This is a genomic window from Nocardioides sp. YJ-D4, assembly GCF_054031495.1.
In genome coordinates this window covers 4,389,490-4,445,541 of the sequence record NZ_CM132932.1, presented here as the reverse complement: position 1 = coordinate 4,445,541, position 56,052 = coordinate 4,389,490, and the positions used below count along the sequence as shown (strand labels likewise).

At 68.8% G+C, this 56,052-nt stretch carries 55 protein-coding genes (2 of these 55 cut by a window edge); 27 read left to right on the top strand and 28 right to left on the bottom strand.

What is annotated here, in order from left to right:
* Positions 1-6, bottom strand: the 5' portion of a protein-coding gene (locus ACW14X_RS21330) for a lysophospholipid acyltransferase family protein (protein ID WP_160027703.1). It extends 756 nt beyond the left edge of the window; 6 of the gene's 762 nt are visible here — the first part of the coding sequence; its start codon is at positions 4-6; its stop codon lies beyond the left edge, outside the window.
* Between the two features lie 51 nt (positions 7-57).
* Between ACW14X_RS21330 and ACW14X_RS21325 the strand changes: the two genes are divergently transcribed.
* Positions 58-906, top strand: coding sequence for an alpha/beta fold hydrolase (locus tag ACW14X_RS21325; RefSeq protein WP_457163207.1), 849 nt, complete (start codon positions 58-60; stop codon positions 904-906).
* 13 nt (positions 907-919) lie between these two features.
* Here ACW14X_RS21325 and ACW14X_RS21320 read toward each other — a convergent pair whose 3' ends face one another.
* Together ACW14X_RS21320 and ACW14X_RS21315 are read right to left on the bottom strand one after the other, a co-directional pair.
* A complete protein-coding gene (locus ACW14X_RS21320) occupies positions 920-1,867 on the bottom strand; it encodes an LCP family protein (RefSeq protein WP_350713188.1) in 948 nt (315 codons plus the stop codon).
* Positions 1,864-2,517: a hypothetical protein gene (locus ACW14X_RS21315; protein WP_160027697.1), complete on the bottom strand. Its 654-nt coding sequence runs from the start codon at positions 2,515-2,517 to the stop codon at positions 1,864-1,866. The genes ACW14X_RS21320 and ACW14X_RS21315 overlap by 4 nt, the downstream gene beginning before the upstream one ends.
* A 220-nt stretch (positions 2,518-2,737) precedes the next feature.
* On the opposite strand from ACW14X_RS21315, the gene ACW14X_RS21310 reads away from it, so the two are divergent.
* Complete coding sequence (locus ACW14X_RS21310) at positions 2,738-6,484, top strand: multifunctional oxoglutarate decarboxylase/oxoglutarate dehydrogenase thiamine pyrophosphate-binding subunit/dihydrolipoyllysine-residue succinyltransferase subunit (RefSeq protein WP_457163206.1); 3,747 nt, start codon at positions 2,738-2,740, stop codon at positions 6,482-6,484.
* 64 nt (positions 6,485-6,548) lie between these two features.
* On the opposite strand, the gene ACW14X_RS21305 is transcribed toward ACW14X_RS21310, so the two are convergent.
* Positions 6,549-8,720, bottom strand: coding sequence for an MMPL family transporter (locus tag ACW14X_RS21305; RefSeq protein ID WP_457163205.1), 2,172 nt, complete (start codon positions 8,718-8,720; stop codon positions 6,549-6,551).
* A gap of 86 nt (positions 8,721-8,806) precedes the next feature.
* On the opposite strand from ACW14X_RS21305, the gene ACW14X_RS21300 reads away from it, so the two are divergent.
* Both ACW14X_RS21300 and ACW14X_RS21295 read left to right on the top strand, forming a co-directional pair.
* On the top strand, positions 8,807-9,493 hold the full coding sequence (locus tag ACW14X_RS21300; RefSeq protein ID WP_201451246.1) for a TetR/AcrR family transcriptional regulator: 687 nt from the start codon (positions 8,807-8,809) through the stop codon (positions 9,491-9,493).
* A gap of 27 nt (positions 9,494-9,520) precedes the next feature.
* Complete coding sequence (locus ACW14X_RS21295) at positions 9,521-9,697, top strand: DUF6104 family protein (RefSeq protein WP_008362094.1); 177 nt, start codon at positions 9,521-9,523, stop codon at positions 9,695-9,697.
* Between the two features lie 99 nt (positions 9,698-9,796).
* On the opposite strand, the gene ACW14X_RS21290 is transcribed toward ACW14X_RS21295, so the two are convergent.
* Genes ACW14X_RS21290 through ACW14X_RS21280 form a run of 3 tightly spaced genes read right to left on the bottom strand, consistent with a single transcriptional unit; the run spans position 9,797 to position 12,271 of the window.
* Complete coding sequence (locus ACW14X_RS21290) at positions 9,797-10,000, bottom strand: hypothetical protein (protein WP_160027689.1); 204 nt, start codon at positions 9,998-10,000, stop codon at positions 9,797-9,799.
* Between the two features lie 26 nt (positions 10,001-10,026).
* The gene (locus ACW14X_RS21285; RefSeq protein ID WP_457163204.1) at positions 10,027-11,151 is read right to left on the bottom strand and encodes a fatty acid desaturase family protein; all 1,125 of its coding nucleotides are present in this window, start codon (positions 11,149-11,151) and stop codon (positions 10,027-10,029) included.
* Positions 11,152-11,176: 25 nt separating this feature from the next.
* Positions 11,177-12,271: a flavin reductase family protein gene (locus tag ACW14X_RS21280; protein WP_457163203.1), complete on the bottom strand. Its 1,095-nt coding sequence runs from the start codon at positions 12,269-12,271 to the stop codon at positions 11,177-11,179.
* 146 nt (positions 12,272-12,417) lie between these two features.
* Here ACW14X_RS21280 and ACW14X_RS21275 point away from each other — a divergent pair, with 146 nt between their 5' ends.
* Positions 12,418-13,053, top strand: coding sequence for a TetR family transcriptional regulator (locus tag ACW14X_RS21275; protein ID WP_160027683.1), 636 nt, complete (start codon positions 12,418-12,420; stop codon positions 13,051-13,053).
* 4 nt (positions 13,054-13,057) lie between these two features.
* Here ACW14X_RS21275 and ACW14X_RS21270 read toward each other — a convergent pair whose 3' ends face one another.
* From ACW14X_RS21270 to ACW14X_RS21255, 4 genes are all read right to left on the bottom strand, one after another.
* The gene (locus ACW14X_RS21270) at positions 13,058-14,623 is read right to left on the bottom strand and encodes an MDR family MFS transporter (protein WP_457163202.1); all 1,566 of its coding nucleotides are present in this window, start codon (positions 14,621-14,623) and stop codon (positions 13,058-13,060) included.
* 184 nt (positions 14,624-14,807) lie between these two features.
* On the bottom strand, positions 14,808-15,776 hold the full coding sequence (locus ACW14X_RS21265; protein WP_350844745.1) for a zinc-binding dehydrogenase: 969 nt from the start codon (positions 15,774-15,776) through the stop codon (positions 14,808-14,810).
* Between the two features lie 145 nt (positions 15,777-15,921).
* A complete protein-coding gene (locus ACW14X_RS21260) occupies positions 15,922-17,115 on the bottom strand; it encodes an NAD(P)-dependent malic enzyme (RefSeq protein ID WP_160027677.1) in 1,194 nt (397 codons plus the stop codon).
* Positions 17,116-17,278: 163 nt separating this feature from the next.
* Complete coding sequence (locus tag ACW14X_RS21255) at positions 17,279-17,653, bottom strand: S24 family peptidase (protein ID WP_457163201.1); 375 nt, start codon at positions 17,651-17,653, stop codon at positions 17,279-17,281.
* 54 nt (positions 17,654-17,707) lie between these two features.
* Between ACW14X_RS21255 and sodN the strand changes: the two genes are divergently transcribed.
* From sodN to ACW14X_RS21240, 3 genes are all read left to right on the top strand, one after another.
* A complete protein-coding gene (sodN, locus tag ACW14X_RS21250) occupies positions 17,708-18,109 on the top strand; it encodes a superoxide dismutase, Ni (RefSeq protein WP_160027673.1) in 402 nt (133 codons plus the stop codon).
* A gap of 195 nt (positions 18,110-18,304) precedes the next feature.
* Positions 18,305-18,685, top strand: coding sequence for an ATP-binding protein (locus tag ACW14X_RS21245; protein WP_160027671.1), 381 nt, complete (start codon positions 18,305-18,307; stop codon positions 18,683-18,685).
* 49 nt (positions 18,686-18,734) lie between these two features.
* Entirely contained in the window at positions 18,735-19,484 is a 750-nt protein-coding gene (locus tag ACW14X_RS21240) for a SigB/SigF/SigG family RNA polymerase sigma factor (RefSeq protein ID WP_350844350.1), read from the top strand.
* Between the two features lie 3 nt (positions 19,485-19,487).
* Here the strand turns inward: ACW14X_RS21240 and ACW14X_RS21235 are convergent, their stop codons facing one another.
* Complete coding sequence (locus ACW14X_RS21235) at positions 19,488-19,859, bottom strand: hypothetical protein (RefSeq protein ID WP_457163200.1); 372 nt, start codon at positions 19,857-19,859, stop codon at positions 19,488-19,490.
* Between the two features lie 293 nt (positions 19,860-20,152).
* On the opposite strand from ACW14X_RS21235, the gene ACW14X_RS21230 reads away from it, so the two are divergent.
* The gene (locus tag ACW14X_RS21230; protein WP_008362075.1) at positions 20,153-20,407 is read left to right on the top strand and encodes a WhiB family transcriptional regulator; all 255 of its coding nucleotides are present in this window, start codon (positions 20,153-20,155) and stop codon (positions 20,405-20,407) included.
* Positions 20,408-20,442: 35 nt separating this feature from the next.
* Here ACW14X_RS21230 and ACW14X_RS21225 read toward each other — a convergent pair whose 3' ends face one another.
* Entirely contained in the window at positions 20,443-21,933 is a 1,491-nt protein-coding gene (locus ACW14X_RS21225; protein WP_160027665.1) for a sensor histidine kinase, read from the bottom strand.
* An 83-nt stretch (positions 21,934-22,016) separates the two neighbouring features.
* Between ACW14X_RS21225 and ACW14X_RS21220 the strand changes: the two genes are divergently transcribed.
* Entirely contained in the window at positions 22,017-22,856 is an 840-nt protein-coding gene (locus ACW14X_RS21220; RefSeq protein ID WP_160027663.1) for a DUF2785 domain-containing protein, read from the top strand.
* Positions 22,857-22,947: 91 nt separating this feature from the next.
* The gene (locus ACW14X_RS21215) at positions 22,948-23,022 is read left to right on the top strand and encodes a 50S ribosomal protein bL37 (RefSeq protein ID WP_370249596.1); all 75 of its coding nucleotides are present in this window, start codon (positions 22,948-22,950) and stop codon (positions 23,020-23,022) included.
* Between the two features lie 80 nt (positions 23,023-23,102).
* On the opposite strand, the gene rsrA is transcribed toward ACW14X_RS21215, so the two are convergent.
* The 6 genes from rsrA to ACW14X_RS21185 all read right to left on the bottom strand — a co-directional run bounded on the left by rsrA (position 23,103) and on the right by ACW14X_RS21185 (position 28,820).
* On the bottom strand, positions 23,103-23,366 hold the full coding sequence (gene rsrA / locus ACW14X_RS21210) for a mycothiol system anti-sigma-R factor (RefSeq protein WP_160027661.1): 264 nt from the start codon (positions 23,364-23,366) through the stop codon (positions 23,103-23,105).
* The gene (locus tag ACW14X_RS21205) at positions 23,363-24,010 is read right to left on the bottom strand and encodes a sigma-70 family RNA polymerase sigma factor (protein WP_350659898.1); all 648 of its coding nucleotides are present in this window, start codon (positions 24,008-24,010) and stop codon (positions 23,363-23,365) included. The genes rsrA and ACW14X_RS21205 overlap by 4 nt, the downstream gene beginning before the upstream one ends.
* Positions 24,011-24,130: 120 nt before the next feature.
* Positions 24,131-25,639, bottom strand: a complete 1,509-nt coding sequence (gene arfA / locus ACW14X_RS21200) for an arabinosylfuranosidase ArfA (RefSeq protein WP_457163199.1) — start codon at positions 25,637-25,639, stop codon at positions 24,131-24,133.
* A 29-nt stretch (positions 25,640-25,668) separates the two neighbouring features.
* Positions 25,669-27,000 carry an ABC transporter substrate-binding protein gene (locus ACW14X_RS21195; RefSeq protein WP_457163198.1) on the bottom strand — a complete coding sequence of 444 codons (1,332 nt, stop codon included), beginning with the start codon at positions 26,998-27,000 and terminating at the stop codon, positions 25,669-25,671.
* 33 nt (positions 27,001-27,033) lie between these two features.
* The gene (locus ACW14X_RS21190; RefSeq protein WP_350844354.1) at positions 27,034-27,915 is read right to left on the bottom strand and encodes a carbohydrate ABC transporter permease; all 882 of its coding nucleotides are present in this window, start codon (positions 27,913-27,915) and stop codon (positions 27,034-27,036) included.
* Complete coding sequence (locus tag ACW14X_RS21185; protein WP_457163197.1) at positions 27,912-28,820, bottom strand: carbohydrate ABC transporter permease; 909 nt, start codon at positions 28,818-28,820, stop codon at positions 27,912-27,914. Before ACW14X_RS21185 ends, ACW14X_RS21190 begins: the two co-directional genes overlap by 4 nt.
* A gap of 257 nt (positions 28,821-29,077) precedes the next feature.
* Here ACW14X_RS21185 and ACW14X_RS21180 point away from each other — a divergent pair, with 257 nt between their 5' ends.
* On the top strand, positions 29,078-30,166 hold the full coding sequence (locus ACW14X_RS21180; RefSeq protein WP_457163196.1) for a LacI family DNA-binding transcriptional regulator: 1,089 nt from the start codon (positions 29,078-29,080) through the stop codon (positions 30,164-30,166).
* Here the strand turns inward: ACW14X_RS21180 and ACW14X_RS21175 are convergent.
* The 5 genes from ACW14X_RS21175 to ACW14X_RS21155 are packed head-to-tail and all read right to left on the bottom strand — an operon-like array spanning position 30,156 to position 35,018.
* On the bottom strand, positions 30,156-31,025 hold the full coding sequence (locus ACW14X_RS21175) for a fumarylacetoacetate hydrolase family protein (protein WP_457163195.1): 870 nt from the start codon (positions 31,023-31,025) through the stop codon (positions 30,156-30,158). The two genes, ACW14X_RS21180 and ACW14X_RS21175, sit on opposite strands and share 11 nt — an antisense overlap.
* A 10-nt stretch (positions 31,026-31,035) precedes the next feature.
* Positions 31,036-32,817, bottom strand: a complete 1,782-nt coding sequence (locus tag ACW14X_RS21170; protein ID WP_457163194.1) for an IlvD/Edd family dehydratase — start codon at positions 32,815-32,817, stop codon at positions 31,036-31,038.
* 47 nt (positions 32,818-32,864) lie between these two features.
* Positions 32,865-33,503, bottom strand: coding sequence for an alpha/beta hydrolase family protein (locus tag ACW14X_RS21165; RefSeq protein WP_160027647.1), 639 nt, complete (start codon positions 33,501-33,503; stop codon positions 32,865-32,867).
* A gap of 1 nt (position 33,504) precedes the next feature.
* Complete coding sequence (locus ACW14X_RS21160) at positions 33,505-34,251, bottom strand: SOS response-associated peptidase (protein WP_160027645.1); 747 nt, start codon at positions 34,249-34,251, stop codon at positions 33,505-33,507.
* Between the two features lie 44 nt (positions 34,252-34,295).
* On the bottom strand, positions 34,296-35,018 hold the full coding sequence (locus ACW14X_RS21155) for a hypothetical protein (RefSeq protein ID WP_457163193.1): 723 nt from the start codon (positions 35,016-35,018) through the stop codon (positions 34,296-34,298).
* Positions 35,019-35,310: 292 nt separating this feature from the next.
* Here ACW14X_RS21155 and ACW14X_RS21150 point away from each other — a divergent pair, with 292 nt between their 5' ends.
* From ACW14X_RS21150 to ACW14X_RS21115, 8 genes are all read left to right on the top strand, one after another.
* Entirely contained in the window at positions 35,311-37,884 is a 2,574-nt protein-coding gene (locus ACW14X_RS21150) for a sigma-70 family RNA polymerase sigma factor (RefSeq protein ID WP_457163192.1), read from the top strand.
* Between the two features lie 57 nt (positions 37,885-37,941).
* Positions 37,942-39,237 carry a 3-phosphoshikimate 1-carboxyvinyltransferase gene (aroA, locus tag ACW14X_RS21145; RefSeq protein ID WP_457163191.1) on the top strand — a complete coding sequence of 432 codons (1,296 nt, stop codon included), beginning with the start codon at positions 37,942-37,944 and terminating at the stop codon, positions 39,235-39,237.
* A gap of 7 nt (positions 39,238-39,244) precedes the next feature.
* Complete coding sequence (gene rsgA, locus ACW14X_RS21140) at positions 39,245-40,255, top strand: ribosome small subunit-dependent GTPase A (protein ID WP_457163190.1); 1,011 nt, start codon at positions 39,245-39,247, stop codon at positions 40,253-40,255.
* Between the two features lie 97 nt (positions 40,256-40,352).
* Complete coding sequence (locus ACW14X_RS21135) at positions 40,353-41,225, top strand: inositol monophosphatase family protein (RefSeq protein ID WP_160027635.1); 873 nt, start codon at positions 40,353-40,355, stop codon at positions 41,223-41,225.
* Between the two features lie 64 nt (positions 41,226-41,289).
* Positions 41,290-41,724 carry a CBS domain-containing protein gene (locus tag ACW14X_RS21130; RefSeq protein ID WP_160027633.1) on the top strand — a complete coding sequence of 145 codons (435 nt, stop codon included), beginning with the start codon at positions 41,290-41,292 and terminating at the stop codon, positions 41,722-41,724.
* Between the two features lie 81 nt (positions 41,725-41,805).
* Complete coding sequence (locus tag ACW14X_RS21125; protein ID WP_350844373.1) at positions 41,806-42,507, top strand: response regulator; 702 nt, start codon at positions 41,806-41,808, stop codon at positions 42,505-42,507.
* Positions 42,504-45,122: a DUF4153 domain-containing protein gene (locus tag ACW14X_RS21120; RefSeq protein ID WP_457163189.1), complete on the top strand. Its 2,619-nt coding sequence runs from the start codon at positions 42,504-42,506 to the stop codon at positions 45,120-45,122. The genes ACW14X_RS21125 and ACW14X_RS21120 overlap by 4 nt, the downstream gene beginning before the upstream one ends.
* A 4-nt stretch (positions 45,123-45,126) precedes the next feature.
* Positions 45,127-45,501 carry an FKBP-type peptidyl-prolyl cis-trans isomerase gene (locus tag ACW14X_RS21115; protein ID WP_141795436.1) on the top strand — a complete coding sequence of 125 codons (375 nt, stop codon included), beginning with the start codon at positions 45,127-45,129 and terminating at the stop codon, positions 45,499-45,501.
* A gap of 81 nt (positions 45,502-45,582) precedes the next feature.
* Here ACW14X_RS21115 and ACW14X_RS21110 read toward each other — a convergent pair whose 3' ends face one another.
* A complete protein-coding gene (locus tag ACW14X_RS21110) occupies positions 45,583-45,834 on the bottom strand; it encodes an RNA-binding S4 domain-containing protein (RefSeq protein ID WP_160027629.1) in 252 nt (83 codons plus the stop codon).
* A gap of 126 nt (positions 45,835-45,960) precedes the next feature.
* Entirely contained in the window at positions 45,961-47,238 is a 1,278-nt protein-coding gene (locus tag ACW14X_RS21105) for a DUF445 domain-containing protein (protein ID WP_160027627.1), read from the bottom strand.
* 250 nt (positions 47,239-47,488) lie between these two features.
* On the opposite strand from ACW14X_RS21105, the gene ACW14X_RS21100 reads away from it, so the two are divergent.
* The 6 genes from ACW14X_RS21100 to ACW14X_RS21075 all read left to right on the top strand — a co-directional run bounded on the left by ACW14X_RS21100 (position 47,489) and on the right by ACW14X_RS21075 (position 54,270).
* Positions 47,489-47,788: a hypothetical protein gene (locus ACW14X_RS21100; protein WP_457163188.1), complete on the top strand. Its 300-nt coding sequence runs from the start codon at positions 47,489-47,491 to the stop codon at positions 47,786-47,788.
* Positions 47,789-47,888: 100 nt separating this feature from the next.
* Entirely contained in the window at positions 47,889-48,737 is an 849-nt protein-coding gene (locus ACW14X_RS21095) for a nitrilase-related carbon-nitrogen hydrolase (protein WP_457163187.1), read from the top strand.
* Between the two features lie 10 nt (positions 48,738-48,747).
* A complete protein-coding gene (gene hydA / locus ACW14X_RS21090) occupies positions 48,748-50,175 on the top strand; it encodes a dihydropyrimidinase (RefSeq protein ID WP_457163186.1) in 1,428 nt (475 codons plus the stop codon).
* A 4-nt stretch (positions 50,176-50,179) separates the two neighbouring features.
* Positions 50,180-51,205 (top strand): TIGR03842 family LLM class F420-dependent oxidoreductase, encoded by a 1,026-nt coding sequence (locus ACW14X_RS21085; RefSeq protein ID WP_457163185.1) that lies wholly within the window; start codon positions 50,180-50,182, stop codon positions 51,203-51,205.
* Between the two features lie 240 nt (positions 51,206-51,445).
* Positions 51,446-52,747 (top strand): aminotransferase class III-fold pyridoxal phosphate-dependent enzyme, encoded by a 1,302-nt coding sequence (locus ACW14X_RS21080; protein ID WP_457163184.1) that lies wholly within the window; start codon positions 51,446-51,448, stop codon positions 52,745-52,747.
* Positions 52,748-52,770: 23 nt separating this feature from the next.
* Positions 52,771-54,270: a CoA-acylating methylmalonate-semialdehyde dehydrogenase gene (locus ACW14X_RS21075; protein ID WP_457163183.1), complete on the top strand. Its 1,500-nt coding sequence runs from the start codon at positions 52,771-52,773 to the stop codon at positions 54,268-54,270.
* 7 nt (positions 54,271-54,277) lie between these two features.
* Here the strand turns inward: ACW14X_RS21075 and ACW14X_RS21070 are convergent, their stop codons facing one another.
* Both ACW14X_RS21070 and ACW14X_RS21065 read right to left on the bottom strand, forming a co-directional pair.
* Positions 54,278-54,466 carry a hypothetical protein gene (locus ACW14X_RS21070; RefSeq protein ID WP_457163182.1) on the bottom strand — a complete coding sequence of 63 codons (189 nt, stop codon included), beginning with the start codon at positions 54,464-54,466 and terminating at the stop codon, positions 54,278-54,280.
* Between the two features lie 81 nt (positions 54,467-54,547).
* A complete protein-coding gene (locus ACW14X_RS21065; RefSeq protein WP_457163181.1) occupies positions 54,548-55,678 on the bottom strand; it encodes an endo-1,4-beta-xylanase in 1,131 nt (376 codons plus the stop codon).
* Positions 55,679-55,818: 140 nt separating this feature from the next.
* Between ACW14X_RS21065 and ACW14X_RS21060 the strand changes: the two genes are divergently transcribed.
* Positions 55,819-56,052 carry the beginning of an FAD-binding protein gene (locus tag ACW14X_RS21060; RefSeq protein WP_457163180.1) on the top strand. 1,017 nt of this gene lie beyond the right edge of the window, so only the first 234 of its 1,251 coding nucleotides appear in the window; the start codon lies at positions 55,819-55,821; its stop codon lies off the right edge, out of view.

Sequence of the window (56,052 nt, the reverse complement as noted above, 5' to 3'; positions counted from 1 at the left end):
GTCCATGGGCGAATCGTGTCACGTCGGTCTTAACTCCGCCGGACTAGCCTCGCCCACGTGAGCAGCGTTTACGTGACGACCACCGACGGACTCCGGCTGGCCGTCACCGACTTCGGGTCTCCCGGCGACACCCGCCCGACGCTGGTCTGCGTCCACGGCTACCCCGACAACGCCAGCGTCTGGCTCCCGTTGGTGAGGATCCTCGGCAGCGAGCTGCGGATCGTGACCTACGACGTACGCGGCCACGGCAGCTCGCGGGCACCGGCCACGCGCGAGGGCTATCTGATCGAGCAGCTCAACGCGGACCTGCAGTCCGTCATCGACGCGGTCAGCCCGTCGGCGCCGGTGCATCTGCTCGCCCACGACTGGGGCTCGACCCAGACCTGGGAGGCGGTCGCCGGCAACGTGCCGTCCGAGCGGATCGCGTCGTTCACCTCGATCTCGGGACCGAGCCTCGACCAGACCGGGGCCTGGCTGCGTACGCCGGCACGGACCGCCCGCGGCGTCCTCGAGCGCCTCAAGCAGGGTGCCGAGTCGACCTACATCGGGTTCTTCCAGGCGCCGCTGCTCCCCGAGCTCGCCTGGCGCTCCGGGTTCCTCGACCGGATCGTCGGCGGCTCGGCCGTGGACCGCACCCAGGCCGACCGGATCAACGGCCTCGAGCTCTACCGCGCCAACGCGATCGCCCGGATGGGACACCCACAGCCGCGGCCGGTCACCGTCCCGGTACAGGTCATCGCCCCGACCGGTGACGTTTACGTCAGCCGGGCGCTGGCGACCGAGGCCCCGCAGCCGTACGTCGCGGACCTGACGATCCGCGAGGTCGCCGGCTCACACTGGGTGGTTGCCGATCATCCCGAGCGGATCGCTCCGCTGGTGCGCGACTTCGTGGCCGCGCACCAGTGACTCAGCCGGTCGCTCAGCCTCGGCAGCCGCGGTTGAGCCGGCCGTCGTTGCGCGCGTCGTTGCCCATCGCCCGGGCCGCCCCGACGTTGGGGAAGACGACGCTGGCGGCGCCGGCGTTGCCGATCCCTCCGGGAACGACGCAGGTGCGGATCTTGCCCGGGTTGATCGCGGCGACGGCGTTGGCGAGCTGGTAGAGGTCGCGACCGGAGAGGCCGGTGGTGTGCATCTTCTTCATCACCAGCGAGACGCCCTTGGCCTTGAAGCCGATGTCGTACTGCCGGGCGACGATCTTGCGGTGGATGCCGCGGATGACCCGAGACTGGTTGGCCGAGCGGTCGAAGTCGCCGCCGGGCAGCGTCTTGCGGGCCCGCGCGAAGTCGACCGAGTGCGGGCCGCTGATGTGGATCCGGCCCTTCTTGAAGCCGTAGCGGGCGACGTACGGATCGCTGAAGGCACGCGGGTTGTCGACGTCGACGCCACCGATCCCGATCACCATGTCGCTCATGCCGGAGAAGGAGGTGACGAAGACATACTGCGGCTGCACGCCGACCAGGTTGCCGACGGCGCGGCCCATCAGCTTCGGGCCGCCGTAGAGCAGCGCCGAGTTGATCTTGTCGCGCCCGTGGCCGGGGATGTTGACGTAGGAGTCGCGCGGGATGCTGATGTCGGTCGCGTAGCCCGAGGACGGGTTGAAGCCGATCAGGTGCAGCGCGTCGCCGCGGCTGCGGGTGACCTTCTGGCCCGGGCGGGCGTCCGAACCGACGGCGAGGACCCAGATCGTGCCGCCCTTGCGGGTGAACTTGGCGACGTCGAGACCCTTGGCCCACTTCGTCGCGATCAGCTCCGCGCGCGGCTCGGCGACCTCGGCGTCAGGCACCAGGACCGCGGTCAGCGCGAGCACCACGCCCAGCGCGAGCGTGGTCAGGAGGCGGCGGCGTACGAGCGTCGTCATCCGGTTCATGACTTGTCTCCCGAGGGGCTCGGCGAGGCGGAGGGCGCCGTGGCCAGCTTCTCCTCGCGGGTGATGTTGAAGCCGAAGACGGCCCAGGAGGTCTTGGTCGGCACCATGTCGAGGGTGCCGCGGACGGTCTGGCGTGAGGCCCGGTCACCCGTGGTGTCGTAGACCAGCCGCACCCGGGCGACCGCGCCGACCGGGTAGTTGTTGTTGGCCAGCAGATCGACGTGAACGTCGCTGGCGACCACCTCGACCCCGTCGATGTGAGGAGCGATCGTGGCGTTGCTCATCTGCGTCATCTGCTTGCCCGCCTGGGCGATCGCGCCCTTGGAGAAACCCGGGAAGGACTTCGCCGTGAAGGTCGAGGTCTCGCGCGGGTAGTCACCCCCGACGTACGCCGCCTGCAGCCACCGGTCGACGACCTTGGCCACGTTGGTGGAGACCGCCTGGTGCCGGCTCTTGGGGAACTTGCCCTGCACGTGGACGAGCTTCGCGGCCGACTTCACCGTGGCCGCCGGCGCCGGCGACGGGGATGGCGAAGCGGCCGGCTCGTCGGGCTCACCACCGCATCCGGTGAGTGCCAAGGTGCTGCTCAGGGCCGCCGCCGTGAGTGCCGTTGCGACGCGCGAAAGGCGCCTCGTACTGCTGCTCGTCATGTGGGGAATCCGCCTCATAGACCTGCTCCGGGACCGGGCCACTGTACGCACACCGACCCGGGTTGCGCGTACACCCGGTCGGTAACGCAAGATGTGGGACGGATTACATCCTGTCCACAGGGAGAACCTGCATCGGGCATTTGCGTGTTCGTGGGGATAGCCTTGCCCGTGGGCAACCCATTTCTTACAGTGCGAAAATTCGGAAGAGGCGAATCAAGCCGTGTCCTCAGGCACCCCGTCCCCCAACACTGCCGACATCCCAGCGGAATTCGGCGCCAACGAGTGGCTGGTCGAGGAGATGTACGACCAGTACACGAAGGATCCCAGCAGTGTTGACCCCGTGTGGGTGAAGTTCTTCGAGACCAACGGACAGCCTGGCGCGTCGCCGAACGGCGCGGCGGCCCCGGCGAAGCCCGCTGCCAAGTCTCCGGTCCCCACCGCACCGGCCGGCGCGCCGGCCAACGCGCCCGCGCCGACCACCCCCGCCTCCGCCGAGGCGCCGGCCGCCAAGGCGGCTCCGGCCCCCAAGGCGAAGCCGCGCCCGGCCGCGCAGGCCGCCGAGCCGGCCACGGGCACCGCGACGCCCACCCCCAAGGACGCCCCGAAGCCGACCGCCGTCGCCGTCACCGACGAGCCGACCTACACCACGCTGCGCGGCATCCCCGCCGCCACGGCCAAGAACATGGACGTGTCGCTCTCGGTGCCGACCGCGACCTCCGTGCGCAACATGCCGGTCAAGCTGCTGTGGGACAACCGCACGGTCATCAACAACCACCTCAAGCGCGCTCGCGGTGGCAAGGTCTCCTTCACCCACCTCATCGGCTACGCCATCATCAAGGCGATCAAGGCGATGCCGGCGATGAACAATACCTACGCCGAGATCGACGGCAAGCCGACCCAGGTGACCCCGCCGCACATCAACCTCGGTCTGGCCATCGACCAGCAGAAGAAGGACGGCACCCGCCAGCTCGTCGCGCCCTCCATCAAGGGCTGCGAGCTGATGGACTTCGCCGGCTTCTGGACCGCGTACGAGGACATCGTCCGCAAGGCCAAGGACAACAAGCTGTCCATGGCCGACTACTCCGGCACCACGGTCAGCCTGACCAACGTCGGCGGCATCGGCACCAACAACTCGGTGCCGCGGCTCATGCAGGGCCAGGCCGCGATCATCGGCGTCGGCTCGATGGACTACCCGCCCGAGTTCCAGGGCGCCTCCCCCTCGAAGCTCGCCCAGAACGCGGTCTCGCGGATCATGACGATGACCTCGACGTACGACCACCGGGTCATCCAGGGCGCCCAGTCCGGCGAGTTCCTGGCCACCGTCCACCGGCTCCTGCTCGGTGAGAACGACTTCTACGACGAGATCTTCGCGTCGCTGCGGATCCCCTACGAGCCGATCCGCTGGAACCAGGACATCGACACCACCCACGACGACCAGATCTCCAAGCAGGTCAAGGTCGGCGAGATCATCCACGCCCACCGCGTGCGTGGTCACATGATGGCCGACACCGACCCGCTGGAGTACAAGCAGCGTTCGCACCCCGACCTGCAGATCGAGTCGCACGGGCTGACCCTGTGGGACCTCGACCGCGAGTTCCCGGTGGGCTCCTTCGCCGGCGGCCGCAAGCCGTTCATGAAGCTGCGCGAGATCCTCGGTGTCCTGCGTGACTCCTACGTCCGCACCACCGGCATCGAGTACATGCACATCCAGGACCCCGAGCAGCGCCGCTGGATCCAGGACCGCGTCGAGCGGCCCTACGACAAGACCCCGCGCCAGGAGCAGCTCCGGATCCTGTCGAAGCTCAACGAGGCCGAGGCCTTCGAGACCTTCCTGCAGACCAAGTTCGTCGGCCAGAAGCGGTTCTCCCTCGAGGGTGGCGAGACCGCGATCCCGGTCATCGACGAGGTCTGCGAGGCCGCCGCCGAGGCCGGTCTGGACGAGGTCACGATCGGTATGGCTCACCGCGGCCGCCTCAACGTGCTCGCCAACATCGTCGGCAAGTCCTACAACCAGATCTTCCGCGAGTTCGAGGGCAACATCGACCCGCGCACGGTCCAGGGCTCCGGTGACGTGAAGTACCACCTCGGTGCCGAGGGTGAGTTCCTCTCCGACCTGGGCGACACGATCAAGGTCTCCGTCGCCGCCAACCCGTCCCACCTCGAGACCGTCGACCCGGTCCTGGAGGGCATCGCCCGCGCCAAGCAGGACGTGCTCGACCAGGGCGCGGTCTTCCCGGTCCTGCCGCTCCTGGTCCACGGTGACGCCGCCTTCGCCGGCCAGGGTGTGGTCGCGGAGACGCTCAACCTGTCCCAGCTGCGTGGCTACCGCACCGGTGGCACCGTCCACCTGGTCATCAACAACCAGGTCGGGTTCACCACCTCGCCGGGCTCCTCCCGCTCCTCGCTCTACGCCACCGACGTCGCGCGGATGGTCCAGGCGCCGATCTTCCACGTGAACGGCGACGACCCGGAGGCCTGCGTGCGCGTCGCACGGCTCGCCTTCGAGTACCGCCAGGCGTTCAACAAGGACGTCGTCATCGACCTCATCTGCTACCGCCGCCGCGGTCACAACGAGGGCGACGACCCGTCGTTCACCCAGCCGATGATGTACGACCTGATCGAGCAGAAGCGCTCGGTCCGCAAGCTCTACACCGAGTCGCTGATCGGTCGTGGTGACATCACGATCGAGGAGGCGGAGCAGGTGCTGGCCGCCTACCAGGCTCGCCTGGAGCAGGTCTTCACCGAGGTGCGCGAGGCCGACAAGATGCCGCAGGCCTGGGAGACCGTCCCGGACTACCCCGAGAAGCCTGCCGGCGAGACCGTCACCGCGATCACCAACGATGTGCTGAAGCGGATCGCGGATGCGTACGTCACCCCGCCGGAGGGCTTCACGGTCCACCCGAAGGTGATGCCGCAGCTGCAGCGTCGCGCGACCCAGATCACCGACGGCGGCATCGACTGGGGCACCGGCGAGACGCTGGCGTTCGGGTCGCTCCTGATGGACGGGCGCCCGGTGCGTCTGGCCGGTCAGGACTCGCGTCGCGGCACCTTCGTGCAGCGCTTCGCGACCATGATCGACCGCAAGAACGCCGACGAGTGGACGCCGCTCAACAACCTCACCGAGGACCAGGCGAAGTTCTACGTCTACGACTCCCTGCTCTCCGAGTACGCAGCCCTCGGCTTCGAGTACGGCTACTCGGTCGCACGGCCGGACGCGCTGGTCCTGTGGGAGGCGCAGTTCGGTGACTTCGTCAACGGCGCCCAGTCGGTGATCGACGAGTACATCTCCGCAGGCAAGACCAAGTGGGGCCAGGACTCCGGTGTCGTGCTGCTGCTGCCGCACGGCTACGAGGGCCAGGGTGCCGACCACTCCTCGGCGCGCATCGAGCGGTTCCTCACGCTGTGTGCCGACGACGCCATGGTCGTGGCTCAGCCGTCCTCGCCGGCCTCCTACTTCCACCTGCTGCGTACGCACACCCTCGGTGCCGAGCACCGCCCGCTGATCGTCTTCACCCCGAAGTCGATGCTGCGCCGCAAGGAGGCCGCCTCCCAGCCGGCCGACTTCACCTCGGGTTCGTTCCAGCCGGTCATCGCCGACACCGCGGCGGACGCCTCGAAGGTCAGCACCGTCCTGCTGGTCTCCGGCCGCCTCACCTGGGACCTCACGGTCGAGCGTATGAAGCGGGAGCGCGACGACGTCGCGATCGTCCGCGTCGAGCAGCTCTACCCGTGGCCGACCGCGGAGCTCGCCACCGAGCTCGCGAAGTACCCCAACGCCAAGGTCAAGTGGGTCCAGGACGAGCCCTTCAACCAGGGCCCGTGGCCGAGCTACTACCTCAACGTGGTTCCCGAGCTGGGCCGCGAGGTCGAGCCGATCACCCGCCCGGCCTCCTCCACCACCGCCGTCGGCACCATCAAGCGGCACACGGTCGAGCAGAAGGAGCTCATCGAGCGCGCCTTCGCCTGATCCCGCAGCACACCAAACGCCGAGTCGGCGCGTTCTAACGCGCCGACTCGGCGTGGTTTTTTCGTCAGACCGGTACCGGGACCGGCTCCTCGCTCAGGCCCACCTTCTTGTGGAGACGTCGCAGCGGGCGGGGTGCCCACCAGGCCGCCTCCCCGAGCATCCGCATGGCTGCCGGGAGGAGGATGCCGCGGATCAGGACCGCGTCGATGAGGATCGCCAGGCCGACCCCGAGGCCGAAGAACTTCATGAAGCTGATGTCGCTGACCATGAAGGCGAAGAAGCTGGTCGCGATCAGGGCGGCGGCCGTGGTGACGATCCGGCCGGTGTGAGCCAGCCCCTGTACGACCGCCTCGACGTTGCCGAGACCGCGGCGGCGCATCTCGGTGATCCGGCCGAGCACGAAGACCTCGTAGTCCATCGACAGCCCGAACGCGATCACCAGCAGCAGGACCACCATCGAGACGTTCAGCGGCATCGCGGTGAAGCCGAGCAGATCGGCACCGAATCCCTCCTGGAAGATCAACACGGTCGTCCCGACCGTCGCGCCGAGACCGATGACGTTGAGCACCAGCGCCCGAAGCGGCTGGACCAGGCTGCCGGTGAACAGGAACAGGATCACCACCATCGCGATCGCGAGCCCGCCGACGGCGTACGGGAGCTTGGCGCCGATGGCGTCGAGGGAGTCCAGCAGCTCCGCGGCGCCGCCGCCGACGAGCGCCTCGGTCCCGGCCGGCGACGGGACGGCGCGTACGTCACGGACCAGGTCACGTGCCTCCTCGGACTGGCGGTCGAGCTGGTTGACGACGGCGAGCTCGTCCGCGCCGTCCCCGGGCGGAAGGGCCGGCGTCTTCGAGGCGAGAGTGCCGTCGACGTACGTCCCGACGCGGGTGTCGACACGATCGACGTCGTCGACCCGGGAGAGGTCGGCGGCGTACGTCGCCAGGCTCTCGTCATCGATCGTCGAGGTGGTCACGACGCGGATGGGGCTGGTGCCGTCGCCGTCGAACTCCTCGCGCAGCAGGTCGCCGGCCTGGCGGCTTCCCGCCGATGCCGGGAGGACCCGGTCGTCGGGAGTGCCGAACTCGATGCCGGCCAGCGGCGCGGCCATCGCGAGCAGGACGGCCACCACGGGGAGCGCGACCCACGGCCGCCTGGTGACGAAGCCGGCCAGCCGGGTCCAGAACGGAGCGGCGCCACCGCGGAGGCCGCGGACGCCAGGGACGCGGAGAGCGTCGATCCGGTCGCCCAGGAGGGTGATCGTGGCGGGGAGCAGCACCACCGCGACCACCGCGGTGATCACCATGACCCCGATGCCGGCGTACGCCGAGGAGCGCAGGAAGTAGAGCGGGAAGACGAGCAGCGAGGCCAGTGAGACCGCGACCGTGGTGGCGCTGAAGACGATCGTCCGGCCGGCGGTCTCGACGGCGCGCACGACGGCGTCGGCGTGCTCCGCCCCAGCGGCTCGCTCCTCGCGGACTCTCGCCACCATCAGCAGGCCGTAGTCCACGGCGAGGCCGAGCCCGAGGCCGGTCGTCAGGTTGAGGGCGTAGATGGAGACGTCGGTGAAGTTGCCGAGGATCGAGAGCTCGGCGAAGGTGCCGGCGATGGCGAACCCTCCGACTCCGATCGTGACGGCGGCGGCGGCGACGTTGCCGAAGGCCAGGACCAGCAGCGCGATCATCAGCGGGATCGCGATCGCCTCGGCAAGGGCGAGGTCGGCGCCGATCTGGCTGCCGACCTCCTCGAAGGTCGCGAGCTGGCCGCCGACGTGGACCGTCGTGGCACCGTCGGCCGCGGTCTCGTCGGTGTAGCGGTCGATCACCGCGGCGGCGTCGACCGTGTCCGGGTTCTTCGCGCCGACGGAGATCAGGCCGTGGGTGCCGTCGTCCGAGATCATGCCGGGACCGGGGGCATCGAGGTAGGAGACGACGTCGGTCAGGTCGTCGTCTGCTCGGAGACGGTCGACGAGCGCCTGAGCGTCCTTCGCCGCCGTGCCCTCGGTCACCGCGCCGTCGGCGGCGCTGACGGTCAGGAGGAAGCCGGCCCCGTTGCCGAAGCCTTCCTCCAGCGCGGTGGCAGCGCGGCTGCTCTCCGAGGCGGGGTCGTCGAAGCCGGCGTCGTCGAGCTTGCCGAAGGCCGAGGTGGCCAGATAGATCGCGCCGAGGAGGGCGATCAGGCCGATCACCAGGACCCGGCGCGGATTTCGCACCACGAGGGTGCCGAGTCGGTGGAACACGATTCCTCCAGAATGAATGTGGGCAGGCGTAAACTTTGCAGGTGTTAACTTTCCCTTTGATGTGGGCAGGTGTCAACATGAATTCCGTGAAACCCTCAGAGAGCTCGGACGAGGGCGCCCGGCCCTACCACCACGGCGACCTCCGGAACGCACTGGTCGATGCGGCCGCGACGCTTGCCGAGGAGGGCGGCCCGGACGCGGTGACCATCCGAGCCGCAGCCCGTGCTGTCGGCGTGACCCCGACCGCGACCTACCGCCACTTCGCCAACCAGGCCGACCTGCTCGTCGCCGCCAAGCACGAGGCCATGGACCGGCTGGCCGCGACGATCCTCGACCTCCTGGCCGCCGAGAAACCGGCACCGCATCCGGCCGAGGCCGCCGTACAGCGCCTCGCGGCGGCCGGGCGCGGCTACATCCGCTTCGCGCTCGCTCAGCCCGGCCTGTTCCGCACCGCCTTCCTCCGCCCGCACGACGGAGACCCACACCCGCCCGGGGAGATGTCCGCGATCCTCGCCGAGGCCCCGCCGTACGCCTTCCTGACCACGGCCCTCGACGACCTCGTCGCGGCCGGCTGGCTGGCCCCCGAGCTTCGCCCAGACGCCGAGACGGCGGCCTGGTCCACCGTCCACGGCCTGGCGGTCCTGCTCGTGGACGGTCCCTACCGCACCTGCCCCGACTCCGAGCGTGATCGGCTCATCAACGCCACCCTCGGCATGGTCGTACGCGGCCTCTCCGGAGGCCCGGCCTCCGACGCACCACTGACTGGCAACTGATCAACCGGAGAATGAAAGACTGACGCCATGTACTTCACCGACCGCGGCATCGAGGAGCTCGTCACCCGTCGGGGCGACGAGGAGGTCACCCTCGCCTGGCTGGCCGAGCAGCTCCAGGCATTCGTCGACGTACACCCCGAGCACGAGACGGCCATCGAGCGGCTCGCCACCTGGCTGGCCCGCCTCGACGACCCCGAGGACTGACCAGCCGAATCCTCGGTTCTGGCGAGCCGAGAAATCAGTTGTGGGCGACGAAACGATGGTTTCGTCGCCCACAACTGCGGATTCGGCCGCCAGAACTACCTATTCGCCGAGGTCCTTCTCGGCGCGCTTGGCGGCGGCACGGAGCTCGAAGAGCTCGGTGGCGAGGCCACCGATGGCACCGGCCACATCGCGTACGGCGCCGGTGATGATCATGGTGACCTGGCCGACGGTGGTCGCGGTGACCTCGACGGCGCTCTGCGCGACATCCTTGCGGATCTCGTTCTTGCTCAGCTCGGGCTCCATGACAACCCATTGTGGCTGCTCAGGCGTCATGCCGCGACTCCCTGGAGAGCGGGAGCGGTCTCAGCACCGTCAGCGGCGGGGCGCTTGCGGTCGGGGAGGGCGTACTTGCAGATCTTCTTGAAGACGCCCCACAGCTGCTGGTGCAGCGGGCCGGTGTTGTAGGAGAGGCCGTAGCGCTCGCAGATCTCGCGGACCTCCTCGGCGATCTCCGGGTACCGGCGCGCCGGGAGGTCGGGGAAGAGGTGGTGCTCGATCTGGTGGGACAGGTTGCCGGACATGATGTGGAAGGTCCGGCTGCCGGTGATGTTGGCGGAGCCGAGCAGCTGGCGGTAGTACCAGTGACCCTGGGTCTCGTTCTCGCACTCCTCCTGCGAGAACGACGCCACGCCGGCCGGGAAGTGGCCGCAGAAGATGATGTTGAAGGTCCACAGGTTGCGGATGATGTTGGCGGTGAAGTTGCCCGCGAAGGTGAGCGGCGCGAGCGGACCGGTGAGCAGCGGGAAGAGGACGTAGTCCTTCAGCGTCTGCTTCTTCACCTTGCGCCAGATCCGGGCGCCGATCTCCTTGTTCTCGGCCCATGTGCGACGACCGGCGACGAGTTCGTCGACCTCGAGGTCGTGCATCGCCACGCCCCACTCGAAGAACGTCATCAGCAGGAACGCGTACAGCGGGTTGCCGAGGTAGTACGGGTGCCACTTCTGGTCCTCGTCCATCCGGAGGATGCCGTAGCCCACGTCGCGGTCCTTGCCCACGATGTTCGTGAACGTGTGGTGCATGTAGTTGTGGCCGTACTTCCAGTTCTCGGCCGGCGCCATCGTGTCCCAGTCGAACATGCGCGAGTTTAGGTCGGGGTCGCCCATCCAGTCGTACTGGCCGTGCATGACGTTGTGCCCGATCTCCATGTTGTCGAGGATCTTGGAGATCGACAGACAGGCGACGGCCGGGACCCAACCGATCACGGGCAGGTAGAAGAGCGCGCGGCCGGCGAGCTCGAAGGCGCGCTGCTTCTTGACGATGTCGTAGATGTACGTCGAGTCCTTCTCGCCCAGGTCGGCGACGATCCGCTGGCGGATGGCCTCCATCTCGGCGCCGAACGCCTCCAGCTCCTGGGGGCTCAGTCGGCGGTTTCCGGTCTTCTCAACAGTGGTCATGGGGGGTGTCTCCTTGAAGGAATCGTCAGAGGTCCACGGAGCAGTCGCCCTCGGGCGTGCTCACGCAGATCCGGATCTGCTCGTCGGGGAGCTCGGAGGTCTCGCCGGTCAGGACGTTGCGGACCCGCCCGGAGCTCTTGTTGGTCGTGCAGGAGAAGCAGATCCCCATCCGGCAGCCGGACTCGGGGGTAAGCCCCGCGGCCTCGGCCTGGTCGAGGATCGTGGCGCCGTCGTTGGCGACGGTCTTGCCGGTGCGCGCGAACTCCATCTCGCCGCCGGCCACGCCGGCATTCTTGGGCGGCTTGAAGTACTCCACCCGGAGCGACTCCGTACCCTCGTACGCAGCCTGGGCCGCCTCGATGAGCGAAGCCGGTCCGCAGGCCCAGGTCGGCAGGTCCCGATATCCCGGGACCAGCTTCGAGAGCAGCGCCGGGGAGAGGTACGGCGCCCCGTCGGCGGTGTGGAGGATGTGCAGGTCGACGCCGTGGCCCTGGTGACGGATCTCCTCGAGCTCGTCGGCGAAGATCTGGCGGTCGGCGCTGGGTGCCCAGTGCAGGAAGGTGACCTTGCCCCGGTGCGTACGCCGCTGCAGGGAGCGGAGCATGGACATCACCGGAGTGATCCCGGAACCGCCCGAGATCAGCACGATGTGCTCGGGCACGCGGTCGGGGAGGACGAAGTCGCCCTCGGCCTGAGACAGGTGGACCAGAGTGCCGACGGTGGCACGCTCGGTCAGGTACTTGGAGATGCTGTAGGGGGTCGTGTGCTCGTCGTCGTGGGCACGCACCGTGATGGTGAGCGGCTCACCCGGCTTCCCCTCGGTGTTGGAGACGGTGAAGACGCGGGTGGTGCGCCGCCCCTCGCCCGTGTCGATGCCGACACTGACGTGCTGGCCGGCGCGGTGGCCGCGCCAGGTCGAGGTGGGCTGGAGCGTCACGGTCGCCACCCGGGGCGCGCCGGGCGCGCTCACCTCCGGGTGGATGTCGGTGATGCGGGCGCGCACCTCGTGCGCGGCCAGCATCGGGTTGATCTGGGTCAGGTAGCGGTCGATGCCGTGCGGTGAGGCGAGCGCCGCAACCGTGCGGGAGCGGAGGATCCGGCCGCCGAGGTCGAGTGCCATGTGTTTCGCCTTTCAGTGAACATCTGTACACCGACAACCATGGCGGGTCACCACAGCACGCGTCAAGACGCCACGGACGTGGTCCAGGTCACGGTGTACAGGTGTGCACCTGACGGTCCGCCGACCGCTGCCCCTAGGATGGTCTGGTGATCGATACGGGTGCGGAGCCGGAGAGCCGTGCGGAGCGCAAGCTCCGGACCCGGCGAGCGATCCTGGACGCGACGCTGGAGCTGTGCACCGACAGCTCGCTGACGGCGCTCTCGCTACGCCAGGTCGCCAAGCAGGTCGGCATCGTGCCGACCGCGTTCTACCGCCACTTCGACTCCATCGAGTCGCTCGGGCTGGCGCTGGTCGAGGAGTCCTTCGACTCGCTGCGCGACCTCTTCCGCGACGTACGCCGCAACGCCCAGGCCGACCAAGACATCGTCGACGGCTCGATCGATGCCCTCGTCGACCACGTCCACCGGCGCCGCGACCACTTCGGCTTCATCGCCCGCGAGCGTGTCGCCGGTCCGCGTTCGGTGCGCGATGCCATCCGGCGCGAGATCGAGCTCTGCGAGCGCGAGCTCGCCACCGACCTGGCGCTGATGACCGGCACCGACACCTGGACGGCCAAGGACCTGCACGTGCTCTCGTCGCTGTTCGTGACCGTCCTGGTCGCGACCGCCGAGCAGATCCTCTCCACCACCCGCCCCGAGCAGGAGGAGCAGATCGTCGCCACCGTGCGCACCCAGCTGAGGATGCTGCTGATCGGCGTCTATCAGTGGCGCTCGGAGCCGTAGCCGACTAGCAGCCGCACACCGCGGTCTTGCGGCCGTGCTCGCACAGCTCGGCGAGCTCGGCATCGATATCGGCACCCGGCTCCCCCGCCGAGTCCTCAGCAGAGTCTTCAGCCGAGTCCTCAGCAGAGTCCTCGTCAGACTCGCCGTAGCCCTCGGCCCGAGCCGGCAGCAGGACAGCCATCACGACCACGATCAGAGCCAGCGCGGCGCTGACCATGAATGCGGACTGCAGGCCGCTCACCTGGGCCGCGACGGCACCGACCTCGTCGATGACCTGGTCGCTGCGTACGGACATCACGGTGACCGCCAGGGCGGTGCCGAACGCCGCCGCGACCTGCTGGAGCGTGCCCAGGATCGAGGAGCCGTGGGAGTAGAGGTGCGACGGCAGCGACCCGAGACCCAGCGTGAAGACCGGGGTGAAGGCAGCCGCCAGGCTGACCATCAGGATCAGGTGGAGCACCAGCACGAGCAGGTAGGGCGTGGTCAGCGAGATCTGGGCGAGCCCGGCGAGAGCGACCACGATGCCGACGGAGCCAGGGATGACGAGCACCCGGCCACCGTAGGTGTCGAAGATCCGCCCCACGGTCGGCCCGAGCAGACCCATGGCCAAGCCACCGGGCATGACCAGCAGACCGGTCATCAGCGGGGACAGACCGCGCACGGTCTGCAGGTAGAGCGGCAGCAGGATCATCGAGCCCATCATCGCCAGGAACGCGATCGCCATCAGGACCAGCGACTTGGTGAAGGTGGGGTGCAGGAACGCGCGCAGGTCCAGCAGCGGCGATCCGACCCGCTGCAGCCGGAGCTGACGGAGCACGAACGCGAGGATCAGCAGGGCACCGAAGGCCGCGATGACGACCGGACGCCCGACCTCACCCTCGGCGAACCGGCTCAGCCCGTAGACGAGCGAGCCGAACCCGAGCGCGGCGATCACCACGGAGGCCCAGTCCACGCTCGACTCCGCGGGCTCGTTGACGTTCTCCAGCCGACGCAGCCCGGACCAGGCGACACCGACGGCGATCGGCAGGACCAGCAGGAAGAGCAGTCGCCACGAGCCGAAGCCGAGGATCAGCCCGGAGATCGTCGGGCCCAGCGCCGGCGCGACCGAGATCGCCATGGTGACGTTGCCCATCACCCGACCCCGGTCGTTCTCGTCGACCACCGTCATCAGCGTGGTCATCAGCAGCGGCATCATCACCGCGGTGCCGGCGGCCTGGATGACCCGGCCGGCGAGCAGGATCCCGAAGACCGGCGCGATCGCCGAGATCAGGGTGCCGGCGATGAAGACACCCATCGCCGTGGCGTACGCGGTCCTGGTCGTCACCCGCTGCAGGAACCAGCCGGTCACCGGGATCACCGACGCCATGGTCAGCATGAACGCGGTCGAGACCCACTGAGCGGCATGCTCGGTGACCCCGAAGCTGTTCATCAGGTTCGGGATCGCGTTGAGCATGATCGTCTCGTTGAGGATCACCACGAAGGTGGCCAGCACGAGCAGGGTGATGACGGCAGGCGTACGCCGCTTCTCACCGTCGAGTGGACGGTGTGATGTTGTGACGGCAGCAGTCATGACGTGTTCCTCGGGTCGTACGCAGGGGCCCGGTGCCGCCCGCTCTATACATAGATCGAACGGGCGGGGCCGATTTCGACATCACGCCACGAGAAACTTTTCGAGCCCCCCGGCAGTGACACTCAATGGTCCCTTGTTGAACCGGGGAGAGTCGAACGATATTCCGTACGTCACACAGCCGACATCAGAGGGTGAAGACGACCTTCCCGAAGAGATCACCGGCGTGCATCGCCTCGAAGCCGGCCTTGGCCTCGGTCAGCGGCATGGTGCGGTCGATCAGCGGGCGGGTGCCGGTGGCCTCGAGCAGCGAGACCAGGCTGGCCAGCTCGTTGCGGGTGCCCATCGTCGAGCCGATCACCTTCAGCTGCAGGAAGAAGATGTTGGTCAGCAGCGCGTCGTCGAGGTTCGCCCCCGACGTGGTCCCGCTGATGATGATCGCCCCGCCGGGACGCAGCGAGCGCACCGAGTGCTTCCAGGTCGCGCGGCCGACGGTCTCGATCACCGCGTCGACCTTGACCGGCAGCCTCTCCCCCGACGGCAGGGCCTCGTGGGCACCGAGCTCGAGGGCACGCTTCTGCTTCGCCTCGTCGCGCGAGGTCGCGTAGACCTTGAGGCCGGCCGCCCGCGCGAGCGTGATCGCCGCGGTCGCCACTCCCCCGCCGGCGCCCTGCACCAGGACCGAGTCACCGGCCTTGAGCCCGCCCTGGGTGAACAGCATCCGGTAGGCCGTCAGCCATGCCGTCGGCAGACAGGCGGCCTCCTCGAACGACATCCCGGCGGGCTTCGGCACGACGTTGCGCCGCGGCACGATGACCTTCTCGGCGAAGGTGCCCTGGTGACGCTCGGAGAGCAGCGACCGCTTCGGGTCGAGGGTCTCGTCGCCGGTCCAGTCGGGCGAGGAGATCACCGAGTGCACCACGACCTCGTTGCCGTCCTCGTCGAGGCCGGCGGCGTCGCAGCCCAGGATCATCGGCAGCGCCTCGGCCTTGAGCCCGACCCCCTGCAGCGACCACAGGTCGTGGTGGTTGAGCGAGGCTGCCTTGACGGTGACCGTCGTCCACCCGTCCGGAGCGACAGGGTCGGGCCGCTCCCCCAGCACGAGGCCGGAGATCGGATCGTCGGATGAGAACTTCTCGGCGTACGCAGCGAACATGCGCCCGACCCTACCGACCTGAGCGGTTACTCGATCAAGGTGTGCAGATCGCGGGACACATCCCCAGCGGAGCTCCGCCGGGGATGTGTGCCTTCGCCTGCATACCCTTCGACAAGCTCAGGACACCGCCTTGCCGAAGGAACGCTCAGGCGCGAGCGACCCCGTCGATCCGAGCGGCCTCGGCGACCGCAGCGGAGACGGCGGGGCCGACGCGGGGGTCGAACGGCTCGGGGATGATCTTGTCCGCGGAGAGCTCGTCACCGACCAGAGCGGCCAGCGCCTGGGCGGCGGCGAGCTTCATCCCCTCGGTGATCGAGGAGGCGTGCACGTCGATCGCACCCCGGAAGATGCCGGGGAAGGCGAGGACGTTGTTGATCTGGTTGGGGAAGTCCGAGCGACCGGTGGCGACGATGCTGGCGTACTTGTGCGCCACGTCGGGGTGGATCTCCGGGTTCGGGTTGGCCATCGCGAAGACGATGGCCTGCGGGGCCATGGTCGCGACGAGCTCCTCGGGGACGGTGCCGCCGGAGACGCCGACATAGACGTCGGCGCCGGACAGCGCGTCGGCCAGCGAGCCCGAGCGGCCGGTGACGTCCGCGGTCACCTCGGCGATCGCCTTCTTCGACTCGGTCAGGTCCGAGCGGGTGGAGGAGATGACGCCCTTGCGGTCGAGCAGGGCGAGGTCCTTGATGCCGAACTCGAGCAGGATCTTGGCGACCGCGACGCCGGCGGCACCGGCACCGGAGATGACCACGCGGGTCGACTCCGGGTTGCGGCCGGTCAGCTTCAGCGCGTTCATCAGCGCGGCCAGCGTGACCACGGCGGTGCCGTGCTGGTCGTCGTGGAAGACCGGGATGTCGAGCGCCTCCTTGAGGCGGTCCTCGATCTCGAAGCAGCGCGGCGCGGAGATGTCCTCGAGGTTGATCCCGCCGAAGCTCGGTGCCATCCGGATGACGGTCTCGACGATCTCGTCCACGTCGGTGGTGTCCAGGCAGATCGGGATCGAGTCGACGCCGCCGAACTCCTTGAACAGGACCGCCTTGCCCTCCATCACCGGCATCGCGGCGGCCGGGCCGATGTCACCGAGACCGAGCACCGCGGTGCCGTCGGTGACGACCGCGACGGTGTTGGGCACCCAGGTGTAGGTGTGGGCCAGCTCCGGGTTCTCGGCGATCGCAGTGCAGACTCGGGCGACACCGGGGGTGTAGGCCATCGAGAGCGATGCCTTGTCGGAGACCGATGCGGTCGCCGCGATCGCCATCTTGCCGCCGCGGTGAAGCTCGAACACCGGGTCGCCGTCATAGGCGGTGCTCTCGGTGGACAGGGTGGACTCGGTCATAGGGGGCCTCCAGAAAACTACGGACTCGGACGTCGGGCGGTCGAACGCGAGCCGAAGGGTGGAGCCGCGCAAGGCGCCATCTACAGGGATGTGATGCCCGGATGGCAGTTTCCCACAGGCTACCGGAGGAAGCGGTTGATGTTTCCTACAGGTGACGAAGCCCTCATCTGGAGCCCTCATCCAGAGACTCACCCAGGAAACGTGGGCGTGGCCAGAGTCGGGCCACGACGACGCCGAGCACGTCGGAGTCCGCGACGGGCCCCCGGTGACGGGAGTCGATCACCCCGGGAGCGGCCGGGTTGTCCGAGAGCAACCACCACCCGGGGCGCCCGGAGACGGTCGTACGTCGCCCCACCGCCCGCTTCACCACGACCGCCCCGTCGGCGAGCCGGGCGACGACCACGCACCCGGGCTTCGGCGTACGTCCGTAGGAGACCCACAACCGGTCTCCTGCTCGCAGCGTCGGCTCCATCGAGACCCCTACGACCTTCGCCATCCCCCAGCTGTGTCGGGGTGCCCTGGCCGCGATGTCTTCCATGCGGAGTAGTGTCGCAATCCGTAGGACACATGAACACTCTTTGAGAGGACCCGCATGTTCGCGCGACTTTTCGCTCCCACCATCGAGGTCTCGGCCCACTGCGACCTGCCCTGCGGCGTCTACGACCCCGCCCAGGCCCGCATCGAGGCCGAGTCCGTCAAGGCCGTCATCGCCAAGGCCCTGGACAGCGACGACCCCGACTTCCGCACCCGCGCGGTGATCATCAAGGAGCAGCGCTCCGAGCTGGTCAAGCACCACCTCTGGGTGCTGTGGACCGACTACTTCAAGCCCCCGCACTTCGAGGCCTACCCCCAGCTCCACACCCTCGTCAACGAGGCCACCAAGCTCGCCGGCGCCTCCGGCACCAAGGGCACCCTCGACCTCGAGGTCGCCGACAAGCTCCTGGCCAAGATCGACGAGATCGCCGAGATCTTCTGGGCGACCAAGAAGGCCTGAGGAACGAAGGCCGACTTGCGAGAAGCCAGATCACGGCGTCAGCCGGGATCTGAAGACAAGAAGGCCTGAGCCTCGATTCAGCCCGTACGCCACAGCCGCTCCGTTCACGGGGCGGCTGTGGTGCGTTAACGGCGCGGCGAGGCCGGTCTCGTTGCATAATCGTCGGGACTCCCACAGAAGGACTGATAAACCCAGATGCCCCAGGTCGAGCTGCGCCTTCCCGCAGAAGGCGCTTACGTCTCCGTGCTGCGTACGACCACCGCCGCGCTCGCCGCGCGCCTCGACTTCACGCTCGAAGACATCGAGGACCTGCGGATGGCGGTCAGCGAGGCGGCGGCGATCTGCCTGGAGTGCGCCGCGGACGCCGCTGACCTGGACGTCGTCTTCGACCTGGGCGAGGACACCATCGGAGTCACCGTGACCACGACCTGCGACGCTGAGGCGGAGATCGACGAGGAGAGCTTCGCCTGGCAGGTGCTCACCACGCTGGCCAGGGAGGTCACCGCCACCCCCGACGGTGATCAGCTCAGGATTTCCCTGGTCGCGGGAGCGACCCCGCTTGGAGCCGCGCGCTGACATGGCGCAGGAGACGATTCGGTCGTCGAGGTCCAGGAGCACCAGCGAGGTGGATGACGCCCGCGCCCGCTCCCGCGAGCTCTTCAGGGCCCTCGCCGGGCCGGACCTGCCCGACGCGGAACGGACCGCCGCTCGCGACGAGCTGGTCCATCTCAACATGGCGCTGGTCGAATACTGCGCCTCCCAGTTCTACGGCCGCGGCGAGCCGCACGAGGACCTCGTCCAGGTCGGGGTCGTGGGCCTCCTCAACGCCGTGGACCGCTACGACCTCTCCCGTGACGTGGAGTTCTCGACGTACGCAGTGCCCACGATCCTCGGCGAGATCAAGCGCTACTTCCGCGACAGCCGGTGGGCCGTCAGCGTGCCGCGCCGTCTTCGGGACCTGCAGCAGAACCTCCGCGACGCCACCGCGGAGCTCTCCCAGGAGCTCGGCCGCTCCCCCACGGCCCGCGACCTCGCCACCCGGCTCGGGGTCAGCCTGGAGACCGTCGTCGAGGGCCTGGAGTCCAGCAATGCGTACGCAGCGCTCTCCCTCGACTCCGAGAGCGACGAGACCGCGCCGATGCTCGACTCGCTGACCGCCCACGACCTGCGCCTGGACGACGTCGAGGTGCGGGAGTCGATCAAGCCCGTGCTCGACAGCCTCTCCGCGCATGAGAAGCAGGTGCTGATGCTGAAGTTCTTCCGCAACAAGACCCAGACCGAGATCGCCGCCGAGCTCGGGGTCTCCCAGATGCAGGTCTCCCGGCTGCTCAACCGCTCGCTCGCCCAGCTCCGCAAGGCGCTGGAGGAGGACTAGGGCCTAGCGCTCCTCGAGCGCGGCGATGCTCGGCGGCGCGAAGATGCCGACGAGGGCGACGACCGCGACCAGTGCCAGCCCGCCCGCGATCGCGAGATCGTCGCGGAGGTTCCAGGCCAGACCGAGCACGATCAACTGGACGAGCACCAGCGGCGCCCGCGCCCACGACTCCAGTCGCCAGAACATGGCGGCACACCAGCCGATGCTGGCGGCGCAGAGCAGGAAGAACAGCCCGCCCGCGATCGCGGTCGTGAGCGAGGCGGCATCGGGGATGCGTACGAACTCCAGCGCTCCCCACGCCAGCATCGCCGCGGTCTCGACGCCTGCGGCGATCACGGTCAGCAGGAGGGTCCAGGGGCGATGCGGCGCGGTCACCTCAGCAGCCTAGAACCCTCGCCAAGCCTCAGAAAATCCGCAGTAGCATACACCACGGGATTTGCGGGTAACTCACCGCGTTACCGAATTGTCTAGCCCCAGGAAGACTGAGTGTTACGGTCCGGTGACGAACCAGACACTGGTTAGGGGTTGTTTCGGCGTCCATTTCTTGGAACTCTAGAGACCAGCACGCACGTGAAGACATTCACACATCCCCGCCACGTGCCGACTCGCAGGGTCTCGAACCACCAGGGCCTTGCCCATCCTACGTCAGAAAGAGGGTCTACCCAGCCATGGATTGGCGCCACCGTTCGGCTTGTCTCGATGAAGACCCGGAACTGTTCTTCCCCATCGGAAACACCGGTCCGGCCATCCTCCAGATCGAGGAAGCCAAGCAGGTCTGCCGGCGTTGCGACGTCCGGGAGCAGTGTCTTCAGTGGGCTCTTGAGGCCGGTCAGGACCACGGCGTGTGGGGTGGACTGAGCGAGGACGAGCGTCGTGCGCTGAAGCGCCGCAACGCTCGCTCCCGTGTCCGCACCGCCGTCTGACCAAGCCCTAGAGGCCAAAACCCCTAGCGTTCCACCTAGAGCTCCAACGGCAGCTCGACCGCAGCTCTCGCCCCATGGCCATCAGGCCGGGGCCCCAACGAGAGCCGGCCCCCGAGCTCGCCTTCGACGAGAGTCTTCACGATCGACAACCCCAAGTTTGTCGATGTGTCGAGACTGAACCCGTCGGGTAGTCCATGACCGTCATCCTCGATGGTCACCTGGAGATGCCCGGCGGGTTGCTGTCGTACGGACATCACGATCTTGCCGGTCTCGGGATCGCCCGGACCGTTGCCGCGGTAGCCGTGCTCGACTGCGTTCTGCAGCAGCTCGGTGACGACCATCGCCATCGGCGTGGCCACCTCCGAGGGCAGCGACCCGAAGGATCCCTCCCGGCGCACCCGCACCGCGACGCCGACCGACGTGACCTCTCCGACCATGGAGGCGAGCCGGTCGGCGATCTCGTCGAACTCGACGGTCTCCTCGACGGCCTGCTGCGAGAGGATCTCGTGGACCAGTGCGATGGATCCGACACGCCGTACGGCCTCGTTCAGCGCATCTTGTGCGACACCGGAGTCGACCCGGCGAGACTGCATCCGGAGCAGCGCGGCCACAGTTTGTAGGTTGTTCTTCACTCGATGGTGGATCTCGCGGATCGTCGCGTCCTTGGTGACGAGCTCACGATCGCGTCGGCGCAGGTCGGTGACGTCGCGCAGCAGCACCAGCGCACCGATCGCCTCGCCACGTGGCCGCAGCGGGATCGAGCGCATGATGATCGCCATCACCCCGGTGTCGATCTCGGTGTCGCGGTGCGCCCGGCCGCCGAGGACGGCGCTCAGCGTCTCCTCGTCGGGGCGCTTGCGCGGCGGCACCAGGGCGCGGGTCATCCCAGCCAGGGACTGGCCGGCGAGGTCGCCGGAGAGCCCCAGCCGGCGGAAGACCGAGAGCGCGTTGGGGCTGGCGTAGTCGACGACGCCGTCGGCGTCCACTCGCACGAACCCGTCCCCCACCCGAGGGGTGTCGGTGTGGTCGCTCCGCTGACCCACCGCCGGGAAGTAGCCGTTGGCCACCATCTGGGTCAGGTCGGCGGCGGTCTGCAGGTAGGAGAGCTCGAGCTTCGAGGGCGTGCGTACGCCGAGGAGGTTGGTGTTGCGGCTCAGCACCGCGATGATCCGGCCGGCGCGGCGTACGGGGATGGTCTCGACCCGCACCGGGAGGTCGTCGCGCCACTCCGGGTCGCCCTCACGGACGAGCCTGCCGGCGTCGACGGCATCGTCCAGGGTGGCGTGGCGCCCCTTCGGCACGAACATGCCCACGATGTCGTCCACATAAGCCGTGGGGCCGGTCGTGGGACGCATCTGACCGGCCGCCCAGAAGCCGTTCCCGGACTTGTCCGGAAGCCACAGCACCAGGTCGGCGAAGGAGAGGTCCGCCAGGATCTGCCAGTCGGCCATGAGCAGCTGAAGCCACTCGACATCATCGCTGTCGAGTTCGGTGTGGCTCTGGGCGAGCTCACTCAGGGTGGGCACGCGGACAGCGTAGATGTAGACCTTGGTAGGGCATTGCGCGGGTCGGTGGTCGGCGCGTGGCCGGGTTTGGCAGGATGTTCCCCATGTCGGAGGCGTACTGGCGGGAGGTCCATTCAACTGGTCTCGCCGTACCCACCGACCGGCCGCTGGGTGACCTCACCATCGAGCTCACCCGGATGCTCGGTGACCCGGATCCGGACGTACGCAGCGGGCTGGCCGTGCCGGCCCTGTCGACCTGGATCCAGCGCGGTGTCTACGACGACCTGCTCGGGGGCCTGGGCGACGGGATGGCGGCCGGCCTCGTGGTCGGTCTCGGCGACTCCGGCAACAACGGTGTCTTCCGCCGAGCCTCCTCGGTCGAGGCCCTGGCCCAGTGCATCGCCCGCGACAACGCCCGCTCGCTGGTGCGTGCGGAGAAGGTGCTGGAGTGGGGCGACCGGATCGCCACCTGGCTGCTGCGCGAGCGCGACCTGCGTGCCTTCGTTCCCGAGCGTGGCTGGGCGCACGCGGTGGCCCGCGGCGCCGACGCGCTCGGCACCCTGGCCGCCTCCGAGCACCTCGGCAAGCCCGAGCTGACGGTGATCCTCGACGTGGTCGCCGACCGGGTGCTCGCCCGAGGGGACACCATCTACGCTCACGGCGAGCCCGACCGGCTGGCGGCGGCCACGATGTCCGTGCTGCGCCGCAACCTGGTCCCGCTCAACATCATGGAGCCGTGGATCAACCGGATCGTCACCGTCGCCACCGCCACCCCGGAGACGCCCGACCGCGACCCGTTCCTGCTCACCGGCAACGCCGAGGCGTTCCTGCGGGCCCTCTACATCCAGCTCGCGCTCAGCAACGACATCCCGCAGATCCGCGGCGACCTGCTGCTGGTCGTCGTCGCCGCCCTGAAGAAGTCGAACGCCACCTACCTGACGTGACTGCGGGTCGAGATTCGCCCTCCCGCACCTGGGTTTGAGAGACTGTGCCGAGGCCCCTCGGGGTCTACGTACCCCAATGGAGGAGATCATCATGGGCAAGACTGGCCGCAAGCGCCGCGCGCGCCGCAAGAAGGGCGCGAACCACGGCAAGCGCCCCAACAGCTGACCACAGCTGTAAAAGACGTGAGAGCCCCAGCCGATTCGGCTGGGGCTCTCGTCGCGTCTATGGCCCGATGATGCGGGCCGTCAGGACCTCGTGCGGAGCTCCTGGATCTGGACCATGATCTTCGCGCGCAGGTCGCCGGGGGCGACCTCGGTGCACGAGCGCGCCACGACCGCCTTGACGATGCGCTGCTGGTCGTACGTCTCCAGGCAGGGGTTGCACGTCTGCAGGTGGTGCTTGACCTGGTCGGCGTCCGCCGCGGTCAGCTCGTTGTCGATCAGGAAGACGATCTGCTCGAGGAAGTCCGCGCAGTCGGTCGGTGACGCGTCATGTTTGTGGGCACTCATGACGCACCTCCACGAGCGCCGGTGAGGTCGTTGGTGCGGACGTAGTCCGAGAGAAGATCGCGCAGCTGGCGCCGGCCGCGGTGAAGCCGCGACATCACGGTGCCGATCGGGGTTTCCATGATCTCGGCGATCTCCTTGTAGGCGAATCCCTCGACGTCGGCGAGGTAGACAGCGAGCCGGAACTCCTCCGGGAGGCGCTGCAGCGCGTCCTTCACCTGGGAGTCGGGCAGGTGCTCGAGCGCCTCCATCTCCGCGGACTTCAGGCCGGTCGAGCTGTGCGACTCGGCCCGCGCCAGCTGCCAGTCCTCGACGTCCTCGGACATCGACTGCTGCGGCTGGCGCTGCTTCTTGCGGTAGGTGTTGATGAAGGTGTTCGTGAGGATGCGGTAGAGCCAGGCCTTCAGGTTGGTGCCGGGCTTGAACTGATGGAAGGAGGAGTAGGCCTTGGCGAACGTCTCCTGCACCAGGTCTTCCGCATCGGACGGGTTGCGGGTCATCCGCATCGCCGCCGAGTAGAGCTGGTCGAGGAAGGGCAGCGCGTCCCGCTCGAAGCGCAGCGCGCGCTCCTCGGGTGTCTCGGTGGCCAGGTCGACGACCTCATCGTTGTTGTCGCTCATCACGTCCCAGGGTACGCGCGCGACCATCGGGGCGCTCATCGGCGACATATTTGCCACCGGGCGTTCGAGCAGAATGGTCATGTTGCGTGAACGCCGCGACGGCCGCCAAACATTCCCTGCTGTCCGCGGACCCGGCCGACCGCTGCGTCAGGACGTCTGCAGGACGAACATGCTCCATGAGGCCGGCGGCAGGTCGGCCTCGAGCGCGCCACCCACGACCTTCGCCGAGTCGTACGCCTTCGGCACCACCCGGTCAGGATCCTCCATGCTGTTCACCGCGAACAGGTCCTCGCCACCGAGGACCGCCGCCTCGACCAGCTCGACACGGCCGAAGTAGCGCACGTCGGCGGAGAAGGGCATGGCCTCCGACGGATGCCGGTTGACGACGAACACCGCCACACTGCCGTTCTCCGGATCGTGGGTCGCCACGGCGTCGAGGACGGAGACGTCGCCGTGCTTGGCGGTCGCCATCGTCGGCGCGACCACCCGCGGCTCGAGGACCTCACCCTGCGCGAATCGGGCAGTCAGCGAGAACGGGTGGAAGATCGACTGTCGCCACGCCGGCCCACCGGGCTCGCACCTGATCGAGCCGATGGTGTTGACCAGCTGGGCCTGGCAGGCGGCGGTCACCCGGTCGCTGTGCTTGAGCAGCGTGATGAGCAGAGAGCCGACGACGACGGCGTCGAGCGCCGTGTACGCGTCCTCGCTGAGCCGAGGCGCGGAGGTCCACTCCTCCGGCATGCCCTCCTGCTGGAACTTCTTCAGGTACCAGACGTTCCACTCGTCGAAGGAGATGTTGATCCGCTTCGGCGAGGAGAGCTTCGCCCCGATGTGGTCGGCGGTCGCGACGACCTCCCGGATGAAGAGGTCCATGTCGACCGACGAGGCGAGGAAGCTTGCGACGTCGTCGCCCTCGAGCTCGTAGTAGGCGTGCGCCGAGACGAAGTCGACCACGTCGTAGGCGTGCTCGAGCACCGTCGCCTCCCACGCGCCGAAGGTCGGCATCGACCGACCCGAGCTGCCGCAGGCGACCAGCTCGAGGTCGGCGTCGTACTGACGCATGCCGCTCGCCACCTCCTTGGCCAGGCGGCCGTACTCCTCGGCCGTCTTGTGGCCCAGCTGCCAGGGGCCGTCCATCTCGTTGCCGAGGCACCACATCCGGATGCCGTACGGCTCGATGGCGCCGTGCGCGATACGACGCTCGGACAGCTCGGTTCCGCCGGGGTGGTTGGCGTACTCGAGCAGCTCGAGCGCCTCCGGCAGGCCGCGCGTCCCCAGGTTCACCGCCATGATGGGCTCGATGGCGGCCTTTCTCGCCCAGGTCATGAACTCGTCGAGACCGAACGCGTTGGTCTCGATGGTCCGCCACGCCGGGTCCAGGCGGGTAGGCCGCTGGTCGCGCGGCCCCACTCCGTCCTCCCACTTGTATCCGGAGACGAAGTTGCCTCCGGGGTAGCGAACAGCGGTCACCCCGAGCTCCCGTACGAGATCCAGTACGTCACCTCGCAGGCCGTCGCCGTCCGCCGTCGGATGCCCCGGCTCGAAGATGCCGCCGTAGACGCAGCGCCCCATGTGCTCCACGAACGACCCGAAGATCCTCCTGTTGACGGGGGCGACGGTGAACGCCGGATCGATCGCGAGCTTGCCGTTCTCCATGGGTTCCTCTCTCTGGTCCGGGGCAGCGTCTACTTGAGCTGGTTCTCCAGATCGGCCTGCGCCTGGTCCAGCGCCTGCTTGGCCGGGACGCCGTCCCCGAAGATCTGGTTGTACGTGCTGGTCGTGAACACCTCGTCGACCTTGGGCAGGTTCGGGTCCGCGAAGGACTCGAAGTGGCCGATGTCGCCCTTGACCTGGTTGAGCACGTCGAAGAGGTTGGTCCGGAAGTACTTGTTGTACTTGTTCTCCGGGTTGTGGGTGACCTCCTTGTCCTCCCACACCGACATGTTCACCGGGTCGAAGCCGAGCTCCTCCCAGACGGCGACGTTGGCCTCCGGCGACAGCTTCGCGAAGGCGAGCCACTCCATCGCGAACTCCTTGTCCGGGGAGCTGTCGATCACCGCGGTGCCGGTGCCGCCGCCACCGATCGTGGCGACCTCACCGCCCTCGATGACCGGCGCCGGCGCGATCGCGACGTCGCCGGCAAGGTCGGGCATGTAGTCGACGAACCGGGAGGTGTACCAGGCCGGGTAGACGACGGCCGCGTACTCGCCGTTGTTGATGGGGCCGTAGGCCTCCTCGATGTCCGGGCTACCGCCCGGGATGGTCGAGAGCGCGCCGGCCTTCTGCATCTCCTGCAGCAGCTCGACCGCCTCCACGACCTCAGGGCTGTTCACGGTGACGTTGCCGTCCTCGTCGAACAGGTTGCCGCCGAGCTGCGCCATGACCAGCGGCTGCATGATGTTGGTGTCGGTGCTGGCGATGCCGAACGCCTTGCCGGTCGCCTTGTTGTACTTGGCGCCGGCCGCCTTGAAGTCGTCCCAGGTCTCGATGGTCGTGTAGTCGACCCCGGCCTTCTCCAGCAGCGGGACGTTGTAGAAGGCCACCTGAGCTCCGACGTGGGTCGGATAGCCGAGCTGCTTCCCCTCCCGGTTGTAGAGGTCCATCCGGGCCTGCACGATGTCGTCCTGGTACGGCTCGGCGGCGTCGGACAGCTCCGCCAGCGGCGTACGCCCGTCCTCGGTGACGAAGTTGGAGAACTTGTTCACCTCGATGTCCACGACGTCGGGGAGCCCCTTGCCGGAGTTCACCGCCAGCTGGAGCTTGTTGTGCATCTCGTCGTACGGGAAGACCGTGACGTCGAGCTTGATCTCCTTGTCGGGGTTCTTCTCGTTCCACTGCTCGGCCATCGCCTCGTAGTAGGTGCCGTGCAGCTCGGCGAACACCCACATGTCGATGCTGGTGCGGCCCTGAGCGTCAGGTCCGCCTTCGTCCTCGGATCCGCCGCCGCAGGCGCTCAGCGCGAGCGTCGCGGCGAGTCCTGCGGCGAGGAACGAGGTGATTCTCCGCGTTGTCGTCATGGTTTCTCTCCATCTGTGAGGTTGTGCAAGGGGTCACCCCTTGAGCGCCCCGGCCGTCATCCCTGCGACGAAGAACCGCTGGAAGAGCAGGAACAGCACCAGGATGGGAAGGAGCGAGAACATGGACCCGATGATGAGCAGCTCGTAGTTGTTCTCATGCGGGGTCAGCAGGGTGTTGAGCCCGATCGGGAGGGTGAACTTCGACTCCGAGCGCAGCACCAGCAGCGGCCAGAGGAAGTTGTTCCAGATGATCATCCCGTTGAGGATGGCCATCGCCGCGAACGCCGGTTTCGCCACCGGCACCACGATCTTGAAGAAGATGCCGAACTCCGTGGCGCCGTCCATGCGGCCCGCCTCGAGCAGATCCTTCGGGATGCCGAGGAAGTATTGCCGGAAGTAGAAGATCGTCACCGAAGCGGCCAGGAACGGCAGCACGATCACCGAGTAGGAGTCGGCCAGGCCGACGTCGTTCACCAGCACGTACAGCGGGAGCATCATGATCTCGAACGGCACGGCCATGAGCAGCAGCACGGCGATGAACAGCGCGGTCTTGCCCTTGAAGTCGTAGACCGCGAAGCCGTACGCCACGAACGAGCTGACCAACAGCGTCCCGGCCACCTGCGCGACGGTGAGCAGGATCGAGTTGGCGAACCAGCGGAAGTACGGCCCGGAGTCGGTGAAGAGCATCACGTAGTTGTCCAGCGACAGCGAGCCGAGGTCGATGTCGAAGGAGAGCCCCCGCCGGATGACGTCGTTGCCGTCCTGGAACGTCGCCACGAACATGATCAGCAGGGGAGCGAGCACGACAAGGGTCAGCACCAACAGGATGATCGTCATCAGGAGCGCGGTCTGGATCGAACCGTGGATCCAGTACGGCAGCTGGACCCTGGTCCGCGCGGTCGGCTCGGCGCTCATCGGGCGCTCTCCTTCTTGAAGGTTCCGCTGAGCGTGAGGAACGTGAGGTTGATGGTCATGATGACCACGAGCAGCACGACACCGACCGCGGAGGCGAAGCCCAGGTCGTTCTGCTCGATCCCGCGCCGGTAGAGGTAGCCGATCACCGTCAGCCCCTGGTCGTTGGGCGAGGAGTTGCCGCGGTAGAGCATGAAGCTCTCCAGGAACATCGCCAGACCGCCGTACACGCTGATGGTGGTGACGTAGACGATGGTCGGCTTCAGGTTGGGCAGGGTGATGTGGAAGAACTGCTGCAGCTTGCTGGCCCCGTCGATGGTCGCGGCCTCGTAGTACTCCTCCGGGATGGCCTGCATGCCGGCGAGGAAGTAGAGGATGTTGACGCCGGTCCAGCGCCACATCGCCAGCGCCAGCAGGGCGATCAGCCCGCCGGTGTCGATGCGCAGCCATCGGACCGGCTCGAGGCCGAAGACCCCGACGATCTGGTTCATCAGTCCGGTGCCGGTCTCGGCGAACATCAGCCGGAAGATGATCCCGGCGACGACGACCGAGGTCAGCGCCGGCACGAACATCGAGGCCTTGAAGACCGCTTTGACGCGCGCGCTGCCGATCTTGGAGTTGATGAGCGCGGCCAGCACCAGCGGGATCGGGATCAGGAGCGCGATGGTCAGCACCATGTAGCGGGCACTGTTGAACATCGCCTTCCAGAAGAGCCGGTCCTCCCAGAGCCGCTGATAGTTGTCCAGACCGATGAAGGCGGCCTGCCCGAAAACCACCTCCTGGGTGCTCAGCAGGAAGGTACGAACGAGCGGGATCATCCAGAAGGCGAGCAGCGTGATCACGAACGGCGCGATGAAGAGGTAGGGCGCCGCCCTCTGCGAGTACAGCAGCCGCCGGAGAACGACCATCTGAAGACTCCTCTTCGCTGAGGTATCCAACGCGCGTGGGGCATCGAACCACCACCGGTTTACGACGATGCACGCCTCTCACCAGCGGATTTACTACGTGGTAATCAGCGCATATCCTTGTCCTGCGCTCAGACCCTGTCAAGACCCGAACGTGACATTCGCCACACGGAGTGTGCGAAAGGGCAGCCGGGGTCGGACGCAAAATGGCGATGTAGGCTGCCCCCTGACCTGGGGGCACGAGGGAACACGAGGCGACGATGGCTGTGACGATGCGCGAAGTCGCGGCCATTGCCCGTGTCTCGCCCAAGACCGTGTCCAACGTGGTGAACGACCATCCGAACGTCCACCCGGACACGCGTGCCCGCGTGCAGAAGGCGATCGCCGAGCTGGGCTACCGGCCGAACCATTCCGCGCGCGGCCTGCGTTCCGGCCGCACCGGCGTCATCGGGCTGGCGGTCCCGGAGCTGAGGCAGGCCTACTTCGCCGAGCTGGCCGATGCGGTCATCGCGGCTGCGGCCAAGCGCGGACTGAGCGTCATCGTCGGGCAGCTCGGAGGCGACCGCGAGCACGAGATCGAGCTCCTCACCCACGGGCTCCCCCAGACCGACGGCCTGCTCTTCAGCCCCGAGCGACTCGGCACCGAGGACCGCGACCTGCTGGCGTACGTCGACTTCCCGATGGTCATGCTGGGAGAGTGGATCTTCGGCGGACCCACCGACCATGTGACGATGCACAACATCAGCGCGGCCCGCGCAGCCGTCGAGCACCTGATCTCTCTGGGGCGCCGGCGGATCGCCGTCATCGGCGCCCATCCCGAGGACGAGACCCGGGTGATGGGGCCCTCGAACCTGCGGATCCAGGGCTACCGGGAGGCTCTGGCGGCTGCCGGGATCGAGCACGACCCCCGACTCGAGCGGGTCGTCGCGCCCTGGCATCCGGAGGACGGCGCCGACGCGGCGCGGCAGCTCATCGAGTCAGGGCTGGAGTTCGACGCCATCTTCACCCTGACCGACTCGCTCGGGCTGGGTGCGCTCCGGGCTCTCGGTGAGGCGGGGCGCGTCGTGCCCGACGATGTGGCCGTGATCGGCTTCGACAACATCACCATCAGCCACCTCACCGTCCCCTCGCTCTCCAGCATCGACCCCGGCCGTGCGGAGATCGCGGAGACGGCGGTCAGCATGCTCGTCGAGCGCATCGAGTGGGGTGCAGGGTCATCGCGGCCGGCACGGCTGCACAAGGCTGCCTTCGACGTCATCGTGCGGGAGTCGTCCGGCGGGGCCGCCTCCGGGCCCGCCAAGGCCACGACGAGGCAGTCCGGCGCGACCCCTCAGAGACTCAACGGTTGAGCCACGCGAAGGGCTCCTTCCCGACCGCCACCCGGTTGGTGAGCCTTCCGACCTCAGCGACCTCGATCTCCACCATGTCGCCGGGCTGAAGAGTAAAGCCCATGTCGGGGACGATCCCGGTGCCAGTGGCCAGCGCCACACCGTCGGGAAAGTCGTTGGCGGCGAACAGGTGGTCGACGAGCTGCTGGATCGGACGTACGAGCCGGCTGGACGATGTCTCCGCCGCGACGACCTCGTGCTCGCCCCGGCGGACCACCAAGGTGATGGCGAGGGCGGTGGCGTCAGGGACCTCCCACACGGGCCTGATGCCGGCCGCGAGCGCTGCTGCGCCTGCGTACACCTTGGCCTGGGGCAGGTAGAGCGGGTTCTCGCCCTCGATCGAGCGGGAGCTCATGTCGTTGCAGACCGTGTAGCCGATGATCTCGGCGTGGGCGTTGATCACGACGGCCAGCTCCGGCTCGGGTACGTCGTGGCCGGAGTCGGCCCGGATGCCGACCGGCTCGCCGTCGGTGACCAGGCGCCAGGCCGGCGCCTTCGGGAACAGCTCGGGCCGCTGCGCGGAGTAGACCTTGTCGTAGACCGACTGCTCGGCGCTCTCCTCCATCCGGGCACTGCGCGAGCGGGCATAGGTGACGCCCGCGCACCACAGCTCGGCCCTCCCGTCCAGCGGAGCGAGCAGACGTACGGACGCGACCGGGACCGGTGCCGCGGAGGCGGACTCCACGGTGGCCCGCAGCTCGTCGTGCGGCATCGCGAGGAGATCCGCCATGGATCCGACACCGCTCACCGGGGTGATCGAGCCGTCCCTGCGTACGCCGACCTGCGGGCCGTTCCCGCTGTCATACCGGACAAGGTGCATCGGCTGCTCCTCAGTGGTTGTCGCGTGGGGTGCCCTTGGTCTGCGCCACGCGCTGATACTTCACCGCAGGCTCCAGGACCATGCCGTCGGCGAGCTGGCCGACCATGGACCGCTGGATCTCCTGCCACGGGGTCTGCGACTCCGGCACCGCGAACTCACCGACCGCCTCGCGCCGCGCGGCCAGCTCCTCGTCCGAGACCAGCATGTCCGCCCGTCCCGTGTCGAGATCGATCCGGACACGATCGCCGGTACGCAGCAGCGCCAGGCCTCCTCCGGCCGCGGCCTCGGGCGAGGCGTTGAGGATCGAGGGCGACCCTGACGTGCCGGACTGGCGACCGTCGCCCACGCACGGCAGCGAGTGCACACCCCGCTCGATGAGTGCGGCGGGAGGCTGCATGTTGACGACCTCGGCCGAGCCGGGATAGCCGATCGGGCCGACACCCCGGATGAACAGGATGCACCCCTCGTCGATCTGGAGCGAGGGGTCGTCGATGCGCGCGTGGTAGTCCTCGGGCCCTTCGAAGACGATCGCGCGGCCCTCGAACATGTTGGGGTGCTCGGGGTCCGAGAGGTAGCGCTCCCGGAACTCGTCCGAGATCACGCTGGTCTTCATGATCGCGCTGTCGAACAGGTTCCCCGTCATCACGATGAAGCCGGCCTGCTCCACGAGCGGGTCGTCGAAGCCGCGGATCACCTCGGCGTCCTCGCTCGCCGTGTCGCGGCAGTTCTCGCCGATGGTCCGTCCGTTGACCGTGAGCGCATCCTCGTGGATCAGCCCGTGACGCATCAGCTCGTGGACGACGGCCGGCACCCCGCCCGCGCGGTGGAACTCCTCGCCCAAAAACCTGCCGGCGGGCTGCATGTCGACCAGGAGCGGGATCCGATGCCCGAGCGTCTCCCACTCCTCGATGCCGAGGTCGACCCCGATGTGCCTGGCGATCGCGTTGATGTGGATCGGAGCGTTGGTGGAGCCTCCGATCGCCGAGTTCACGACGATCGCGTTCTCGAACGCATCCCTCGTCAGGACGTCGGAGGGCTTCAGGTCCTCGTGCACCATCTCGACGATGCGCCTGCCCGTCAGGTAGGCCACCCGACCGCGGTCACGGTGCGGAGCCGGGATCGCGGCTGAGCCGGGCAGGCTCATCCCGAGGGTCTCGGCGAGGCTGTTCATCGTGGCGGCGGTGCCCATGGTGTTGCAGTGACCGGGCGAGGGCGCAGAGGAAGCGATCAGCTCGGTGAACTCCGCCTCGTCGATCTCCCCCGCCGCGAGCATCTCGCGCGCCTTCCAGATGATCGTGCCCGAGCCGATGCGCTCGCCCTTGAGCCAGCCGTTGAGCATCGGCCCGCCCGAGAGCACGATCGCCGGGATGTTCACCGTGGCCGCCGCCATCACGCACGCCGGCGTGGTCTTGTCGCACCCCGTCGTCAGCACCACCCCGTCGAGGGGATAGCCGTAGAGGATCTCCACCAGACCGAGGTAGGCGAGGTTGCGGTCCAGAGCCGCCGTCGGTCGCTTCCCCATCTCGTGGATCGGGTGCACCGGGAACTCGAACGCGATCCCGCCCATCTCCCGGATCCCGTCGCGTACGCGCTGCGCCAGGCCGAGGTGGTGCCGGTTGCAGGGCGACAGGTCCGAGCCGGTCTGCGCGATGCCGATCACCGGCTTGCCCGACTGGAGCTCCTCGCGCGTCACGCCCCAGTTCATGTAGCGCTCGATGTAGAGCGCCGTCATCGCGGGATTGTCCGGGTTGTCGAACCAGTCTCGGCTGCGCAGGCGAGGGGCGTTTACCACGTTGTAAACCCTAGCGCCGCCACGCCCGGCCCGCCATGGAGATCTGTCTAGGTGATGACCTCGCGGACCAGCCACTCCAGGGTGGACTCGACCAGGATCGCGTCGGCGTCGGCCTGCGTGATCGGGCCACGCTTGCCGACGACGAGGGAATGGTCGGCGCCCGGGATCGGGGTGACCTCGATCCCCTCCGGGAACTCCTCTGGCTTGCCGAACCTGTCCCGGGTGCCTTGCAGCACCAGCGTCGGCACCCTGGATTCCAGCAGCTCGTAGGCACGCGAGATGCCCGGCTTGGCGATCGGGTGCAGCGGGAAGGCCAGGCAGAGCGCGCCCGCGGCGCCGAACCCGCGCGCCGTACGGACCGCCGAGCGGGCCCCGGCGGAGCGGCCTCCCACCACCAGCGGCGTGCGCACCCGCATCCAGTTGGCGGCCAGGGTCAGCGCCGCGTCGAGGGACTTGGGCGGGGTGGCCACCGGCTTCCCCTTGACCCGCCAGGGCTGCTCGAAGCGGACCACGGTGATGCCCTGGGCCGGCAGCGCGTCGTTGAGCGCCATCAGGTCGTGGGTGTCGATGCCGTTGCCGGCGCCGTGGGAGAGCAGCAGGGTCGCCTGTGGTCGCCGCGCCCGGCGGGTGTAGAGCCGCCCCTGTCCGTAGGGCGTGTCGATCATCTGCGTCGTGGTTCCACCCATGTCATCCCCAGGCTTCCTCGATCGGCAGCGGCTCGACGAGCTCGCGGCCGTTGTTGCGTACGTTGCTCACCAGCGTCGAGACCGGGTAGGCCTCCAGCCGGCCGGGCGCCGCCGGGGTCAGCAGCTCCAGATCGCCCGGACGGGTCGGGTCGAGCCACTCGTCCCAGCGTTCACGCTCGACCATGAGGGGCATCCGGTCGTGGATCCGCCCCAGGGAGTCCTCCGCCTCGGTGGTGATCACCGTGCAACTCCACAGCCACCGGCCGGGGTCGTCCTCGGCCTTGGCGGGGTCGGGCCACAGCTCGTAGAGCCCGGCCATCGCCAGCACTCCCCCGTCCTTGGGGGTGATGAAGTAGGGCTGCTTGCGGGGTTTGCCCTTCGCGTCCTTGGCCTCGGTGGCGTACCACTCGAAGTAGCCGTCGGCCGGCAGCAGGCAGCGGCGCTTGGCGAAGGCCCGTCGATAGGCGGGCTTCTCGCCCACCGTCTCCATCCGGGCGTTGATCATCCGGTTGCCGATCTTGACGTCCTTGGCCCAGGACGGGACCAGGCCCCAACGTACGGAACGGAGCTGGCGCTCGCTGGACGCGTCCCCGTCGTCACGCGGCGGGCGCTCGAGGACGGCATAGACATCGTCGGTCGGGGCTACGTTGTAGCTCTCGGTGAGCGGCTCCTGCAGGCGCAGCTCATCGATCTCGAACTCCTCGGCCAGCTCGTCGGGTTGGCGGCTGGACGCGTAACGACCGCACATACGTTCACCTTAGCGCCGGGTGCCGGTGGTGTTCGGAGGTATTTCTAGGCTCCGCGGGCGAGCTCGTCGAGCAGGAAGCCTGCTGACCTGTCGTTGTCCGGGAGTCCTTCGATCCAGATCCGGTCGGCGCTGTGCTCGACCATCCGCTTGAGGAGCCCGAGCCGTTTGACCAGCGTCTCGTCACGCGGGGCGACCACGACCATCCGGCTGTGGCCGACTTGTCCGACGGCGGCCGCGGTCGCGAAGACGGTGCGGGCGGTCTGGCCGAGCAGCGACATCCGGCGGGCGGTGGCGATGCTGTCGGTCTTCCCGCCAGGGGCTCCCGGGAGGTGGGCGTCGGTGACGACCAACGCGTGGCTGCGCGCCGTGGCGTCCCGGTAGAGGTCCGAGATGCGTTCGCGCAGGTGCGCGAGGGTGGCGAGTCCGGTGAGCGGGTCGGCGCAGGAGATCGTGTGCAGGTAGCCCAGCGTCGCCTCGCTCCAGGCGACGGACAGCGCGTGCACCTCGACGAAGGCCGGGTCGCGACCCTCCATGGCCTGGGTGGTCATCCGAAGGTCCTCGAGGCACTCCCCGAGGGACACACCTGACTCGGCGAGGTCGTGGCCGGCGACCCAGCAGGCCTCGGCGACGTAGTTGCTGCGCTCGACGAGCGCCTCCGCGACGGCCTCGAACCGCGGCGGGAGCGCCGCACGCTGCTCGTCGGAGAGCTCTGTGATCTCAGGCGAGGTGGATGCAGGCGCACGCCGACCTCGGGAGAACAGCCGCACAACTCACCTCTTTTCTCGTGTTTCCTGGCGTTGGTGTCGTTCCTTGTCCGAAGTTGCTGGGTCATCGATACAGTGGTGCGCGCGCTGAACTACCGCGTGCCCACATGGACTTGACGTACGAAATCGGCAACCATGACGCGGTAGCGACCCACATTTTCTGGGTTTTCGCGAAACTTGTTGTCAGATCCGGGGAGGGGCGTGACGTGCGGGCTTCAGCAGTCGTTAGCACAACGCATGTCTCCCGTCGGCGCAAGCCGCGTCATACCTCCGTCCTTCTAACGTCTCTGGTGCTGTGAGCGAATCGACCCCCACCTCTCTCCCTACCCTCGACGCCCCTGGCGACGCCGAGCTGATCACCGCTGTCCGCGGCGGTGACCTGGATGCGTACGGGACGCTGTTCGAGCGCCATGTCGAGGCCGCCCGCCGCCTGGCCCGTCAGCTGGTGTCGCCCGGCGACGTCGACGACCTCGTCTCCGAGGCGTTCGCCAAGGTGCTCAACGTGCTGCAGAGGGGCGGTGGCCCGGACCTGGCGTTCCGCGCCTATCTGCTGACGTCGCTGCGCCGGCTCCACGTGGACAAGATCCGTGCCGCCTCGAAGCTGACCACCACCGACGACCTGACCCCCTTCGACCCGGGCGTGCCGTTCGAGGACACCGCCGTGTCGGGCTTCGACAACCAGGCCGCCGCGAAGGCGTTCCAGCAGCTTCCGGAGCGCTGGCAGCAGGTGCTGTGGCACACCGAGGTCGAGGGCCAGAAGCCGGCCGAGATCGCGCCGATGCTCGGCATGTCGGCCAACTCGGTCTCCGCGCTCGCCTACCGGGCTCGCGAGGGCCTGAAGCAGGCGTTCATCTCGATGCACGCTCAGGACGCCGGCGAGGAGGCCTGCGCCACCACGCGCGCCAACCTGGGCGCCTACATCCGCAACGGCCTGTCCAAGCGTGACTCGACGAAGGTCGACGACCACCTCCAGGACTGCCGCCCGTGCACCGCGATCTACCTCGAGCTCACCGAGGTCAACTCCGGGATGGGCGCTTGGCTCGCTCCGGCTCTGCTCGGTGCCGCGGGCGCGGGCTACCTCGCCGTCGGAAGCGGCGTCGCCGCCAAGGGTGGCGTGGTGCTCTTCTTCGGGCGGGTCAGGGACTGGGTGCTGGGCGATCCCGTGGGACGTACGGTCGGTGCGGGTGCCGGTGTCGCGGCTGCCGCGGCCGTGGCCGCAGGGCTCGCGCTCACCGGCGGTGAACCGGCCCCGAAGGTGCCGGCCGCCGACGAGCCCGCTGCGGAGGCGCCCGCTGCCGCCGATCCCGCCCCCGCGGCTCCTCCCGCCGCGCCGCCCGCGGCCCCGCCTGCAGATCAGCCCGCGGCCCCGCCGGCCGCACCTCCCGCCGACCAACCCGCCGACCAGCCGGCCGACCCGCCGGCCGACACCGCCCCGGCCCAGACCCAGGAGGCGCCGGTCATCACCTCGCCCCTGCCCGAGGTGCAGGTCGCTCCGGGCGGCAAGGCGGTCATCGACCTGACCCAGGGCGCCACCGACGCCAACGGCGACTCGCTCTCGGTGAAGGAGGCCAACGTCCGCGCCCCCGCCCACGGCGCCGTCACCGTGGGTGGCACCTCGACCTCGGGTGGAGGCAAGGGACGCGGCCCCAGCGGCGCGATCTTCGGTGGCCTGCGGATGGCCGGTGATCCAGTCACGACCGTCACCTACGAGGCCGACAAGGGCTGGCGTGGGACGGACACGATCGAGTACGTCCTCACCGACGGCAACGGCGGCGAGGTCGCCGGCACCGTCGACGTGACCACGCCCAACGCCGACCCCAAGGCCGTCGGCGACGCCGCGACCCTGACCAGGACTCCCGGGTCGAACGGCAACGGTCAGGGCAACAACGGCAACGGAAACGGCAACCAGCCGTCGACGGCGCAGGGGACCATCGACGTACTCGCCAACGACGCCGACGACAACGGCGACACCCTCGACCTGGTCGAGATCGTGGACCAGCCCGCGCACGGCACGGCCGAGATCGTCGACGGCGAGGTCGTCTACACGATGACCGCCGGCTACGACGGGGCCGGCGACACCTTCACCTATCAGATCTCGGACGGCCACGGCGGCAAGGACGTCGGTGCTGTGGAGGTGACCTTCGAGGAAGCTCCGAAGCACGACCCAAAAGTCGAGGTTAGCGCCACCCAGCAGGGCGGCGGGTTCGGTGCGTCGTTCCTCGGTCTGTCCGGGTGGGCGAGCTACGTGGCCGCCACCGCAGAGGTCACCGGCCTCCCCGAGGCCGCGGCCGGTCGGTCGACCAAGCTCGTGATCACGGTGACGGGCATGGAGCCGGCCTACCTCGGCTGGCAGGCCTGCGGCACCTTCGCTCCCCCGCCGACGGGCAGCACGTATTCGTACGAGTGCGAGCTGACGGGTGACGGCACAGCGGCACACGTCGACTTCATCCCGCGAGCGGGCGAGACGTGGACCTTCGACGCCCGCATCGTCCCGGAGGGTTACGAGGACGGCGACGCGAGCAACAATCACGACAGCATCTCCGGTTCCACCGCCCCGGAGCCCACGCCGACCCCGACGCCCTCGCCCACCGAGACCCCGGACGTCCCGCAGGTGCCCACACCACCGACGACCCCGGACGTCCCGCAGGTGCCCACACCACCGGCCACTCCGGACGTACCCCAGGTGCCGACTCCGTCCTCGGACCTGCCCAGCGACCCGGGCACTCCGAGCGAGAGTCCCTCGCTGCCCGAAGGCCCCGAGGAGCCCAGCGACAGCGCCGACCCGGACGAGGAGCCCGAGGTCGAGCGCGGCGCCGCGACCGGCGGTCTGACCTGGGAGGGTTTCCTGAAGGCGCTCGGGATCGAGTGATTTCATCCCCGGTGACCGACGGCCGCCTCTGCTCGCGGAACCTCTAAAGTTGGACCTGTGACTACGACGAGCGACCGTGCCGCTGATCCTGCCAACGGACCGGCCGACCCCTGGCCGGCGCCCCGCGCGCACGGTCCGGTGACGGCGACGGTGTCGCTGCCGGGGAGCAAGTCGCTCACCAACCGGGCGCTGGTGCTGGCCGCGATCGCGGACGGGCCGAGCGTCGTACGTCGTGCGCTTCGGTCGCGCGACACGCTGCTGATGGCGGCAGCACTGACGTCGTTGGGGTCTCACGTGGACACCTCGGCAGACGACTGGGTCGTGACGCCCGGGGCGTTCGGCGCCGATGCCGAGGTCGACTGCGGGCTGGCGGGGACGGTGATGCGGTTCGTACCTCCGGTGGCCGCGCTCTCCACCGGCACGGTCGCCTTCGACGGCGACCCGCACATGCGCAAGCGGCCGGTGGGCGAGGTGCTGCGTGCGCTTCGTGATCTCGGCGTGGACATCGAGGGCGACGGTCTGCCGTTCACGATCCAGGGGCAGGGCGTCGTGCCCGGCGGGACCGTGGTGGTCGACGCCTCGGCCTCGAGCCAGTTCATCAGCGCGCTGCTGCTCGCGGGCGCGCGGTACGAGCAGGGTGTGGACGTACGCCACGACGGCAAGCCCGTGCCGTCGCTCCCCCACATCGACATGACGGTCGCGATGCTGCGCGAGCACGGCGTCGCGGTCGACGACTCGGACGCCAACCGATGGACCGTGGCGCCAGGACCGATCAAGGCGCTGGACCGCACCATCGAGCCGGATCTGTCCAACGCGGCGCCGTTCCTGGCCCTGGCCGCGGTCTCGGGTGGGACCGTGACCGTGCGCGACTGGCCAGAGGCGACCGACCAGCCGGGCGACCAGCTGCGCGAGGTGCTCTCGCTGATGGGCTGCGAGGTGCGGGTCACCGACGACGGGCTGACCGTCACCGGGCCGGAGCGGCTCACCGGGATCGACCTGGACATGCACGACATCGGCGAGCTCACCCCGGCCGTCGCGGCGCTGGGCGCGCTCGCCTCGACGCCTTCGCACCTGACCGGCATCGGCCACATCCGTGGCCACGAGACCGACCGGCTCGCCGCCCTCGCGCGCGAGCTGGGTGCGCTCGGGGCCGACGTCACCGAGCATCCCGACGGGCTGACGATCCGGCCGGCGGCCCTGCACGGCGGGGTGTTCCACACCTACGCCGACCACCGGATGGCCCACGCCGGCGTGATCATCGGGGCAGCCGTCGAGGACGTCCTGGTCGAGAACGTCACCACCACCAGCAAGACCTTCACCGACTTCGCGCCCTTCTGGGCCGGCCTGTTCTGACGACGACATGGCGAAGGCACAGCGGCGCTACGGGACCGAGGACGTCGAGCACTACGACCGTCCCCGGCGCCGCACCCGGCCGCGGACGAAGGACCGGCCCAGCTACGACGACGCCGACCTCGGGCGGGTGATCACGGTCGACCGTGGGCGGTTCACCCTGGTCATGGACGAGGCCCCCGACGTCGAGGTGTGGGCGGTCAAGGCCCGCCCGCTCGGCCGTAAGGGCGTGGTCGTGGGCGACCGGGTCAAGGTCGTCGGCGACACCTCGGGCGCGGAGGGGGCACTGGCGCGGATCGTCGAGCTCGAGCCCCGGGAGACCGTGCTGCGGCGTACGGCCGATGACGACGATCCCGTCGAGCGGGTCGTCGTCGCCAACGCCGACCAGCTGGTGATCGTCACCGCGATCGCCGACCCCGAGCCCCGTACGGGGTTCATCGACCGCGCGCTGGTGGCTGCCCTGGAGGCGGGCATCGACCCGCTGCTGTGCATCACCAAGGCCGACCTGGCCGACCCGGAGTCGCTGGTCTCGATCTACCGGTCGCTGGGGGTGCCGTGGGTGGTGACCCAGCGGGGCGGCGACATAAGTGCCTTGCGGGAGAGGCTCGACGGACGTACGTCGGTCCTCCTCGGCCACAGCGGGGTCGGCAAGTCGACCCTGGTCAACGCGATCGTTCCCGACGCCGGCCGCGAGGTCGGGCACGTCAACGCGGTCACCGGCCGGGGGCGGCACACGTCCACGTCGGCGTTGATGCTGCGACTCCCGGGGGCCGGGTGGATCATCGACACCCCGGGGATCCGTACCTTCGGGCTGGCTCACGTCGAGCCGGAACGGCTCATCGTCTCCTTCCCCGATCTGCAGGAGGCGACGGCCGAGTGCCCGCGCGGCTGCTCGCACGCCGCCGATGCGCCGGAGTGCGGGTTGGACATCGCCGTCGAGGACGGCAGGCTCGATCCGGAACGGGTCGTCTCGTTCCGTCGCCTGCTCGAGGCACGGTCGGTGCCGACGTACGCCCTCTGACAGGTCGAGCCCTCCATGCCCCGGCCGGTGTTTTCGTGGGGAACCGGTTACCAGGGGAGGGTTCGCACGGGGAGCGAAGCCACTAGAGTGGATCCTCGTGGCGAGCACTCCTGACTACAACGACGACCTGCGGCTGGCGCACCTGCTGGCCGACGACGCCGACTCGCTGTCGACGTCGCGGTTCAAGGCGCTCGACCTGCACGTCATGACCAAGCCCGACCTGACCCCCGTCTCGGACGCGGACAAGGCCGTGGAGGAGTCGATCCGGCGTACGCTCTCCCGCGCGCGTACGCGCGACGCGATCACCGGCGAGGAGTCGGGATCCTCCGGCTCGTCCAGCCGCCGCTGGATCGTCGACCCGATCGACGGCACGAAGAACTTCGTGCGCGGTGTGCCGGTCTGGGCGACCCTGATCGCGCTCGCGGTCGACAACGAGGTCGTGATGTCGGTCGTCTCCGCGCCCCAGCTCGGGCGGCGCTGGTGGGCGGCGAAGGGCCAGGGCGCCCACACCGGCAAGTCGCTGATGAAGTCGACCCGCTGCCAGGTCTCGGACGTACGCCGCCTCGAGGACGCCTCGATGTCCTACTCCTCGCTGCACGGCTGGGAGGAGCGCGATCGGCTCGAGGACTTCCTGGCGCTGATGCGCAGCTGCTGGCGCACCCGTGCCTACTCCGACTTCTGGTCCTACATGCTCGTCGCCGAGGGCGCGGTCGACATCGCGGTCGAGCCGGAGCTCGAGCTCTACGACATGGCCGCGCTGGACATCATCGTGCGCGAGGCAGGCGGCCAGTTCACCTCGCTGGCCGGCGACCCGGGGCCGTGGGGCGGCAACGCACTGGCCACCAACGGTCACCTGCACGACGCCGTGCTCTCCTTCCTCGGCGGCCTGCCCGACGGCAACAACGACGCCGACTGGCCGGCCGCGCAGCCGGGATCGGTCACCGCGTTCCGCCGCCCCGCATCCGAGTGACCGAGTAGCCGCGTTCCGGGACAGACCCTGGCGTGACGCACGTCACGGCCGCTACCGTTGGTGCATGAAGATCGCGGACGTACTCACTCGCAAGGCGATCGCAGAAGTCGTCACGATCGCATCAACCGCCACTGTGCGTGACCTGCTCGGGGTCCTCTCCGAGCACGGCATCGGTGCCTGTGTCGTCAGCGGCGACGGGACCGCCGTCGCCGGGATCGTCTCCGAGCGCGACGTGGTCCGGCGCCTCCACGAGAACGACGCGCTGCTCGCCGCCGAGGTCTCCTCGATCATGACCGCCGAGGTCGAGACCTGTGCCCCCGAGGCCACCATCGACGAGATCCTGGGCATCATGACCAAGCGCCGGATCCGGCACATGCCGGTCGTCTCCCCCGACGGCAGCCTGGTCGGCATCGTCAGCATCGGCGACCTGGTCAAGCACCGCATCGACCAGCTCGCCTTCGAGCGCGACCAGCTCGAGGCGTACGTCCACCAGACCTGAGATCCTGTCCGGATCCGACCTTCACAGGACCTGCACAACTTCTGCAGCCTTTCCGGCGACTCGGGCTTCTAGCCTGAGCATGTGCCAGAACATCTGACCGTCAGCCGCCGGGTCCTCGTCGTCGAGGACGAGCCGGTCATCAACCAGGCCGTCTCGGACCGGCTCGAGGCGGAGGGATACGACGTCGTCCGAGCGTGGGACGGCCCCGGGGCGGTCTCCTGCTTCGAGGAGACCTCGCCCGATCTGGTCGTCCTCGACGTGATGCTGCCCGGCTACGACGGCCTCGAGGTGTGCCGCCGGATCCAGGCCGTACGCCCCGTGCCGGTGCTGATGCTGACCGCGCGCGCCGACGAGGCCGATGTGCTGGTCGGGCTCGGCGTCGGGGCCGACGACTACCTGACCAAGCCGTTCCGGGCCCGCGAGCTGGTGGCCCGGGTCAACGCGCTCCTGCGACGGGTGGAGCGGGCCGCCGAGCTGGCCGGGTCGCCGCGGCGTACGGCTGAGATCGGGGGGCTCCGGATGGATCCGGCCGCCCGGCGGGTGTGGGTCGACGGCTCTGAGGTCCGGCTGACGCCGACCGAGTTCGACCTGCTCGTCTGCCTGGCCGCCGACCCGGGTGCCGTGGTCACCCGCGAGCGGCTGCTCGCCGAGGTCTGGGGCTGGAACGACGCCTCCGGAACCCGCACGGTCGACAGCCACGTGAAGGGGCTGCGCGCCAAGATCGGGTCCGAGCGGGTCCGGACCGTGCACGGGGTCGGCTACGCCCTGGAGGCCGGCGAATGACTCCGCTGGAACGGGTCTCCTCGATCAAGGTCAAGCTCGGGCTCCTGGTCGCCGCGAGCGCGCTGGTGGCCGCGGTCGTCGCCTCCGTCGGGCGGATCACCGGGGTCTCCCCGTGGATCTCGATCCCGGTCACGATCGGGATCGCGCTCGCGGTCACCCAGCTGCTGGCGGCCGGGATGACGTCCCCGCTGCGGCAGATGACCGTCGCTGCCAGGCGGATGGCCCGGGGTGACTACTCGGTCTCCGTGCCCGCCGTCGGTGCCGACGAGGTCGGTCAGCTGGGACGTGCGTTCAACACGATGGCCAGCGATCTCGGCGCCGTCGACCGCCAGCGTCGCGACCTGGTCGCCAACGTCTCCCACGAGCTGCGTACGCCGCTGGCGGCTCTCACGGTCGTGCTGGAGAACCTCGTGGACGGTGTCGGATCCGACCCGGCCGCGCTGCAGACCGCGCTCGGTCAGGCCGAGCGGCTGAGCCGGCTGGTCGAGGACCTGCTCGACCTGGCGCGCGTCGACGCCGGCAAGGCGCCGCTGAGCACCGCCTCGGTCGAGCTCGGCCCGCTGCTGGAGGCCTGCGTCGCGGAGACGCGGGCCAACGGGCGGCCGGTCACGTACGAGATCGACGCACCGGCCGACCTGGTCGTCGACGCCGACCCCGATCGCCTCAGCCAGCTCGTCGTCAACCTGCTCGACAACGCCTCCCGGCACAGTCCCCGCGGCGGCGTGGTCACCGTGCGCGCCGGGATCGACGGCGAGCGCTACCACCTCGAGGTCCTCGACTCCGGTCCCGGCATCCCCGTCGCCGACCGCGGACGCGTCTTCGAGCCCTTCGGCACGCTCAGCTCCTCCGGTGAGGGCGGCGGGACCGGGCTCGGGCTCGCCATCGCCCGGTGGGTCACCGACCTGCACGGCGGCTCCATCGCCTTCCTCGACCCGCTCCCCGGCGCCGCCGGTGCCCGAGTGCGCGTCGACCTTCCGATGCGCCCACCCGTACGTCCGGGCCCCCATCAGCTCAGTCCCAGTCATGTCACCCCCACTCATGAGGAGAGCCAGATGCCCACCACTCCCCCGGCGGCCGAGCCCGCCGAACCGGCCCAGCCGGTCGACAACCCCGACACGGGCCCTCAGGCCGCCTATGCCACCCCGTCGGTCCTCGACGACATCTTCGGCACCTACTGGCCCGATTCAGGCGTCGCAGGCAGGTTCGGGCTCTTCATCGGTGCCGTGGTCGCCGGCCTGCTCGGCGGCCTGCTGATCCCCGACCGCAACGCCGGGCTCGGGACGGTCATCGTGCTGCTGGCCGCCGGCGGGGTCGTGATGATGGCGAGCGAGAAGCGCCGCAACCGGTTCCCGATCGTCTGCTACGTCCTGTTCGCGCTGCTCTCCTCGGTCGCGGTGTTCCGCGACGCCGAGTGGCTCGTCGTACTGTGCCTGCTCACGGCGATCGCGGTGATCCTGTGTGCCTCCACCCAGGCGAAGACGCTGCTCGGGATCGTGCTGACCGGGATCTCCTGGCCGCTGGCCGGGCTGCGCGGGATCCCGTGGCTGGGCCGCACGCTGACCAGCGTCTCCGGCAGGGGTCACGGGGCGGCGGTCGCCCGCACCACGGTGCTCTCGCTGCTCGGTCTGGTGATCTTCGGGCTCCTGTTCACCACCGCCGACGCGGTTCTGGGCAGCTGGGTCGACCAGTTCGTGCCGGACGTACGCCCTGACACCTTCGCGGCTCGGATCTTCATGACCGTCTTCGTCTTCGGGGTCGTGATGGGCGCTGCGTACCTGGCCGTGAACCCGCCCCGGATCGACCGCAGCGAGCGTACGTCCCAGCCCGTCGCCAACCGCTACGAATGGCTGGCTCCGGTCGGTGTCGTGGTCGCCGTCTTCGCCGCGTTCCTGATCGCGCAGGCGACCGCTGTCTTCGGCGGCGAGGACTACCTGCGCGAGACGACGGGGCTGACGTACGCCGAATACGTCCACCAGGGGTTCGGCCAGCTCACCGTCGCGACCGCACTGACCCTGCTGGTGATCTGGGCGGCGGCGCGGAAGGCCCCGGTGGAGACCGTCGCCGACCGGCTGTGGCTGCGGATCGCGCTCGGGCTGGTCGCCGCGGAGGCACTGGTCGTCGTCGGGTCGGCGCTGTACCGGATGCACCTCTACCAGGAGGCGTACGGCTTCACCCAGCTCCGCCTGCTCGTCGACGTCTTCGAGGCCTGGCTGGGCCTGCTGGTGATCGCCGGGCTGGTCGCCGCGGTGACCGGCACCGCGATCGCCGGCGGGCTCTGGCTCGGGCGGTTCGCGCTGGTCAGCGGCGCTGTCGCGCTGCTCGGGATCGCCGCGATCAACCCGGACGCATGGATCGCCGAGCACAACGTCTCGCGCTATGAGGAGACCGGGAAGATCGACACCGACTTCCTCGCCGAGCTCAGCGACGACGCGGTGCCTGCCCTGAAGAAGCTCCCCGAGGACCTGCGCAGCTGTGTGCTCGGGCCCAGCGATCGCGAGGGCGACTGGCTGGAGTGGAACCTCGGCCGGGAGCGGGCCGACGGCCTGACCACGATCTACCCCGGGACGGCCGATGCGACGGTGGTGTGCCCCAGCGAGTCTCGATACGTAGACTGATTTCATGAGCCAGAAGCCTGAGATCGACTTCGTCGACCCCACCCCTCCGACCGACCTCGTCATCAAGGACATCACCATCGGTGACGGCGAGGAGGCCACTGAGCGCGACCGCGTATCGGTCCACTACGTCGGCGTTGCGCTGTCCACCGGTGAGGAGTTCGACGCGTCCTACAACCGCGGCGAGCCGCTCGACTTCCGCGTCGGCATCGGCCAGGTCATCCAGGGCTGGGACCAGGGCATCCTCGGCATGAAGGTCGGCGGCCGCCGCCAGCTCGTCATCCCGCCCCACCTGGGCTACGGCGACCGCGGTGCCGGCGGTGCGATCAAGCCCGGCGAGACCCTGATCTTCGTCTGCGACCTGGTCAAGGTCGAGAAGTAAGCAGTTCGTACGTAGCGAGGCGGTGACCCTTCGGGGTCACCGCCTCGTTCCTATTTCTCGCTTCGGCGGTTTCCGCCGGGCCTACCAGGGGACGTCGAAGTCGGCCTCGTCAGAGACCCGAGCCGCCTGGCCGGCGTACTCGACGACGTCGCCGACGCGGAGCTGGCGACCGCGCCGGAGCTCGATCTCACCGTTGACCTTCACCTCGCCGGCGGTGATCGCCGGGCGGGCCTCGGAGCCGGCCTCGACCAGGTTGGCCAGCTTCAGGAACTGACCGAGGCGGATGACCTCGTCGGAGATGGGTACGTCGAAGGGTTCACTCACACCGCTCATCCTCCCCCGCGCCGAGGCGTCAGGTAAATCGATCGAGGCGTCACCCGCGTCGGCCGACACGTCACCGCGGTCGGCCGAGTCGGCATACGGTGACGTCTCGGCCGACGTACGTGACGTCTCGGCGGGTCATTCCACCAGGACGGCGACGGTGTGGATGATCACGCCGACAAGACCACCGACGATGGTGCCGTTGATGCGGATGAACTGCAGGTCGCGGCCGACGAAGAGCTCGATGCGGCGGGCGGCCTGCTTGCCGTCCCAGCGCTGGATGGTGTGGGTGATGACGGTGGTCGCCTCGCGGCCGTAGCGCTTGACGACGTAGACGGCCACGTCGGAGGCGAGCGCGTCGTAGCGGCGCTGGAGGGCCTCGTCGAGGACGACCTTCTGGGCGTAACGGACGACCTCGTCCAGGGCGCGTCGGCGGACGACGCCGTCGGGGTCGCGCAGGGACGTGGTCAGCGCACGCCGCAGGGCGTCCCAGATCGAGATGGCGGTGTTGATCACGCCGGGGTGGTCGAGCACGCGCTCCTTGAGCCGTTCGGCGCGCTCCATGGTCGCCTCGTCGTGCTGCAGGTTGTCGGCGAGGTCGGCGAGCATCGTGTCGATCGCCTTGCGGGCGCGGTGCTCGGGATCGTCGCGGATGTCGGCGATCCAGCGGACCAGCTCGACGTGGATGCGGGCGGTCACCGGCTCGCGCAGCACCTGGGGCGTCCACCACGGCGCCCGCTCGCCGAGCACCTCGGTGACGATCTCCTCGTTCTCCTCGAGCCAGCCGTGCAGCTCGACCAGCGCCAGGTCGACCAGACCGTGGTGGACGCCGTCGTCCAGCGCCGCCTGCAGGGTGCCGCCGAGGAGCGGTGCGATCTGCTCCTCGCGCAGGCGGGGTACGAATCCGTCCTGGATGATCTCGACGATGTGCCGGTTGCTGATCCGGGAGAGCCCGTCGGCGACCACGGTGGAGACCTCGTCGACCACCCGCTTGGCGTTGGGCTCCTCGGCGAGCCAGAGCGCGAGCCGTAGCGACGGCATCGCGACACCGAGCCGCTCGCGGATCGTCTCCTCCTGCAGGAAGTTGTCCTGGACGAACTCCTCCAGGCTGGCGCCGAGCTCGTCCTTCCGCTTCGGGATCAGTGCGGTGTGCGGCACCGGCAGCCCGAGCGGGTGGCGGAACAGCGCGGTGACCGCGAACCAGTCGGCCATCGCACCGACCATGGACGCCTCGGCGCCGGCGTTCACGAACCCCCAGAACCCGTCCAGCCGAAGCGTCAGCAGATAGACGATGGCAGCCACGACCAGGAGCCCGGTGGCGACGATGCGCATGCGGCGCAGTGCCTGGCGGCGTACGACATCGGCCTCGGTCTCGACCATCAGACCACCGATGCCGGCGCCCCCAGGAGAACTCATGGGCTCAATTGTGCCGGGTCGTCCCACGCGAGGCGATCTGCAACACCAGGACCAGCATTTCTATAGGTTACTCACGGGTCGGCCCACAGCTGGGTTACAAAGCACCCAAGGGCGTCACCGATCCCTTCCCCTGCTCGTTGGAGTGGGCGAGAGTGCCTCGGGGGAGGCACACGTCCCACCGAGGAGATACATGTCGTCGCACAACGCGGACGGTGTGGGGTCGCATCTGTTCGACTCGTCGAGGAGCGCTATGTCGTTGACCACCGCCGCCAAGGTGGAGGTTCTGAGCGTCCTCGTCCGCGCCGGCCGGGAGGCCCGCGCCCCACTCACCCCGCACGACTGCAACACCGTGGTCGAGACCAGTGCCCATCTCGCCGAGATCGCGCCGACCCTTTCCGAGGGCACGCCCGGCGACCGGGCCCGCGCGACCCGCTCCGCGATGGAGCTGTTCCTCTCGGTCGACTGCCCTCAGCTCGCGCCCGAGCTCCGCGAGGAGCTCGCCAGGGCGGTCGAGCACGTCGTCGTACGTCATCCGGCGACCGCCGCCTAGCGCAGCAGGGTTTCAACCACCTCATCGTCTGAAGCAAAAATGCCGTCGCGACCCCATGGGTCGCGGCGGCGTGCTTGTATGTGAGTCGGGAGGTAGTTGCATGACGATCGTCAGAGCCGCAATCAGCCAGACCACCTGGACCGGGGACAAGGTCTCCATGCTGGAGAAGCACGAGGGCTTCGCGCGGGACGCCGCCGCCCAGGGCGCCCAGGTGATGTGCTTCCAGGAGCTCTTCTACGGGCCCTACTTCGGGATCACCCAGGACAAGAAGTACTACCGCTACGCCGAGCCGGCTGACGGGCCGATCGTGCAGCGCTTCGCGAGCCTGGCCAAGGAGCTGGGCATGGTGATGGTGCTGCCGATCTACGAAGAGGCCGACACCGGGATCTACTACAACACCGCCGTGCTGGTCGACGCCGACGGCACGATCCTCGGCAAGTACCGGAAGAACCACCTGCCGCACGTGGAGAAGTTCTGGGAGAAGTTCTACTTCCGCCCCGGCAACCTGGGCTACCCGGTCTTCGAGTCCGCGGTCGGAAAGGTGGGGATGTACATCTGCTACGACCGCCACTTCCCCGAGGGCTGGCGCGAGCTCGGGCTCAACGGGGCCCACATGGTCTTCAACCCCAACGCCACCAAGCCCGGGCTCTCCAACCGGCTCTGGGAGATCGAGCAGCCCGCCGCCGCGGTCGCCAACGGCTACTTCGTGCTCGCGCCCAACCGGGTCGGCCTGGAGGACAACGAGTACGGCGAAGAGGCGGTCAACTTCTACGGGATGTCGCAGATCGTCGACCCCCGCGGCAACTACGTCGGCGAGCTCGGCTCGGGCGAGAAGGAGGAGCTGCTCGTACGCGACCTGGACATGAGCATGGTCCAGGAGATGCGCGACGACTGGCAGTTCTACCGCGACCGCCGGCCCGATTCGTACACCGCCATCCCCCGACCCTGAGGAGGCCGGCATGACCACCACGCTCATCACGGGCGGCGCGGTCGTCTCCTCGACCGGGCGCACCCAGGCAGACGTGCTCGTCGACGGCGAGAGGATCGTCGCGCTCATCTCCCCCGGGAGCACTCCGCTGGGGACGATCGAGGCCGACGTCACCATCGACGCGACCGGGAAGTACGTCATCCCCGGCGGCGTCGACGCCCACACCCACATGCAGCTGCCGTTCGGTGGCACCAACGCCAGCGACACCTTCGAGACCGGCACCCGGGCCGCGGCCTGGGGCGGCACCACGACGATCATCGACTTCGCGGTGCAGCGCTACGGCGAACGCGTACAGGACGGGTTGGCGCACTGGCACGAGCTGGCCGCCGGCAACTGCGCGATCGACTACGGGTTCCACCAGATCATCGGCGGGGTCGACGACGACGCGCTCAAGGCGATGGACTCGCTCGTGGACGAGGGCATCACCTCGTACAAGCTGTTCATGGCCTACCCGGGCGTCTTCTACTCCGACGACGCGCAGGTGCTGCGGGCGATGCAGAAGGCGACCGACCACGGGCTGCTGACCATGATGCACGCCGAGAACGGTCCGGCCATCGACGTGCTCGCCGCGCAGCTGGCCGAGTCCGGCAAGACGTCTCCCTACTACCACGGCATCGCGCGTGCCTGGCAGATGGAGGAGGAGGCCACCCACCGGGCGATCATGCTCGCCGACGTGACCGGGGCTCCGCTCTACGTGGTGCACGTCAGCGCCAAGCAGGCGGTCGCGCAGCTGGCCGCGGCCCGCGACCACGGGAAGAACGTGTTCGGCGAGACCTGCCCGCAGTATCTCTATCTCTCCCTCGAGGACCAGCTCGGCGCGAGGTCGGAGGAGTGGGGCGACTTCGAGGGCGCCAAGTGGGTCTGCTCGACGCCGCTGCGCTCGCGCGAGGAGGGCCATCAGGACGCGATGTGGCAGGCGCTGCGCACCAACGACCTGCAGATGGTCTCCACCGACCACTGCCCCTTCTGCATGAAGGAGCAGAAGGAGCTCGGCAAGGACGACTTCCGGGCCATCCCCAACGGGATCGGGTCGATCGAGCACCGCGTCGACCTGCTCTACCAGGGCGTGGTGACCGGGCAGCTCACGCTCGAGCGGTGGGTGGAGCTGATCGCGACCACGCCGGCGCGGATGTTCGGGCTCTACGGCCGCAAGGGCGTGATCGCGCCGGGAGCCGACGCCGACATCGTCGTCTACGATCCCAACGGACACACCTCCATCGGGGTCGGCAAGACCCATCACATGAACATGGACCACTCCGCCTGGGAGGGCTACGAGATCGACGGACACGTCGACGTGGTGCTCTCACGGGGCTCCGTGGTCGTCGCCGACGGCGAGTTCAAGGGCACCAAGGGCCACGGCAGCTACCTCAAGCGCGACCTCTCCCAGTACCTGGTGTGACGTCATGGACTTCGGTGTCGTCCTCCAGACCAACCCGCCCGCCTGGCGGGTCGTCTCCCTGGCGAAGCAGGCCGAGGCGTACGGCTTCGACTACGTCTGGACGTTCGACAGCCACCTGCTGTGGATGGAGCCGTACGTCATCTACAGCCAGATCCTCGCCGAGACCCGCACGATCAAGGTCGGCCCGTTCGTGACGAACCCGGCGACCCGCGACTGGACGGTGACCGCGTCGGTCTTCGCGACCCTGAACGAGATGTACGGCAACCGCACCGTGTGCGGGATGGGGCGCGGTGACTCGGCGGTGCGGGTGCTCAACGGGAAGCCGTCGACGATCAAGGAGATGCGCGAGGCCACTCGGGTGATCCGCGAGCTCGCCAACCGGCGCCCGGTCGAGATCAACGGCACCACGCTGCAGTTCCCGTGGGCCAAGCGCTCCGAGCTGGAGGTGTGGATCGCGGCCTACGGCCCGCTCGCGCTGAAGGCGGCCGGGGAGGTCGGCGACGGGTTCATCCTGCAGCTGGCCGACCCCGACATCACCGACTGGATGATCGGGGCGGTCAAGAAGGCGGCCACCGACGCCGGCCGCGACCCGGAGTCGCTGACGTTCTGCGTGGCCGCTCCTGCGTACGTCACCGACGGGTCGCCCGAGACGCTGGACCATGCCCGCGAGCAGTGCCGGTGGTTCGGCGGGATGGTGGGCAACCACGTCGCCGACATCGTGTCGAAGTACGGCAGCGGTGCCGTCCCGCAGGCGCTCACCGACTACATCAAGAACCGCGAGGGCTACGACTACAACGAGCACGGGCGGGCGGGCAACACCCACACCCAGTTCGTGCCCGACGAGATCGTCGACCGGTTCTGCCTCCTCGGCCCGGTCGAGGAGCAGGTCGCCAGGCTCGAACAGCTCAAGAGCCTCGGCGTCGACCAGTTCGCCGTCTACCTGCAGCACGACGCGATGGATCAGACCCTGGCGGCGTACGGCGATCTGGTGATCCCCCGGGTCAACCGGCCGGTGACCACGAAGGCATGAGCGCGCGATTTCGTTGATTGTTGCGTGAGAATGTAACGAAAACGTAGCCGTTGTCCTGATATACCTTCGTAATCAGTATCCCGGATCGGCGGCGACCCTGCTGCTCCCGGCGTAGAGTGAGAGACGACCTGAGCGAGGTCGAGCGGCGAGCTTGCTCGTCCGCTCGCGCCGAGCGAGGGAGTAAGCGCGCGAAGCGCGCAAGCCAGATCCATGTCCATCCACGCACCCCAGGGGACAGCCTTGACCAGCGCCAGCGACGCCCGTGCCTACGACCTCGACCGAGCCCACGTCTTCCACTCCTGGTCCGCCCAGGGGTCGCTGAAACCGCTCGTCATCGCCGGCGGGCAGGGCTCGCGGGTGTGGGACGACTCCGGGCACACGTACCTGGACTTCTCCTCCCAGCTGGTCAACACCAACATCGGCCACCAACACCCCCGGGTGGTGGAGGCGATCAAGAAGCAGGCCGAGACGCTGACCACGATCGCCCCGACGACGGCCAACCTGACCCGCGGCGAGGCCGCCGAGCGGATCACCGACATCGCGCCGGTCGGCTTCAACAAGGTCTTCTTCACGAACGCCGGCGCCGACGCGGTCGAGAACGCGATCCGGATGGCCCGCATCCACACCGGCCGCGACAAGGTGCTCTCGACCTACCGCTCCTACCACGGCAACACCGGGGCGGCGATCGTCGCAACGGGCGACTGGCGGCGGATCCCGAACGAGTACGCCCGCGGCCACGTCCACTTCTTCGGCCCCTACCTCTACCGCTCGGAGTTCTGGGCGACCACGCCGGAGCAGGAGGCGGAGCGCGCGCTGCGCCATCTGCGCCGGGTGATCGAGTCCGAGGGGCCCGCGTCGATCGCGGCGATCCTCCTGGAGACCATCCCCGGCACCGCCGGGATCATGATCCCGCCGCCGGGCTACCTCCCCGGGGTCAGGGCGCTGGCCGACGAGTTCGGGATCATGCTCATCCTCGATGAGGTCATGGCCGGCTTCGGCCGCACCGGCGAGTGGCTGGCCCTGGACGCCTACGACGTCGTTCCCGACCTGATCACCTTCGCCAAGGGGGTCAACTCCGGCTACGTACCCGCCGGCGGGGTGATCATCTCCGACCCGGTCGCGGCGACCTTCGACGACCAGGTCTTCCCCGGCGGGCTCACCTACTCCGGCCACCCGCTCGCGATGGCGTCGATCGTGGCGACCATCGAGGCGATGAACGAGGAGGGCATCGTCGACAACGCCGCGACCATCGGCACCGACCACATCGCCCCCGGCCTCGCCTCGCTGGCCGAGAAGCACGACGTGATCGGCGAGGTGCGCGGCACCGGGGTCTTCTGGGCCCTCGAGCTCGTCGCCGACCGCGAGACGCGGGAGCCGCTGCCCGCCGCGACGATGGGCCGGATCAAGTCCGAGCTCATCGCCCGCAACCTGATCCCGTTCACCATGGAAAACCGCATCCACGTGGTGCCCCCGTGCATCGTCACCCCCGACGAGGTCGCCGAGGCGATCTCGATCTACGACGACGTGCTCGGCTCGCTGTAACAGCTCTCTAAAGGACGCATGACATGACCGATCTCCCCATCCTCGACCACTGGATCGGCGGGGCCACCAACCCCGGCACCGGCACCCGTCTCGGCGACGTCTACAACCCCGCGCTCGGCACCGTCCAGAAGCGCGTACGTTTCGCCTCGGCCGCCGACGTCGACACCGCCGTCTCGGCGGCCAAGAAGGCGTTCGAAGAGTGGAGCGAGACCTCGCTCACCCGGCGTACGGCCGTGCTCTTCAAGTTCCGCGAGCTGCTCAACGCCCGCAAGGGCGAGCTCGCCGAGATCCTGACCGCCGAGCACGGCAAGGTGCTCTCCGACGCCGCCGGCGAGATCGCCCGCGGGCTCGAGGTCGTCGAGTTCGCCTGCGGGCTCTCCCACCTGCTCAAGGGCACGGTCTCCGAGCAGGTCTCCTCCGGCGTGGACGTGACCACGCTCAAGCAGCCGCTCGGCGTGGTCGGCATCATCAGCCCGTTCAACTTCCCCGCCATGGTGCCGATGTGGTTCTTCCCGATCGCGATCGCGGCCGGCAACGCGGTCGTGATCAAGCCCTCGGAGAAGGACCCGACCGCGTCCAGCTGGATCGGCGAGCTGTGGTCCGAAGCAGGGCTGCCCGACGGCGTCTACAACGTCGTGCACGGCGACAAGGAGGCGGTCGACGCGCTCCTCGACAACCCCGACGTCGCCTCGATCTCCTTCGTCGGCTCCACTCCGATCGCCCGCTACGTCTACGAGCGCGGCACCGCCGCCGGCAAGCGCGTTCAGGCGCTCGGCGGCGCCAAGAACCACATGCTCGTGCTGCCCGACGCCGACCTCGACCTGGTCGCCGACTCCGCGGTCAACGCGGGCTTCGGGTCGGCCGGTGAGCGCTGCATGGCGATCTCGGTGGTGCTCGCGGTCGACTCGGTGGCCGACAGCCTGATCGCGAAGATCACCTCGCGGATGGCCACGCTCAAGACCGGCGACGGCACGCGGGACACCGACATGGGGCCGCTCATCACCGGCGCTCACCGCGACAAGGTGGCGGCGTACGTCGATGTGGCTGCGGCCGACGGGGCCGAGGTCGTCGTCGACGGCCGCGGCATCGAGGTGGACGGCGACCCCAACGGCTTCTGGGTCGGGCCGACCCTGGTGGACCGGGTGCCGACCACGTCGACCGTCTACACCGAGGAGATCTTCGGGCCGGTGCTCTCGGTCATCCGCGTCACCGGCTACGAGGAGGGCCTCGAGCTGATCAACTCCGGCCAGTTCGGCAACGGCACCGCGATCTTCACCAACGACGGCGGCGCCGCCCGCCGGTTCCAGCGTGAGGTGCAGGTCGGGATGGTCGGCGTGAACGTGCCGATCCCGGTGCCCGTCGCCTACCACTCCTTCGGTGGCTGGAAGGCGTCGCTGTTCGGGAACGCGAAGGCGTACGGCCCCGCGGGGCTGGACTTCTTCACCCGCGAGAAGGCGGTCACCACCCGCTGGCTGGACCCGTCGCACGGCGGGATCAACCTGGGGTTCCCGCAGAACTCCTAGGCGCCCGCTAGTAGTCGTAGTCGTCGTCGGGGCCGACCGCGTCGAGCTTCTGCTCGGCGTAGTCGGCCTCGTTGACGTCGTCCGGCATCGAGGTCACCGTCTCCTCGGCGTCCAGAGGCGCCTCGTCGTCGACGGCCTCCTTCACGACATCGGTCGCCTGCTCCTCGAGGTCTGCCTCTGCTGCGTTCTCGCTCATCTACCCTCGCTCAGATCGATCCGTGTTGCTCGGACTCCAGTAGACCACCGCCACCCGGGTGCCGCCACGGACCGCTGCGGCTCAGCGCCGGCGTGGCGCCCCCAGGGCAAGTCGGAGATCCTGCTTCAGGGTCGTGTATGCGTCCTTGGGCTGCCGGTTCACATCCCAGAGCAGCGCGTAGCCCTCCCCTTCGAACCAGCCAGGTACCCAGGAGTGGGTGTCATCGATGCCCCAGACCGTGAACGATGTGCAGGCGCGTACGGCGAGGCATGCCTGGAGCATCTGGGAGAACTCGTAGGGGTGGGCGAAGAGCGCCAGGTTGTCCGTGGGTACCTGGGTCTCGGCGGAGTCGACGAAGGTGCGTACGTCGGCCTCGGTGACCGCCACCTCGAGACCGAGGTCGGCATAGCGCTGCAGGTCGGCGCGGAAGCGCTCGCCGGAGAAGCCGTACTGGGTGTCGAGGTGGCCCTGGTTGCCGACACCGTGGATGGGTACGCCCTGGGCGACCAGGCTCTTGACGAAGGCGTAGACCGCGTCGGCCTTGGCGTTGTGGCCGTCCTCCCCGGCGATGTTGTAGTCGTTGTAGAACAACCGCGCCTTCGGGTCGGCCTGGTGGGCCCAGCGGAAGGCGTCGGCGACCACCTCGGGTCCGAGCCGGGAGACCCAGAAGTTGTCCGGGTTGAGCCGCGAGGGGTTGGTGTCGGTGAAGAACTCGTTGGCGACGTCCCACTGGTAGACCTTGCCGCGGAAGTGGGCGACCTCATCGGTGATGTGCTTCTTGAGGATCCCGCGTAGCTCGGCGTTGCTGATCGTGCCGTTGTTGACGCCCTCGGTCAGCCAGGCGGGATTCTGGTTGTGCCAGAGCAGGGTGTGGCCGCGCACCTTCTGACCGTGGGCGCGGGCGAACTCGACGACCTCGTCGGCGCCGGACCAGTCGTAGGTGCCACGAGTCGGCTCGACGGTCTCCCACTTCATCTCGTTCTCGGGCGTGATGCTGGAGAACTCGTCCGAGGCGATGCCGGCGAGCTCCTCGTCCGCGAGCACCTCGGGGTTGGCGGCGACACCGAGGTGCAGCCCGATCTGGGACGCGTAGGAGCGGAGCGAGTCGGACGGGGGCCGGAAGCCACGTGGCTCGGCCTGGGCCATGGATGACGCGGTCGCGGTGACGGTCGCCGCCGCGGCCACAGTCACGACGATGTGACGAAGTTTCACGGTGCCTCCAGGTGCACTAAGTGTGATCGGCATCACAGACAGGGATCAGGATGGCGAGGGGCCGCGAGTTTTGTCAATCGTTGTCGATAACGTTTTCCGAAGATGCCCACCGAAGCTGGATCCCGGCTACGATCCGGTCCATGCCCACCGAGACCTCTGCCCGCGAAGCTCCCGGATCGACGTGGGCCCGCAGCTACGACTACACCGCGCGCGAGCTGGTGCGACCACGTTCCGTGGATGACGTACGCGACCTCGTGCTGCGCGAGCCGCGGCTGCGCGCACTGGGATCCCGGCACTCCTTCACCGATCTCGCGGACACGCCGGGGGTGCTGGTCTCGCTGGACGGCTTGGAGTCTTCGCCGAGCCTGGCCGGG

Excerpts from the sequence above, each read along its gene's own strand:
- ACW14X_RS21320 (WP_350713188.1), bottom strand. The coding sequence starts at position 1,867 with ATGAACCGGATGACGACGCTCGTACGCCGCCGCCTCCTGACCACGCTC.
- ACW14X_RS21315 (WP_160027697.1), bottom strand. The coding sequence starts at position 2,517 with ATGACGAGCAGCAGTACGAGGCGCCTTTCGCGCGTCGCAACGGCACTC.
- ACW14X_RS21295 (WP_008362094.1), top strand. The coding sequence starts at position 9,521 with ATGTACTTCACCGACCGCGGCATCGAGGAGCTCGTCACCCGTCGGGGC.
- ACW14X_RS21290 (WP_160027689.1), bottom strand. The coding sequence starts at position 10,000 with ATGGAGCCCGAGCTGAGCAAGAACGAGATCCGCAAGGATGTCGCGCAG.
- ACW14X_RS21285 (WP_457163204.1), bottom strand. The coding sequence starts at position 11,151 with ATGACCACTGTTGAGAAGACCGGAAACCGCCGACTGAGCCCCCAGGAG.
- ACW14X_RS21280 (WP_457163203.1), bottom strand. The coding sequence starts at position 12,271 with ATGGCACTCGACCTCGGCGGCCGGATCCTCCGCTCCCGCACGGTTGCG.
- ACW14X_RS21270 (WP_457163202.1), bottom strand. The coding sequence starts at position 14,623 with ATGACTGCTGCCGTCACAACATCACACCGTCCACTCGACGGTGAGAAG.
- ACW14X_RS21265 (WP_350844745.1), bottom strand. The coding sequence starts at position 15,776 with ATGTTCGCTGCGTACGCCGAGAAGTTCTCATCCGACGATCCGATCTCC.
- ACW14X_RS21260 (WP_160027677.1), bottom strand. The coding sequence starts at position 17,115 with ATGACCGAGTCCACCCTGTCCACCGAGAGCACCGCCTATGACGGCGAC.
- ACW14X_RS21255 (WP_457163201.1), bottom strand. The coding sequence starts at position 17,653 with ATGGAAGACATCGCGGCCAGGGCACCCCGACACAGCTGGGGGATGGCG.
- sodN (WP_160027673.1), top strand. The coding sequence starts at position 17,708 with ATGTTCGCGCGACTTTTCGCTCCCACCATCGAGGTCTCGGCCCACTGC.
- ACW14X_RS21245 (WP_160027671.1), top strand. The coding sequence starts at position 18,305 with ATGCCCCAGGTCGAGCTGCGCCTTCCCGCAGAAGGCGCTTACGTCTCC.
- ACW14X_RS21230 (WP_008362075.1), top strand. The coding sequence starts at position 20,153 with ATGGATTGGCGCCACCGTTCGGCTTGTCTCGATGAAGACCCGGAACTG.
- ACW14X_RS21220 (WP_160027663.1), top strand. The coding sequence starts at position 22,017 with ATGTCGGAGGCGTACTGGCGGGAGGTCCATTCAACTGGTCTCGCCGTA.
- rsrA (WP_160027661.1), bottom strand. The coding sequence starts at position 23,366 with ATGAGTGCCCACAAACATGACGCGTCACCGACCGACTGCGCGGACTTC.
- ACW14X_RS21205 (WP_350659898.1), bottom strand. The coding sequence starts at position 24,010 with ATGGTCGCGCGCGTACCCTGGGACGTGATGAGCGACAACAACGATGAG.
- arfA (WP_457163199.1), bottom strand. The coding sequence starts at position 25,639 with ATGGAGAACGGCAAGCTCGCGATCGATCCGGCGTTCACCGTCGCCCCC.
- ACW14X_RS21195 (WP_457163198.1), bottom strand. The coding sequence starts at position 27,000 with ATGACGACAACGCGGAGAATCACCTCGTTCCTCGCCGCAGGACTCGCC.
- ACW14X_RS21190 (WP_350844354.1), bottom strand. The coding sequence starts at position 27,915 with ATGAGCGCCGAGCCGACCGCGCGGACCAGGGTCCAGCTGCCGTACTGG.
- ACW14X_RS21185 (WP_457163197.1), bottom strand. The coding sequence starts at position 28,820 with ATGGTCGTTCTCCGGCGGCTGCTGTACTCGCAGAGGGCGGCGCCCTAC.
- ACW14X_RS21180 (WP_457163196.1), top strand. The coding sequence starts at position 29,078 with ATGGCTGTGACGATGCGCGAAGTCGCGGCCATTGCCCGTGTCTCGCCC.
- ACW14X_RS21175 (WP_457163195.1), bottom strand. The coding sequence starts at position 31,025 with ATGCACCTTGTCCGGTATGACAGCGGGAACGGCCCGCAGGTCGGCGTA.
- ACW14X_RS21165 (WP_160027647.1), bottom strand. The coding sequence starts at position 33,503 with ATGGGTGGAACCACGACGCAGATGATCGACACGCCCTACGGACAGGGG.
- ACW14X_RS21160 (WP_160027645.1), bottom strand. The coding sequence starts at position 34,251 with ATGTGCGGTCGTTACGCGTCCAGCCGCCAACCCGACGAGCTGGCCGAG.
- rsgA (WP_457163190.1), top strand. The coding sequence starts at position 39,245 with ATGGCGAAGGCACAGCGGCGCTACGGGACCGAGGACGTCGAGCACTAC.
- ACW14X_RS21130 (WP_160027633.1), top strand. The coding sequence starts at position 41,290 with ATGAAGATCGCGGACGTACTCACTCGCAAGGCGATCGCAGAAGTCGTC.
- ACW14X_RS21120 (WP_457163189.1), top strand. The coding sequence starts at position 42,504 with ATGACTCCGCTGGAACGGGTCTCCTCGATCAAGGTCAAGCTCGGGCTC.
- ACW14X_RS21115 (WP_141795436.1), top strand. The coding sequence starts at position 45,127 with ATGAGCCAGAAGCCTGAGATCGACTTCGTCGACCCCACCCCTCCGACC.
- ACW14X_RS21110 (WP_160027629.1), bottom strand. The coding sequence starts at position 45,834 with ATGAGCGGTGTGAGTGAACCCTTCGACGTACCCATCTCCGACGAGGTC.
- ACW14X_RS21105 (WP_160027627.1), bottom strand. The coding sequence starts at position 47,238 with ATGAGTTCTCCTGGGGGCGCCGGCATCGGTGGTCTGATGGTCGAGACC.
- ACW14X_RS21100 (WP_457163188.1), top strand. The coding sequence starts at position 47,489 with ATGTCGTTGACCACCGCCGCCAAGGTGGAGGTTCTGAGCGTCCTCGTC.
- ACW14X_RS21095 (WP_457163187.1), top strand. The coding sequence starts at position 47,889 with ATGACGATCGTCAGAGCCGCAATCAGCCAGACCACCTGGACCGGGGAC.
- hydA (WP_457163186.1), top strand. The coding sequence starts at position 48,748 with ATGACCACCACGCTCATCACGGGCGGCGCGGTCGTCTCCTCGACCGGG.
- ACW14X_RS21085 (WP_457163185.1), top strand. The coding sequence starts at position 50,180 with ATGGACTTCGGTGTCGTCCTCCAGACCAACCCGCCCGCCTGGCGGGTC.
- ACW14X_RS21075 (WP_457163183.1), top strand. The coding sequence starts at position 52,771 with ATGACCGATCTCCCCATCCTCGACCACTGGATCGGCGGGGCCACCAAC.
- ACW14X_RS21070 (WP_457163182.1), bottom strand. The coding sequence starts at position 54,466 with ATGAGCGAGAACGCAGCAGAGGCAGACCTCGAGGAGCAGGCGACCGAT.